Genomic DNA, 51,205 nt, shown 5'->3' with positions numbered 1-51,205 from the left:
ATTACACTTCGTTTTTAAACCTTTTTCTAAAAAACAAACACGAATTTTTTTGTAAATTAATTACATTATAGTTCTTGTTTAATTTTGGTAGAAATGCTTATTTCCCAGCCGCTTTATTCCTTTATATAGAAAAGTTTTAACTTATACCCCTATCCATTTTTTAAATGTAGGAATATTTATTCAATTACAACATTAAAATTGTATATATAGTGTTTTCCCATTATAATAGTGTTGTTAAAAAATTGAAATGAGGGGATGTATGAATGAAATTGAAAGCGTTTCCACCTGTTAAAGGCAAGCATAACCTTGAGAACTATGAGGACTTGTACCAACATTTCAAATGGGACCAAGCAGAAAAGGAATTTTCTTGGCATCAGACTGGAAAAGTTAACTTAGCTTATGAAGCAATTGACCGTCATGCTGAGAATTACCGTGCCAACAAAGTAGCCCTCCACTATTTTCATCCATCAAGAAAAGAGACATACACATTCAAAGACTTAAAGAAATTATCAAATAAAGCTGGAAATGTTTTAAAAAATGTAGGAAACGTAAAAAAAGGCGATCGAGTGTTTATTTTTATGCCTCGTTCCCCTGAATTATATTTCGCTTTAATTGGAGCGATAAAATTAGGAGCCATCGTTGGTCCACTGTTTGAAGCATTTATGGAGGATGCCGTAAAGGACCGTCTCCATGATAGTGAGGCAAAAGTTATCATTACTACACCTGAACTTGTAAATAGGATTCCACATACAGAATTAAAAGCTTTAGAAACAATTTTTATTATTGGGGAAGATGTACAAGAGGATGATAAAACAAAAGATTTCCTTCAATATTTTCACTCTGCTTCTATTGAATTAGACATAGAATGGGTTGATCGTAAAGATGGATTAATCCTTCACTATACCTCTGGTTCCACTGGAAAACCAAAAGGTGTGCTTCATGTCCACAATGCGATGATCCAGCACTACCAGACAGCAAAGTGGGTTTTAGATTTACAAGAAGATGATGTCTACTGGTGCACAGCTGACCCTGGGTGGGTAACAGGTACCTCCTACGGCATTTTTGGTCCTTGGCTTACTGGCTCAACAAATGTGGTTGCAGGTGGGCGTTTTAGTCCAGATATATGGTATAAAACGATTGAAACATTTGGAGTGACCGTTTGGTACAGTGCACCTACCTCATTTCGGATGCTGATGGCAGCTGGGGATACGGTTACCGAAAAATACACCCTCTCCTCCTTGCGTCATATTCTAAGCGTAGGTGAACCGCTAAATCCAGAGGTAATCCGGTGGGGTCACGAAGTATTTGGACATCGCATTCATGATACTTGGTGGATGACTGAAACTGGTGCACAGCTGATATGTAATCTACCTTGTATGGATATCAAGTTAGGCTCAATGGGGAAACCTCTTCCAGGGATAGAAGCTGTTATTCTGGACGATAACGGAAATATTTTGCCGCCAAATCAGATGGGGAATTTAGCCATTAAAAAAGGTTGGCCATCAATGATGCATACAATTTGGAACAATCAGGAGAAGTTCAATAGTTATTTTCAACATGATGAATGGTATGTTTCTGGTGATTCCGCTTATATGGATGAAGAAGGTTACTTCTGGTTTCAGGGACGGGTGGATGATGTTATTATGACGGCTGGAGAAAGAGTTGGTCCATTTGAAGTGGAAAGCAAACTAATTGAATTTCCTGCAGTAGCAGAAGCTGGTGTAATTGGAAAGCCAGATCCTATTCGAGGTGAAATTATTAAAGCCTTTATTGCACTAGTTGACGGCTATAAAGAAACAGATGAATTAAAAGAAGAAATACGTATATTTGTAAAAACAGGCTTGGCCGCTCATGCCGCTCCAAGAGAAATTGAATTTTGCGAAAAGCTTCCTAAAACCCGTAGCGGAAAAATAATGAGACGTGTTTTAAAGGCTTGGGAACTCGGACTCCCTACTGGCGATCTTTCTACAATGGAGGATTAAAATTCAAAATAATAGGAAAAGAAATGGAGTGCTTCTTCCATCTCGAAATGGGAGTGCACTCCTTTTCTATTTTTTTTGCTAGAAAAGGAGTATTTTTTCGATTTCATAAGTCTAAAGGTTGGTGTTCATCTCCTTTCTATGGCAAAATAAAAATGGTCTACTGTATTAGAAATTTTAATCTTGCACAATTATTAAAGCGTTTTCTATTAATAGAAGGGACTGAGAAACGTGAGAACAATCAAACTAGGTAGCAGTACTTTAGAAGTGCCTGTAGTAGCGGTTGGCTGCATGCGTATTAACTCATTAGAAAAAAAGGAAGCAGAGCAATTTGTACAAACTGCTTTAGAACAAGGTGCTAACTTCTTTGATCACGCAGACATTTATGGTAGCGGTACTTGTGAAGAGATATTTGCAGATGCTATTCATATGTCTCCAAGTGTACGCGAAAATATTATTTTGCAATCCAAATGTGGCATTCGCAAAGGAATGTTTGACTTTTCAAAAGAACATATCTTAAACTCCGTTGATGGAATATTAAGTAGGCTAAAAACAGAATACTTAGATACCCTTCTGCTTCATCGTCCCGATGCTTTAGTTGAACCTGAGGAAGTTGCAGAAGCATTCCAAATTCTTGAGCAATCTGGAAAGGTTCGTCATTTTGGCGTTTCTAACCAAAATCCGATGCAAATACAACTATTGCAAAAATATGTGAAACAGCCTCTTGTGGCTAACCAATTGCAACTAAGTATTACAAATGCCAATATGATTTCTAATGGAATCAATGTAAATATGGAGAATGACTCTGCAATTAATCGTGATGGCAGTATTTTAGACTTCTGTCGCTTGCATGATATTACAATCCAGCCTTGGTCTCCATTCCAATATGGTTTTTTTGAAGGGGTATTCCTTGGAAATGAAAAATTTCCTGAATTAAATCAACAAATAAATGAAATTGCTGAAAAGTATCAAGTCAGCAATACAACTATTGCGATTGCGTGGTTATTGCGCCATCCTGCTAACATGCAGCCGGTTATTGGAACAATGAATGTGGATCGTTTAATCGATTGCTGTAAAGCAAGTGATGTTCATTTAACACGAGAAGAATGGTACAGTATTTATCGCGCTGCTGGGAATATCTTGCCTTAATCCACAAAGGAAAATATGACTTTAAAAAGCCAGTCAACAACCACAAAATTGCGAGTTGTTAACTGGTTTTTTATTATCGATTATCTACTTTTTCTGGATACATATCATGGTTCATTAATCGATGGGCTGCCATCTCTTCAAATTTAGTGCCCGATTTTCCATAATTGCACCATGGATCAATTGATATTCCGCCACGTGGAGTGAATTTCCCCCAAACCTCGATATATCGAGGATCTAATAGTTTGATTAAATCATTCATGATAATATTCACACAATCTTCATGAAAATCACCGTGATCGCGAAAGCTAAATAAATATAATTTAAGAGATTTGCTTTCTACTATTTTCTTATTTGGGATATAGGAAATATACATTGTGGCAAAGTCAGGCTGTCCAGTTATTGGACAAAGGCTAGTAAACTCTGGACAATTAAATTTTACAAAATAATCTCTATCAGAGTGGAGATTATCTACCGATTCTAACACCTCTGGTGCATAATCACTTTTATATTGAGTATTTTGATTTCCTAACAAAGTTAAATCTGTTAATCCTTCTTCTTTCTTTCTTCCAGACATTTGAGCTCCTCCTTGTTTGGTGTTTCCCAACACTGCATAAAAGAGAGGTATTTTACCTTACGCAGAAACTAGCTGAATAAAACAAAAAAGCCATATCCTTTTTATGGACATGGCGTTGATTGCATGTATCCATAGTTTTTTATAGAGGGTATTCGCTATGAACCTCTCCCGTCTCAGTACGGGTATTTCGTTTTTAACTATATAGAAATCGCGAAATTTCGTCAATTAGAAATAAATAACTTTCTCTCTTCATGAAGATGTAACGTAATTTTTTTAATGAATCCACAGCCTCAATCGTTCCAATATTAATTTTCCTATCCAAAAAAATCAATCTATGAAACCAGCCTACTTGTGCTGAACTTCTATTGTTTCGATTCCTTCTTCTTCCATTTCAGCCTTTAAATCATCTTGTACTGTTACATCTGCGAGCTTTACTTTAGAACGATAGGCAGAACGCACGACTACATGGGATGCGACAGGTGAGGTTAGGAAAACAAAGAAAATTCCTAGAAATAAACGAATACTAAAAGTTCCCTCTATGATAAAAAAGACAAACGTTCCAACAAGAGTAAAAAGTACTCCCATTGTAGAGCCTTTGGATGCAGCATGTGATCTCGTATAAACATCTGGAAGTCTTATTAGTCCTAATGAGCTAAGAAAACAGAAGATAGCGCCAAAAAATATAAGTAGAACTGCTATAAGCTCAATCGGATTGTTTTCGCTCAATGACTACACCTCTTTCAATATATCGTGCAAAGGCAATGGTTCCAATAAATGATAGAATCCCTATTAATAAAATTACTTCAAAAAAACCTGTATTTCGAAGCAACACAGAAAAGATAGCTACTCCGGCAATTAAATTAATCCCCAAACAATCAAGCGCCTGAATTCTATCTGGAGCAGATGGACCTTTGACCAGCCGAAAAACCGTTGCAAATATAGATAGAACAAGTAAAATTAAGGATCCAACCAATAGATTATCAATCATAACGAGTCACCCTCTTAATAGCCTTTTCAAATTTTTCCTTCGAACGAAAGATGGATTCTTTTTGAGCGGGTATATCCATTGCATGGATAAAAAACTTATTATTATCAGAAGTGACCTCCACAACAACTGATCCCGGGGTTAAATTCATTAATAAGGCTAACAAGGAAACCTCTAATTCCCCCTCTAATTCCGTCTCTAAGGAAAATATTCCTGGGGAAATATTAATCCTAGGTTTTATTATTTGTCGAATGACGACTACACTCGATGTAAACAGCTGTTCAATAAACACAACGAACAACTTAATGACTGCAAAAAATGTCTCTAAATAAAAGTTAGTTGACATATAGCGGCGCAAGATAAAGAGAACGAGAATTCCAAATAAATAACCAGTAAAGAAGGTCAATACATTCCAGGTGTCTTGCAAAAACATCCAAATGACACCTATTAACAAGTTAATTAATATTTGCATAGGCATATTAATCACCTCTTTCCATCCATTTAATTACTCCTTTTATTTTCCATTTCCCAAAACAGCCTCTATATAATAAAGAGGATTCATTAACCCTTCCACTGCCATATCTACATATTCATGTATTCCTTCTGTCCCAATGCCTAAAGCAATCGTCAAGAAAGTAAGCACAGAAATTGGCAGCATTAATCCTTTTGTTGTCCCTTTTTCTTCTTCAAGTGTTAAATCCGTATATCCCCAAAACACCGACATAAATACTTTCATAATAGAATAAAGAACAAATAAACTACTAATCAGTCCAAATGCACCTAGCCAATAGTATCCTGCAGTAAATGTCCCTTCTGTTATAAATATTTTACCTAGAAAGCCACTTAAAGGAGGTATCCCTGATAAAGACAGTGCTGCAATAAAGAACATCCAGCCTAACTGAGGATGCAAGCGAATCAATCCGTTCATTTCATCTAATTTACTTGTTCCTGTTAGATGGATTACGGTGCCTCCTAATAGGAAAATAAGTGCTTTAATCACCATATCATGAATGAAATAATAGATAGAACCAGTCATCCCTACCGTTGTATAAGTAGCGACTCCTGCTAAAATAAAGCCGACACCAATGACCACATTATAGGTCATTACCTTATAAATATCTCTATAGGCAACCGCTCCGATTGCCCCAAGTGTCATCGTAATACCTGCAAGGATGCCAATTAATAAATGTGTTATTTGTACTTCATGATAAAAAATCAAGGTAAATACTCTGATAATTGCATACATTCCAACCTTTGTTAAAAGGGCAGCAAAAATAGCGGATATAGCCGTCGGTGGTGCACTATAAGAGCCTGGAAGCCAGAAGAATAAAAATAGCCCCGCCTTTAAACTAAACACAATTAAAAATAATATCGCTACGGTTGTCATTAATCCATCTTGACCAACTTCGGCAATTCGAACCGACAAATGTGCATAATTTAGCGTTCCTGTAATCGCATATAAATAAGCAATTGCCACTAGAAATAGAAAAGATGAGATAATGTTTATTAAAATATATTTGATTGATTCCCTTAACTGAACTCTTGTTCCTCCTAATGAAATTAATACATATGAAGCAACAAGCATTACTTCAAAACAGACAAATAGATTGAAAATGTCACCCGTGAAAAAAGATCCGTTAACCCCTGTTATTAAGACCAAAAATAAGGGATAAAAATAATATTTTTCTCTTTGCTCACCAATTGAATGAAATGCGTATAATAAACAACAAAATCCAATAATACTAGTAACTAAAACAAGAAGCGCTGCAAACATATCTGCAACCATGCTTACGCCAAACGGCGCCTCCCATCCCCCTAACTGAATGGACTGTATTCCTTCTGCTTTAATTTGAAAGATTAAAATAATCGTTACAATAAAAACAGAAATAATTGCTATTAGACTTAATATTCGATGAAGCGTAACTTTGTCTCTAAAAATCACCATAATCATCGCAAAAACGATAGGAAGGATGATCGGCAATATTACAATATTATTCATCCTCATTACCCCTCAATAAATCTGTATCATCGGTGCCAAGCACTTTAAATGCTCGATAGCTTAGGACTAAAAACAAAGCAGTCGTTGCAAAGTTTATAACAATAGCTGTAAGCAGCAATGCTTGCGGCAACGAATCAGCAAAAGTGTGATCGGTTATTCCTAAAAGGGGAGGACCACCTTTTTTCAATCCCCCCATTGTAATAATAAGCAAGTTTACACCGTGACCAAGTATAGATGTTCCTAAAATTATTCGTAATAATGTCTTTGTTAAAATAAGATAAATTCCAATGGAGAATAATACTCCCACTAGAATAGACATTAATGTCTCCATCAGCGATCATCCCCAATTGTCATAATAATGGTTATCGCTGTACCGATAACGGCTAGAGCAACGCCAATATCAAAAATGACAGCTGTCGCTAACTCTGTTTTTCCGAAAACAGGCAAGTCAAAATATCCAAATGCTTGAGTCAAGAAAGCTTCCCCAAATACCATTCCACCAACACCTGTTAAAACAGCAATTAATACACCTACCCCTGCTAACACTTTAAAATCAACAGGAATATTTTTTCGAACAGTCTCAATATCAAAAGAGAGAAAAAGCAAAATAATCGCGGCAGCAAAGGTAAGTCCGCCAATAAATCCCCCACCTGGAAAGTGATGTCCAGATACAAATAGATTTATGGCAAAGGTAAGGATAATAACGACGGCAACCTTTGTGACACTTCGAATGATAATATCATTTGGTTTCTTCATTCTTATCCCCTCCTACAAGCCTAACTTTTATTAATGTATACACTCCTAGACCAGCAACTGTAAGGACAAGGATCTCTAACATTGTATCTATCCCTCGGAAATCAACTAAGATAGCATTAACAATATTCTTTGCTCCTGCCAATTTATAGGAATCTTCATAGTAGCTCGAAATAGAGTCAAATAGATGGGTACCATTAGCTGAAAGAGCAACAATTGTAACAACTGCGCCTACTCCTATTGAAATAATGGCATTGACCGCTTTGAAACGAATCCTACTAATTTCCTTCTTTAATTGCGGCAAATGATAGAAGCACAGTAAGAATAAAACGGTTGTCACTGTCTCAACTACTAATTGTGTGAGTGCCAAATCAGGAGCTCTAAAAAGTACAAAGAAAAACGAGACAAGAAATCCTAGGGCACCAACTGCTACAATGGATGTAATCCTTGATTTAGAGAAAAGAACGGTAACCGAGCTTATAATCATTGCAATAACTATGCCAATATCAAAAAAACTAATTGGTGAGTCCTGAGACATATCGAACGTGACCCCATTAAACAACACGAGAGATCCCCCGATTATGACAATAAGGAATCCAAATATATAGACTAAATAATCACGAAGGAATCCTGTCATATAAAAATCTGTTATTGATTTTGCCACCTTCTCCATATATTCCAAACTAAGATTATATAAATTGCTTAAGGTGATAGCTTGTGGATAAAGGCGATAAATCTTATACCATTTTTTTAATAGTAAATATAAGATAATTCCAACAGCCACAACCCCAATCGTCATCCAAAGTTCTGTGTTGAATCCATGGAAGGCACTGATCTTTTTGGATTTCACCGTATGCGCAAGAGATGGTAAAACCGATGCAAAAGCTGGCTTTAATAAATACTTGGAAACAACATTAGGGATAAAGAAGAACAGAATAACTAATGCCCCTAAAATAATCGGCGAGACTAATAAACCAATTGGTGCTTCATGAATCGCTTTATCTAATTTTGGCGCTTTGTTTTTTCCTTTAAATGTTTTGAATACCAAGATCATGCAATAGATAAAGGTAAAGACACTTGCAATCCACGCAATAATGGGAATAATCATACCCAGATATGGAAGATTAAATATTTCCATATGGGAGGCATTCACTACAGCAGTAAAGAACATCTCTTTACTTAAGAAGCCATTGAATGGAGGAAGACCCGCCATTGAAAAGCCACCAATTACAGTAAGCGTAAAGGATACGGGCATTAAGTGAATTAATCCACCAAGTCTCCGAAGATCTCGAGTACCAGTCTCATGGTCAATAATCCCTACAACCATAAATAAAGAACCCTTAAAGGTGGAATGGTTTACTAAATGAAAAATAGCTGCAAAAATAGCTGTTGCATATAATCCCGCTTCTTCTACTCCTAAATCCTTATATAATGCAGCAGAACCTATACCCAGTAAACTCATAATCAGTCCCAATTGACTAATCGTTGAATAGGCTAATAATGCCTTTAAGTCTGTCTGTTTCACTGCATTAAAGGATCCATATAATAAAGTGAATAAACCAATTCCTACAACAAACCAAAACCACTCTGCTGTGCCGCCAAAAATCGGTGTCAAACGAGCAACTAGATAAATTCCTGCCTTTACCATCGTGGCAGAGTGTAAATACGCACTAATGGGCGTAGGTGCTTCCATAGCATCAGGCAGCCAGATGCTAAACGGAAATTGCGCCGATTTTGTAAAAGCGCCAAGCAAAAGAAGAATCATGGCTGGTATAAATAAACCGTGATTTTGGATTAGATGGACATTCGCTAAGGTCTCTCTAATACTTGTCGTATCTGCCATAATAGAGAGCATGATCAGTCCTGCTAACATAGCTAGCCCGCCAAAGACAGTAATCAACATTGCTTTTTGGGCACCATATCTTGAGCGATCTCTTTCATACCAATAAGCTATTAGTAAAAAGGAGGATACACTAGTAATTTCCCAAAATACATATAAAACAAAATAATTATCAGATACTACTAGCCCAAGCATCGCCCCCATAAATAACAATAAATAGACATAGAAGTTATGCAAAGCTTCCCGGTGTTTTGATAAATAGAATATAGAGTACAGAATCACCAAAGCTCCTATTCCAGCAATCAATAAACCAAATACTAAGCTTAGTCCATCCAAATACGTAGTAAAGTTAATATTATAAGCAGGTATCCAGTTGACTGTAGAAGTAAACACCTCTCCTTTCGCTATTTTAGGGATGTACATCAATAGGAAAAGAAAAATGGTGAATGGAACAAACAGGACGAACCAACCTGTATGAATCCGAGGCGTTAGCCTTTTATATATAAAAGGTACAATTAGTGCAAACATAAATGGCAGCAATATCATAAAATGTAACCATGTCATTTGTTGTATCCTCCTCCTTTTATGCAAGTTTATATTTTGGGTTTTCTTGAGATAAAACGTATTTATAATGGAAACTATGTCTAACCTTACTATTAGTAAAAGAAACGGATAATAATTGTCATTTGGATAATTTAAGAAATGCATTGACTCATAAAGTAGCATACGTTATAGTCATACATAGTTTATTATTAGTGGTGTAAATCATTCACATCTATTGAGGTGAAAAAAATTATGGTAAATGGAAAAGAACGCATGGATGAAAGTATTCTAGTATGCGTTTATTACGGACCTAACGGTGAACGCCTTATACAAAGAGGCTGTAAAATAGCGAATATGCTTGATTGTCCACTTTATATCCTTACGGTTGATCCGAAACCATTTGATGAGTTGGATGCAGAAAAATCAAATTATATTGCTAGATGGAAAGAATTAGCTGAACGTCATAGTGCCGACGCGTTTATCATTAAAGATAAGGAATCGAGACCAATCTCTAAAGTGATTGCAGAAGTAGCTAGAGAGAAGAAAATCACACAAATTGTTCTTGGTCAAACTGCACAAAGCCGTTGGGAACAAATTGCTAAAGGCTCCATTATTAATTCCTTATTGCGTGAAATCCCTTTTGTTGATCTTCATATTATTTCTGTTGCACGCTTTTTGAAAAACCCAGAAGGCCAATATGAAAAAGGTGTACGTGCATATTTAGTAAAAGAGGGAAATGGCTATCGCCTAATTTTCAATCATACAAAACATGTAATGTATGAGGGAATTTTCTTTAAAGAACAAGGCACTGATTTCAATAATGGTGTTTTTAAATTTATGAAAGATAAAGATACATTGCAAGTTCAAGTCCATGAGGACATCATTAACGAATTAACTAATGTTGATATTGATACAGATGCTAGTAATGATGATGACTATTTATAAGTTTGACTAATCTCCACCTAGTTTGGTGGAGGTTTTTTTAAAGATTGACATCCACTTTTACTAAACGCTTTTCTTGCTTATCAATCCCAATATACTTTAACGTTTCTGCCCTCGATGTATGATTATATACATTCATCAATAAGGAAATCGCAATCCCTTTTCGATATGCATGATAGCCAAAAGTTTTTCTCAACGTATGGGTTCCAATTTTCCCGGGAATTCCAACTAGCCTCGCCGCCTTATTAATAATCCGATAAGCTTGCTGGCGAGTAATTGGTTGATTATTTTTCTGTGACTTAAATAAAAACTCATCCTCTTTAAATTCGCGTTCCTCCATATATTTCTCTAACTCCGTATGCACCTTACCGTTTAAATAATATGCCTTTACTTCGTCAGCATCATGAAGATACAAAAACTCTTTCATTCCAGATTCATCTTTTACATCCTGAACCTTCAATGCAAGTAAATCGCTTACTCTTATCCCAGTATTTATACCTAACACAAAAAGCAACAAATCTCTTTGTGATTGTTTACGCAATACTTCTTTAATTGCATTAATACTTTCAATTTCTTTTATAGGATCGACATATTCCATCCGTTCGCCTCCTAATAATGTTACATAACTATATGTTATCATCATTTAAGTAACATTACAACGAATAAACTTTAATCTTAATTTTTTCTTTTGTAGTATGCTTCTTTTGTTTTGGAAATAGTCTGTTGAAGACGTTTCTTTGGAAAATGCTTTTAGCTGTAGTAGAGAAGGGGGTTTTGATTGATTTGAAAACGAATAGGAACGTGTTTTTTCTATTACCTTCTTTTTTATGAAAAATGGGCTTTGTTTTGACCACTCTGTTACCTTCGCGCTTCTTTTTTCTTCCATTCGAGCTTAGAGACGGGTTTGTTACCTCCGCGCTCCTTTTTTCTTCCGCTCGGGATCAGAGACGGATTCTCTGTTACCTTCCTGCTCGTTTTTCCTTCCATTCGGGCTTAGAGACTATTTTTTTAACTTGCTAATATCCTTTGAATCAACTCTCACATAAATAAAAGCAGTAAATGTCTCCCATCTACTGCCTCGTCTAATGATTAATATTCGAAATTCACTATCCATTCTTCTCCTGTTTTCATATCTCTCACTTTATACATATTGCCTGCCACTTCCTCGTCTCCTAGTATAATCACCTTTTTGACACCTTCTTTATTTGCTTTATCTAAAGCTTTCACCAGTTTTTTCTTTCCTAACTCGAGCTCTACTTTAAAGCCTTTGTCACGAAGTGTTTTCGCAACTAAAAAAGCTTCCAGCGGTCGACCAATCGGAATAATATAGTAATCCAGCTTTGCATCATCAAAATCTATTTTATCTAATAAAAGAGCAGATAATATAACATCCAACCCAAAGGAAATACCCACTGTTGCATAGGTTTGCTTTGAGCCAATTAATCCGCCTATCGCATTGTCATATCTTCCGCCGCTACCTATGCTCGACTTTATTCTCTTATCAGTTAAGAAAATTTCATAGATTGTTCCAGTATAAATTTCAAGACCTCTCGCAAGAAACGGATTGAATACGCAATATTGCTCCAGTCCAAACTTCTTTATATACGATTGTAATTCATTCCATTCTTCCAGCCCCTTTCTAATGCTCTCTTCTTTTTCTGCCAGCTGTTGATAGTACTCTATTATGCCGATTAAATCCTTTTGTAAAAAAGCATCAATCTCCTCTATTACTGTTTGTTCTAATCCAGCATCTCTTAGTTCTTCCTTTATTTTTTCTTTACTAATTTTTTCTATTTTATCTACTATCAAAATCACCCGATTTATCAATTGATCCGCAATATTCAATTGACGAAGAAACCCAACTAATAATTTTCGATTATTGTATTGAATCGTTACTTCCATCTTTAATTTATCAAAAATATTCAAAGCCATCATCATAAGCTCTGCTTCTGCCATTTGCGATGGAACACCTACAATATCGACATCACATTGTGTAAACTCTCGATATCTCCCCGTCTTTATCGGACCATCTCGAAATACTTTGCCAATCTCATAGCGTTTAAAAGGCATTTTTAGCGTTGGATTCATCGCTACCACTTTCGCAAAGGGAATGGTTAAATCATAGCGCAACGCCAGCTCCCTTTTGCCACGATCAGAAAGAGTGTACATTTCTTCTAAAATTTCCGCTCCACCTGCGTATTTAGAAGCAAGCAATTCTTGGTAATTTAAGATAGGTGTCTCAAGCGGTTTGCAGCCATACTGAATAAATACATCTTCCATTGTTCTCCGAATATTTCTTCTGATTTCTTCCTCTCTCGGTAAATAATCCATTGTTCCTTTAACATTTTGGTAAATCATCTTCTTCATTTTTTCATGCCCCCTGTTTAAAATAAAATAAAAAACCGCCCTTGATTTAAGTAGTTAAAACTTAATCAAATGCGGTTTCATGAGAAATAGTCTTCCTATGTACGATTTTTAAATCGAAATAGCAAGACTACTTTTTATGATGATGTAATTGTGAAAGGTTGATGCTGTGCGTACGTTTAACCATTTCAATCACCTCTTATTTTCCAAATACTTTAACATATTGGAAATTATAAAACAAGACCCACTTTACTTTTTAATAAGTGGTTAACTTTCCTCACCCATTTTTATGTTTGCATCGCCATATTTCATCAGAAAAGAATCTAACATTTTAGTATAAATCTCCGGCTGTTCATCCTGAACTAAATGTGCCGCAAAAGGAACAACTGCAATGTGCATATTCGAATTTATTTCTTGATAATAGCAAGCGCCCTCTATCTCGTCTCTTTTTCCTTCGCCTACTATGCAAAGAATCGGCATCTTTAATGCATGTATATCCTTAATTTCATGAAATGGATACCACGTTGAATCTTGTGTTATTAAAAGGGCTTCTCTCCAATCCCCTCTATGAATTTGGTTGAAATAATCAGCTACCTCTTCCTTTTGCAAAAGGTGACTTTGTTGCTCTATGTCTTTAAGATGTAACTCTTCCCAATTATCAGGCTTTAAGGGCATAACCCCCGAGATAGTTAAACTCTTTACTTTTTTAGGATGCTTTTTTGCAAAAATGATGGCTACCAATGCTCCTATTGATCCTCCTACAATATGAGCAGAGTCTATTCCTACATGTTCCAACGTTTCAAACAAATCATTAGCAGATTCATCAAAGAAATTAGAAAAATTGGCAACTACAGAATGACCATGCCCTCTTAAATCAGGAGAAATCACCTGATAATGCCTTTGAAAAAAAGCTCTTTGATACTCAAAATCTGTTAACCCTGTTTGCAAACCAGTATGAAGAAATACAATCGGTTCTCCTTTTCCTTGAATAGAAGTATGTAATATCACTCAATTCCCTCTCCTTATTTCCCTAATTTTCTAAATTTTTATATTTCATCATCAAGTATAACCGATTTTTCACAGTAAATATATGGTACACTAGCTAAATTAGACGTTAATTAAAAGGTGTTGAGACAATGATAAAAGAAATCTGCGTAGAAAACTTCACACTCGTCCCAAGAGCTATTCAAAATGGTGCAGATCGGATTGAGCTCTGCGATAATCTATCTGTAGGGGGAACGACTGTTAGCTATGGTGTTGCTGCTAAAACTATCTCCTTTTGTCGAAATACCAATACTAAAGTAATGGCAATTGTTCGTCCAAGAGGTGGGAATTTTATTTATACCGAAGATGAAGTGGATATTATGTGCCAGGATATTCATCTTTTTAAACAGCTTGGTGTTAATGGAGTGGTAATTGGTTGTTTAAATAAAGGGCAATGGATTGATGAAGAAGCAATGGAAAGATGCTTAACCGCTGCTACTGGTTTGGAGGTTACCTTTCATATGGCCTTTGATCATATTGCTCCTGAGTTAAAGAACCAAGCAATCGACTGGCTCATTTCCCATCGGGTAAACCGGATATTAACACATGGTGGTCCTCTATCTACTAAAATTGAAGATAATATACCTACGCTGAAAAGTTATATCGAATACGCTGCTGGAAAAATCATTATTCTTCCTGGTGGAGGGATTACCTCTGCTAACCTTCCAGTTCTATCTGTTCAGTTAGAGATGAAAGAAGTCCATGGATCAAAAATTTTTGGAGCATAGTAAATTATCGGAAACTACATAGTAAAAGGAGATATCCTAAACGGATACTCCTTTACTACTTTTACCCTCTAAAAAAATCCTTCAACACTTGAAAATCCTCTCTAACATCAATCTTATTGGGCTCAGCACTTTGTAATCTTTCAATAATAGCTGGAAGCTCGTTTAAATCCTTATTATCGGTATACTCAATAAATGATAATTCATGTAGCCAATCATTATACGAGTGCTTCGCTTTTCCGTAGCTATTCCCGAATACCAAGCAAGGAGTCTTTGTGATAATTGAAAAGATCATTGCATGCAACCGATCTGTGATTATTAATTTTTTAGAACCAATTTTATCAAGCATTTTTAATAATTGAGGTTCACGATCAGCATAATCAATCACATCAACTTCTGAAAGCACCGTATCCGTTCGTTCCACTGGATTATCTTTTCCAACCAAGTTCATTAAGTCTGAGACAAAATTTTCTTCTGTTACTTTTTCCTTGTCTGCTCTTAGAACGAATAGAACACCTTCCCTTTCAAGGTCCCTTGGTTCAATGGAAAGGGATAGCACCATATCTGGAGTGTACAGTACATTTGCTTGGAAAGTATCTTTTAAGATTTCTAATGTCTGATTCTCTCTTGCTACTAAAGTGAGGTTAGGATTTTTGTTATATGCTTCTTGGCTTTTTTTCTTTTCTGCTTGTCCTTCCTCTGTATCCTCAAAAAAGGCAGATTGAGGGAACACAATCGTTCGGTAATCTTTAAATGACTCGATGACCTTTCTGCGATCCTCCTCAATATCCAAGTACAGGCTTCCTAAATTTCCTCCACCGGTAAAACAAACAACATCATCCGTTTTAATAATCTTTTTAACTAAATCGATTCCTTCCTCTGTTGCATAATCCATAATTTCAATATATTCATAGTAAGGGAAGCAATTTTTAATAAATTTCTCTTCCGCATACGCTATGGCCTGATCGCCAATATTTGTATAACTCGGAGAGCCAAATAGAAACACTTTTCTTTTATTATTAAATAACGCTTCCTGATTTACATTCGGAGCAATTCCTTTTACTATATGAAACTCTTTTCTCGCTTGGTTTAACATAACGCCATTCCTCCTTCTATAGATCTTGTAGTTTTTGTCATATACCCCAAATGAGCAATATTTATTCCCAAATTAGTCACTTTCTCTCTTACTTCTTCTGTTTCCATGCCAATAGAATGGCCTTGCCATCACTTGGTGCATTTTCTCCATAATCAAAAGGAAGCAACGCAAAGAAGATATAGTATAGGGAGAAATACGCAAACTGATAGAAAAAGGAGCTTCTTGGGAAAACATCCTGCATAATGAATAAATTTATTACTAAAACGGACAATAGATTAAATAAAATTCCTCCACTATGAATTAAAATCCGTTGCCATCTCTTTTTTTCTTCAATTCCTTTATAATAGCAAGTTGCATCTATAAAATAGAACAAATGAACATGGATGGGACCAATACAGAATAGCTCATTCCCCTTTCCAACGATCAAATCACCCTTTCCGCCAAACAGCCAAACAAAAAAATGGTGTCCAGAGGCATGAATCAAGCTAACAATAGGCAATATAACGAAAAAGGCCCATGCGAATTTATCAAGATCGTCTAGAGAAAACATCCTCATCCTCCCTTCTTCCTATCAGGATGAACTAGTTTACAGATTATTACTCTTTTAAATTTGATATAGTTAAGATACCTCCATACTTTAAAAGTAAATCCTCCATTAGATATTTGATAGATTTTGGAAATATTTATACTATATAATGGATTTATCTGATAATTTCATAGAAAGGAGAACTATTTTGATACAAAAAATTGGACAAATTGGCGTAACAGTAAGAAATTTAGAACAAGCCGTTCACTTTTATAAAGAAAAACTTGACCTTCCACTTTTGTTTCAAACAGATAATATGGCCTTTTTTGTTTGTAACGGTTTGCGTTTACTTATCACTCTACCTGAAAATGAAGAATTTGATCATCTAAGCTCAACGATCTATTTTCAAGTGGAGGATATCAAATCAGCTTATGAGAAGTTAAGGAAGAAGAAGGTTCTTATGGAAAGTGAACCACACCTTGTTGCTAAGATGGGAACTACCGAAACCTGGATGGCCTTCTTTCGTGATTCCGAGGGGAATATGCATGCATTAATGAGTGAGATAGAGGCTGCCTGATTAGGTAGCTACTTGTTTTTACTTTTTGGGTTAGGTTGATGAACTTTATTCCTCACGCTTTGTTTTTTTCCGTTATTATTCACCTGCTTAAAGCCACACATTCTTCGAGATGCCGGCTTTTCTTTTTATTTAGTTGAATAGTGAAAATCTTCTCTTGTATCCTTATTCCTGTGCTTACCTTCCCTTTTATAGGGGGCAAAGCAATTGCTTACCTTTTCCCTTTGTATTAGACAATTTCCATTCCCCTGTACTTTTCTTTTAAAAAAATATAAACTCATGCAGGTATGGTTCTTTATTAAACCATTTAAAGCCTCCAAGTTTCACGTGAAACAAGGAGGCTTTTAACGATATATTTATATATTTCCTAGAAAATATTCTCATTCACTTCTTCCTTTAAACTAAAAATGCAAACAATTTGATGATAGGAGCTAAAGTTTTTATAGCTATTCTCTTCCAAAATGCCACATCTGCTTGCTCTACATCTTCTTTTGCTTTATAGCTTCCATCTTCTGAAACCTGAAGACTATGGTTATCGACCGTTTTATTTAGTTCTTTCTGCAAAAAGTGAGCAAATTCTTCACTATCAATCAAAAGCATGGTTTCTGTGTTTAGGAACGTACTTCTGGCATCTACATTGTAGGAACCAATCAAACTAATTTTTTCATCAAATATATATGTTTTTCCATGAAGGGACTCTGTCTTTTCCTGATATTCAAATAATTCATCGACCCAATTAATGATAGAGTGTCTGTTTGACCAATATCCTGAAAAAGCAACCATATTAGGTGTTGATGCAGCAGAGTTTGTCAGCACCTTCCAATGATCTACTTTTATTTTCTCTGGCTTTACATATTCAAGCATTTTCTTCGTAGGAACAATATATGGACTTTCTAAGTAAATGGACTTTGTAGATTGCTCGGTTAAAGAAATTAGTTCCTTCCAAATTAATGGATCTTTATTAACCCGCTGATGTGGATTGTGCAGCAAAAATACCTTGTCAGTTGAATAAGCATCTTTTTTCCAATCTATTGCTTTATCTATTGGCAATGGATACACATCTTTTGCATGTGTTAGAAGGTCCATTGCTTCTTCCTCTTTTTCTTTCCCTAATTGTATCTTCCTATGTGATATTTTTTTAACTGCATTCTTTGAAAAAGGATGTTCCCAAACATATTGATAATAATCATCTATTTTCTTTAATACACTGGTATCCTTTTGTTCCTCTGTAAATACAATAACATCTCGATCATTTGACGCTCCTTTTGTTCCTGCTGCGCTAAAGTATTTATCCCCTATATTTCTTCCCCCCACTATAGCAAGTTCACTATCAATGATAAATAGCTTATCATGAAATCGATTATTCCATGTCCAAGGCTTTCCTAAATGAAGAGGTTCATAATACTTCAATTTGATATTTGGATGAGTAAATATCGCATAGCTATATAAACGTAAATCTTTGTTGAATTGATTGACTATGCCATCTAATAAAAGCCTTACTTTGACACCACGATTCGCTGCATCAAACAAACAGCCGAAGAATAAATCTGCATATGGTCCCTTTTGAATCGCATAAGTGGATATATCAACAGATGCCTTTGCGTTCTTTATCAATTGCAGCCTTGCTAGACCTGAGTCTTCCCTATCTTGTAATAAAACGACTTTATCAGGCGAGACCACTTTTTTATCATTCTGATTGAGTTTAGTCGTTGGCTTCCAAAAAGGGTCTGCCTTGGGATGATAAAAATAAGGAACAATGACACAAGAAATTACAATATAAAGAAGGTAAACTCCAACAAATACCATGATTGTCTTCAGACTATGACCGATCATATTGTCTCCCACCATTTTTTTATCTTATTCTTACTATCTTCTCCCTAATTTGAAGTATTATTAAAAAGAAAAATTCTATTGAATATTAATTACTATTTATTGTTTTAAAAAGTATTCATGGAGAAGTAGAAAGAAGTCAGTCTTGATTCAATAAAGTGGGGAGTAAAAGGGTCAAAAGATATCGTAATATCTTTTGACCCTTTTACTGATCTTATATCCAAATCTTAAATAAACCATCATTGATTCCGATGTTATACATATAATAAATTCCAAATAGGATACTGATGCTTCCTGTGATTTTTGTAAAAAGGGCATTTACCATTACCCCTTTGTTTGAGAATACAAATGGGACACCTAATACAGTAGTAAATAGTAACATGCCGACACAGGTCCCTATACCAAAAATAATGATATAAATTGCACCTTCCCATATGGTATGTACTGTACTCATCGTTAATAGAACCATTGCTGCACTTCCCGCAAGCCCATGAACTAATCCTAATAAAGTGGACTTCCAATAAGAAGTTGCTCCATTTCTGTGATGGGAATGTGTTTTTCTTTCTTTTAAAAAAACATTTGAAATTCCTAAATAAACAAGGACGATGCCAACTATAAATTCCAAAGACATCGCTACTGGATCTGATATTTCCTGTTTTAATCCAATGACAATTAACCCAAATACAAATAATGTAAAGGTATGTCCAATTCCCCAAAATACCCCAGACAAAGAGGAATTCCATAAATTTTTGCTTCTACTCGCAATCGTAGAAACTGCAATTACATGATCTGGTTCTAATGCATGCTTAAATCCAAGTATTAGTCCAAATAATAAGATGGACAGCAATCCAAATTCCATTATTGATGTTCCTCCGTTTGACTTATTATGTTAGTATTTTCTCCATCTAAGTGCTTCTTTTCCTAAAAGAAACTTCCGTGCATAGGTATGCACTGATTGAAAGATTCTCTCAATTACTCCGGTATTACAAGCTAAAATGCGTAAAATGACTCCATTTTCAGGTAGTTTGGAAATACCAAGGCGGATATCCTCTTCCTCCTTTTCCACTAAGTGATTCAATTCTTGATAAAAGGAGCGATCCGCTTGGTCATGTACAAGTACAAGTGTTCCAATATGGGTAAAACCTTCCATTTGCATAATAGATGTAAAGTCTTCTTCCGGTTTCAAATAAAGATGATCAAAGAAGATTAGTTTATTATTTCTATATATTTTTTGCTTGGAGCGAATCCATGCATATTTAAAGAAACTCCCATCCGCCGCCCATCCAGGAGTGATGATATCACTAGCAAAATAACAGGATCCTTCTTCCATATGTACAACTGTATTTTGAAAATATTTAGCTTGTTCATAAGCGATTATAGGATCAGGAAAGTGTTCTAATATACTATTTCTTTCAAGGGTAATCACCGTATCTTGCTTCACATAGTCCATTGGTGTTCGATATATTTTTGTAGAGGATTGGGTGGTAACAGAGATTGCGGCGTCTTCCTCCACACAAATGGATGTTTTATATCTATCTCCATCCACATAACCTCCTCCTACATGAATACAATAAATGGATGGTGCACTTTCTTCTAAATAAACTGGCCGCGTAATTTTCATAGCTCCTTCATAATAACAATCACTAAGCACTGTTTTATGTTGTCTTTTCTTTGCAGAAAATTGCAAAACACCTGTATAAGTCATTATCTATAGTCCAATGAGAAATGCTTGCTTTTTAATCCATTCCACTACTTCTGAAAGTCCAATTTCCTCTTTCAAGTTTGTAAAAATATAAGGCTTCTCTCCTCTTGCTGCAATCGTATCTCGCTCCATCACTTCCAAGCTCGCACCAACATATGGAGCTAAATCAATTTTATTAATAATAAACAAGTCCGATTTAATCATCCCTTGCCCACCTTTTCGTGGGATTTTTTCTCCTTGAGCTACGTCAATAATATAAATAGAAAAATCTACAAGCTCTGGACTAAAGGTTGCAGCCAAGTTATCTCCACCACTTTCGACAAATATTAGCTCTAAGTCTGGATGTAATTCCTTTAGCTCATCAATAGCTGCAAAATTCATTGACGCATCCTCTCTAATGGCGGTGTGAGGACATCCTCCTGTTTCTACACCGATAACTCGATCTTCTGGCAACACACCATTTTTCAGTAAAAATAATGCATCCTCTTTCGTATAAATATCATTTGTTACAACGGCCATGCTAAGCTCATGTTGCATAGAACGAGTTAATTTTTCAACAAGCATCGTTTTCCCTGCACCAACTGGGCCTCCGATTCCAATTCGTATTGCTTCCATTTATTTCACTCTCCATTTGCTAAATAATTAAACTTATGACATAAAAAGACGGACATGTAACTGTTCATGCCTCATTTGTGCTATCTCAAGTCCGGGACTAACACTCGCAAAATCATCTATTGTTAACCCCATAATGGTATCCACACACGTATCTATTAACGGCTGGATTTCAACCAGTATCTTTTGTCCATTGGTTTGTCCTAAAGGGATGCCGCGCACAGCATTTTGAACAAGGGAAGAGACGGATGTAAAAAGATAGGTTTTCATAGCAAGCACTTCTTCCACATTCAAATAGTGAGCAAGAATCGCAAATACAATGCTTGTATGTCCAAAAGCATCCTTTTCTTTTATATGGGAAATATATTTTGTTATATTAGCAGAGTGATAGAGGTCTTGGCAGAGCTTAGCCATCCTTTCCCCCATTCTTTTATTTCCCATTCTTGTTTCTTCAGCTAGAGAGGAAACGTATAAAATTCTATCTACTTCTAAAACTTTATCCCAGCTACTTGTTGCGATTCCTTCATATGCTAAGTGAAAGGCAAGACCATCTACATAGACGAGCTGTTTCTTTAAATAAATTGTTAATGCCTTATAAAAGCTGTGCTTATCCGTCACTGTCCCTTCTTGGATATATGTTTCCAAGCCAAAGGAGTGAGAAAAAGCCCCTGAAGGAAAGTTAGAATCACTTAGCTGCAGCAATGGATATAAAGAATTAGTCATGGCTATGCCCAATATGGCGGAAGGCCTGCTTTACCTTTCGATTCTCTCTTTTATAGGGAATTAATAATTGCTGTAATAATTCTTCTACCAAATAATCATATTGAACAATCATTTCATTGCCTTCAAATTGTGCAGGTAAATGACGGTTTCCAAGCTGGTGTGCAATTTCACCCATTTGCTGGATGCTTAATGGCTGAATGGTTAGAACATCATCTTCCTTCACAGAAATGACAATCATATTCTTATCATCCATGTATAATACATCTCCATCAAGGAGGTCCCTCTTATCTGCTAAGCGAATGCCGATTTCCTTTCCATGGTCTGTCACAACTCGCTGGACTCTTTTTAATAAATCATCGCTGTGCAAATAAACTCTTTCTACGTGATTTGCTCTTTTTTCTAATGTTGCTATATTTCCAACAATCTTTTCAATAATCATCTTAATCACCTCAAAATAAAAAATATCGCTGTGCCATTGGCAGCGTCTTTGCTGGCTCGCATGTCGCAAGCTTTCCATCCACCTTTACTTCATAGGTTTGCGGATCAACTTCAATGGTTGGCGTCTCTCCGTTAAAAAGCATATCTGCTTTTTTTAATTTTCTTATTCCAGCAACAGGCTTAACTATTTTTTGCAAATTAAGCGCTTGATGAATTCCTTTTTCATAGGCTGCTTTTGAAACAAATGTCATCGAGGTTTGATATTTTGCACGACCGAAACTTGCAAACATCGGCCGATAAAAAACAGGCTGTGGTGTGGGAATACTAGCATTAGGATCCCCCATTATGCTATGAGCAATTAATCCTCCTTTTAAAATAAGATCCGGTTTCACTCCGAAGAAAGCAGGATCCCATACAACTAAATCAGCTAATTTTCCTACTTCAATGGATCCAACATAATCAGAAATTCCATGAACAATTGCTGGATTAATCGTATATTTTGATACATATCGCTTTAGACGAAAGTTGTCGCCAACTCCCTTGTCTTCCTCCAGTTTCCCTCTTTGCTTTTTCATCTTATCCGCTGTTTGCCATGTTCTAGTAATTACTTCCCCTATCCTTCCCATAGCTTGAGAGTCTGATGAAATCATGCTGAAGATGCCTAAGTCATGAAGAATATCTTCTGCTGCAATGGTTTCTTTGCGAATACGAGAATCAGCAAATGCAATATCTTCCGGAACGGATGGATCTAAGTGATGACAAACCATCAGCATATCTAAATGCTCTTCCAGTGTATTTATCGTATAAGGTCTTGTTGGATTTGTAGAAGATGGCAAAATATTAGAATAACTAGCTGCCTTTATAATGTCTGGTGCGTGGCCCCCACCTGCGCCTTCTGTATGATAAGTATGGATTACTCGTCCATCAATGGCAGCAATGGTATCTTCAACAAAGCCGCCTTCATTTAAAGTATCTGTATGTATCGCTACCTGCACATCATATTTATCCGCAACTTTTAAACTTGTATCAATAGCTGCAGTTGTAGTCCCCCAATCCTCATGCAGCTTCAAGCCTATCGCTCCTGCTTCAATTTGCTCTGCCAACGCGTCTTCACTTGATGCATTTCCTTTTCCAAGAAACCCTAAATTCATCGGAAAGGCTTCTGCTGCCTCAAGCATACGATGAATATTCCAAGCTCCCGGTGTACATGTCGTTGCATTCGTTCCTGTTGCAGGACCAGTACCTCCACCAATCATTGTAGTAACTCCTGAACTAAGGGCCGTTTCTATTTGTTGAGGACAGATAAAATGGATATGTGCATCAATCCCACCAGCCGTAACTATCTTTCCTTCTGCGGCAATTACTTCTGTAGCAGCTCCAATCACTATATTGACACTATCCATCAACAAAGGATTTCCAGCTTTTCCGATTGCTGTAATTTTCCCATCTTTTACGCCAATATCCGCCTTATATATTCCTGTGTAATCAAGAATAATGGCATTTGTTAGGACAAGGTCAACCGTATCCTTCCGTGTAGCCAGCGGGTGCTGTCCCATCCCGTCACGTATTACTTTTCCCCCACCAAACTTTACTTCATCTCCGTATATCGTGTAGTCTTTTTCTATCTCTAAAAAAAGTTCTGTATCTGCTAAGCGAATAGCGTCTCCAACTGTTGGGCCAAACATATCTGCATATTGATTTCTCGTCATCCGAAAACTCATTAATAAGCCTCCTTTCTCGCAATCTCTTATACCAAACCATTTGTTAGATTGTTTAAACCATAGACCTTTCTCTGCCCTGAAAAGGGAACAAGCCGCACTTCCTTTTCGTCTCCTGGTTCAAAGCGGACAGCAGTACCGGCTGGGATATTTAAATGCATTCCAACTGCCTCCTCTCTACTAAACTGCAAGGAATTATTTACTTCATAAAAGTGAAAATGAGAACCAACCTGAACGGGACGATCTCCTTTATTTAACACTTTTACTGTGATAGCATTTTTTCCTTCATTGCAAATAATTTCTTCCTTTTTCAAAACGTATTCACCAGGAATCATTGCACTTCTCCTTTATCGTATGGGATTATGAACGGTAACAAGCTTCGTTCCATCAGGAAAGGTTGCCTCTACCTGTATATCTGGGATCATTTCCGGGATGCCTTCCATTACATCCTCTCTTTTCAATATAGTTGCTCCATATTGCATCAGCTCTGCTACTGTTTTGCCGTCTCTCGCACCCTCTAAGACTTCATATGTAATAATGGCAATCGATTCTGGATAATTTAATTTCAAGCCTCTACCTTGCCGGCGACGGGCAAGATCTGCAGCAACTACAATCATTAATTTTTCCATTTCCTTAGATGTTAGTTTCATCTTAAACTTCCTTCCCGCCATAAAATAACTTAATTTTTTAAATTATCGAAAATTATTATATACTGTTTTCTACTAAAACGATTAAAATTCCTTCTACAAGTTTAGTAGAGGGAACGACTTTTACGAATAAATTTTGTTTATGGTCCTTAATTGAGAAAAACCCTTAACAAATGAAAATCACTGAATATGCAACAAAAATAACTTAAATTTCATACGAATGTTATCTACTTTTTACAAAAGGAAGCGAGAAATATGGTATATAAAAATTAAAATAATTATTATTAAGTTCTATCTTATCCTTGACAAAATAATTAGGTTTATATAATAATAAATGTTGAATTGTAATAATTATTATTTGCATAAGTTTGGATTATTCGTCTAAACTAGTAATAAATTTTATTCATAATAGGAGGAATTTAAAAGATGTCAATTATTGGAAGAGAAGTTGCACCATTTAAAGCTCAAGCATTTCAAAAAGGTGAATTTATTGAAGTAACAGAAGAAAACTTAAAAGGTAAATGGAGCATTTTCTGTTTCTACCCAGCTGATTTCACTTTCGTTTGCCCAACTGAACTAGAAGACTTACAAAATGAATATGCTACATTAAAAGACCTTGGTGTAGAAGTGTACTCTGTTTCTACAGACACTCATTTCACACATAAAGCATGGCATGATCATTCAGATGCTATCGGTAAAATCGAATACATCATGATTGGTGACCCAACACAAAAAATCTCTCGTGACTTTGAAATTCTAAACGAAGAAGCTGGTCTTGCAGATCGCGGAACGTTCATTATCGATCCAGATGGTAAAATCCAAGCTGTTGAAATCAACGCAGATGGCATCGGCCGTGACGCTAGCACACTTGTAAACAAAATTAAAGCTGCACAATATGTTCGCAACAATCCAGGTGAAGTTTGCCCAGCAAAATGGCAAGAAGGTAGCACAACACTTAAGCCAAGCCTAGACCTTGTTGGTAAAATTTAAGGGAGTGGCTCTATATGTTATTAGATAATGAGATAAAAGGGCAACTGAATCAATATCTGCAAATGATGGAAGGCGATGTGGTTCTTAAGGTTAGCGCGGGTTCTGATGATGTTTCCCGCGACATGCTAGCACTAGTTGATGAACTAGCTACCATGTCTTCATACATTAAAGTAGAAAATACCCAATTAGAGAGAACACCAAGCTTTAGTGTAAATCGTGTCGGTGAGGACACTGGAATCACTTTTGCCGGTATCCCTCTTGGTCATGAATTTACTTCCTTAGTATTGGCTTTACTTCAAGTAAGTGGTAGAGCTCCTAAAGTAGACCAAAAAGCAATCGATCAAATTAAAGCAATCAAAGGTGAATATCGCTTTGAATCTTACATTAGCTTAACTTGCCATAACTGTCCTGATGTTGTGCAAGCATTGAATGTGATGAGTCTATTAAACCCTGGCATCACACATACAATGATTGATGGGGCAGCTTTCAAAGAAGAAGTAGAAAGCAAGGATATCATGGCTGTCCCTACTGTTTTCCTTAATGGAGAATCATTCGGCAGTGGTCGTATGTCATTAGAAGAAATTTTAGCAAAAATGGGTAGCACAGCTGATGCTTCTGAATTTGCTGACAAAGATCCTTTTGATGTATTAGTAGTCGGTGGTGGTCCTGCTGGAGCAAGCGCTGCAATCTATGCTGCTCGTAAAGGAATTCGCACAGGTATTGTTGCAGAGCGCTTCGGTGGTCAAATTATGGACACTTTAGCTATCGAAAACTTCATTAGTGTGAAACAAACAGAAGGTCCAAAACTTGCTGCTAGTTTAGAAGAACATGTCAAAGAATATAACATTGATGTTATGAACCTTCAACGTGCTAAACGCCTAGAGAAAAAAGATTTAATAGAAATCGAGTTAGAAAATGGTGCGGTACTTAAAAGTAAATCTGTTATTCTATCAACTGGCGCTCGCTGGCGCAATGTTGGCGTACCTGGTGAAGCAGAATTTAAGAACAAAGGTGTAGCATATTGCCCACACTGTGATGGACCATTATTCACTGGAAAAGATGTTGCTGTAATTGGTGGCGGTAACTCAGGAATTGAAGCTGCTATTGACTTGGCAGGAATTGTGAAACACGTAACAGTACTTGAATTCATGTCAGAATTAAAAGCTGACTCTGTTTTACAAGAGCGTCTTTATAGCCTACCAAATGTAACAGTTCTTAAAAATGTTCAAACAAAAGAAATTACTGGTACTGATAAAGTTGACGGTATTACTTATATTGAACGTGAAACAGGCGAAGAAAAACATGTCGAGCTTGCAGGTGTATTCGTTCAAATCGGTCTTGTTCCTAATACAGATTGGTTAGAAGGTACTGTTGAACGTAATAGAATGGGTGAAATTCTTGTTGATAAGCATGGCGCTACAAGCCTACCAGGTGTATTTGCAGCTGGAGATTGTACAGACAGTGCTTATAAGCAAATCATTATTTCTATGGGTTCAGGTGCAACTGCTTCTTTAGGTGCTTTTGATTATTTGATTCGTAATTAATAGATTTTGATAAGGAGCCTCCTTTTTTGGGAGGCTCCTTTTATTTTGTAAATTTTGATTAAGGTTGTGGATTGTTTTAGCAAATTTCTTTGCTGAGCTAGCTTTCTCTGTTACTTTCCTCCCTTTTTCCTAACAAAACGGTCTTTAATCAAACTCCACTCTCGCCTACAAACTGTTGATAAAAAACCCCTCAACAATTAAAAAAAACTGCCCTCTAAAGCAGGACAGCCTTTTTCTCTTTATAGCTCCAACTCCATCCACTCATCTGTTTCCTTAAAGCCGAACTTCTTATAAACAGGTCTACCAAGCTTTGAAGCACCTAGCCACATTTTCGTAATGTTTAAGTTTTTGGCTTCGTCTACTAATTTTGTTAATAGACTTGTAGCAATTCCTTTTCCACGATAATCATTTTTCGTATACATATTGGTTACATAAGCTTTTTTTCCACTCTTATTAGTATAGGAAGGAGGAAAGTCATAAATAACAATTGCTCCTGTTGCTATGATCTCGTTTTGCTCCTCTACCTCTACTACCCATTGAATAAGAGTTCCTTCAGCTAATTTCTTCTGAAAGAAAGTTTTCAGCTCGTTATCAATATCTTTATCAGCTTTAATTCCTTCATCAACTAATTGAATTTTCCTCATTTCCACTAGCAAGTTGATATCGTCAACAGTCGCTTTGCGATATTTCATCCAATCTCTCTCTTTCCTATAAACGTTAATCTGTTATTATTTATCAGATTTTCCTTTAATAAGCTTTTTTTCCGAACCAAAAAGCATTGTTACACTAAGGCCTAATATAAAAGTAATCAAGCAGAATATAAGGGTTGTTATTCCTGTAACCATTCCTGGAAAAACAACGAAAAGAGAGCCAAGAATTAGCCCTATAATGATTGCATAAGTGATATGCGGAAAATGGGATAGTGAATATTTAATCCCTTTACTACTTCCAATAAATCCAACTACTGCACCAAGTCCAATAACCAAGATTACTGGGATATTTAATGTAGATAATGCATTAATGGCTGTTGAATATACACCAAGCAGCAGTAAAATAAACGAGCCACTAATTCCAGGAAGCAACATTGCCATACTAGCAAGCCAGCCAGAGAAAAATAACCCAATGACCGATAATAAAGATAAAGAGGTTATTGGTTCGGTAGTCTTTTCTGGGTTTAAAAAAGCCATTGAAGCAATTAGAATAGCCGCTAATGCTAGAATAATATAATGTCGGGAACCAAAGTTTTTTTTCGGCTGTGCCTGCTTAAGCATAAGTGGAATGACACCAATGATTAATCCAATAAAAAAGAATTGTGTTGGCTCATGATAATTTTCCAATAAAAATTCAATCAATCTGCTTAACAATAAAAGAGCAGTACCCATTCCGACCGCTAACGGTATTAAAAAACCTAATTGCTCTTTCCAGCGTTTACTAAAAAAACCACTGATGGCATCTAGCAAACGATCATAAATACCCAAAATGACGGCAATTGTTCCACCACTCACACCAGGTATTAAATCACTAATTCCCATAATAAAGCCTCTATATAAATTCTTCCATTCCATTAATTCTTATTTCCTCCCTATCAATCCGCTCATAGATTTACACATTTTGAATAGTTTACAAACTATTTTCCAATTCTATCATACCATATTTTCTAGTATCTTATTTTTTTCTAAATAAAAAAATATACTATGCAATAAAAACAAAGAAATCATCCCCATATATATTAATCTCTTCAATAATTATCCAACAATACTTTACAAATTGACTAATTAATAGGTATAATCATTTTTATAGTTTTGAATGTTCTTTACATATACAATATTCAGAATTAACCAACATAAATAATAGGGGGAATACTTCATGAAGCGAAAAAATTGGTTATTACTTCTCACTTTCGCATTTGTGCTAAGTGTATTAGCAGCATGCTCTGGTGATAATACCAACGTTTCTACAGATGCAGACGACGATGAAAAAAATTCCGGCGAAAAGGTCCTTAACTTTTTAAATCCTGAGGCCATTCCATCAATGGATCCATCTTTAGCTACAGATGAATCTTCATTTATCTATTTAGGAGCTACTATGGAAGGTCTTTACCGCTTAGATAAAGATACACAACCATCACCTGGTATTGCTACAAAGCATTCCGTTAGTGAAGATGGTTTAACTTGGACTTTTACATTAAGAGAAGATGCTAAGTGGTCAAATGGAGAGCCAGTTACAGCAAATGACTTTGTTTACGCATGGCAACGTGCTGTCAATCCTGATACTGGATCAGAATATGGTCCATATATGATGAATGGCGTAATCAAAAATGCTTCTGCTATCAGCAGTGGTGAACTTGCTGTTGACCAACTAGGAGTAAAGGCTGATGGAGATTATACACTTGTTGTAGAATTAGAAAACCCAACTCCTTATTTTGAAACATTAACTACATTCGGCACATTCTTACCACTTAATCAAAAGTTTGTGGAGGAAAAAGGGGATAGCTTTGCAACAAGTTCTGAAAGCCTATTAGCAAACGGACCTTACACAATGTCCGATTGGGATAGCACAAGTAATTCATGGGTACTTGCAAAGAACGATAATTATTGGGATGCAAGCACAGTTCAAATGGATAAATTAACATTTGAAGTAGTAAAAGATCCACAAACAGCACTTAACTTATATGAAAAGGGATCTGTTGACCGTATGGATCTTACATCTGATTTAGTTGACCAATATTCAACAGATGAGAATTATGTGGTTTCAGCAGATACATTTGTCTACTTCCTTAAATTTAACCAAACAACATCTGAGGCTTTAGCAAACCAAAATATTCGTCTAGCTATTAGCCGCGCATTTGACAAAGAGGCTTTAGTTAACGAAATCTTAAATAACGGTTCTATCGTAGCGGATGGACTTGTTCCAACAGACTTCACTCCAATGCCAGAAACTGGAGAAGACTTCCGTGAAGTTAGCGGTGATCTTGTATCCTATGATTTAGAAGCAGCTAAAGAATACTGGGCAAAAGGTTTAAAAGAGTTAGGTACTGATAAAGTAGAGCTTGAGTTTTTAGCAGATGATGATGCGACAACAAAAACATTAATCCAATATGTTGCTAATCAGCTATCAACAAACTTAGAAGGACTAACAGTTAACATCAAACAAGTTCCAAAAGAGCAACGACTTGACTTAGATACTAATATGCAATATGAGCTTCAACTTTCTAGATGGGGTCCAGACTTCCTTGATCCATATACATTCATGAACCTGTGGATTACAGACGGAGGAAACAATAAAACTGGATATTCCAATAAAGAATATGATCAGTTAGTTAGCGATACTGCAACAAAATATGCAACAGATAATGTTGCTCGTTATGAAAATTTCCTAAAAGCAGAGAAATTATTATTTGAAGATGCACCAATTGCACCTGTTTACCAAGCATCTAGAGCACAACTAATTTCACCAAAAGTTCAAAACGTATTCGTAAATCCATTTGGAGCAACTTATGAGTATAAGTGGGCTGACGTAGCAGAATAAGAAAAAAGCTATTTAAAAAGTGGGAATATTACCGAAAAGGTAGATTCCCACTTTTTTTAAACTATTTTTTAAGTGCATACTTCCTCTTATTTATGCTTCTTTCATTATTCGTAAAAATTCCTCATAAGAGCTTGCTTTTAATATTTTATGAACGCCCGAATGATCCTCGATAAATTTCCCAAGGACATCATACATTTCTTGCAAGTCTTCCTGACTATTTCTTTTCACACATAGCAAGAAGACAATTTGCACCGGATTGTTATTCCAGTCAATGGGCTTTTCTAACGTGCAAACACATAAAAATGTTTTTTCTGTCTGCGGAGTAATTGGATGTGGGATTGCAACCAAATTCCCATAAGAGGTTGGGGCCACTTTTTCCCGTTCATATACTGCTTCTAAAAAGGCTTTACCCACAAAACCTTGCTCCATTAATTGTCCATGTAAAAAGGCTAATACTTCCTCTTTTGTATGAAATGCTTGCTTAAAGAAGACAAGATCTTGAAGGAAAAATGATTCCATTGGCTGATGATTACTATGCGTTAAAATAAATTTTTCAATTGCTTTTAAATCACTTTCCTTTAGAATCGCATTTACCTCTATCACAGGTACAGCAAAGCTTTCCTTGATTGGAATGGAGCTTACAATAAAATCAATCTCATTTAAATTATATTGATCAAGCATATAATATTCGGTTGTCCCAATCACTTCTAAGTTGCTTCCAAAATAAGATTTTAATCGGTAATAAATTAACTGTGCTGTTCCTAAGCCAGAAGCACAAACTACAAGACAGCGCTTTGGACCTGAATGTAATTTTTTTCTTTCCATTGCTGCACCGATATGCAAAGCTAAATAGCCAATCTCATTCTCATCCATTTCAATTTCTGTATACTCTTTAATTGCCAGTCCTGCAATAATTCCCGCCTCATAGGCAAGTGGATAATTGTTCTTAATCTCTTGCAACATCGGATTTCTAATATTCATGCCATACTTGATTCGATTAACAGCTGGCTTCAAATGCATGCTCATGCCAAAGATAAGCTCTTCATCCTTCGAAATCCCTAAATCGAGTTTTTCTTCCATCTTTGCCAAGACAAAATCAACTAACTGAAGAATATCATCCTCAATCACATGATCAATATGACCTTTTTTCTGGGTAACTAGCTTTGTTCCAAGTAAATGCATGGCAATATAGGCTATTTCTGCTTGCGGAAACTTAATTTGATATAGTTCCTCTACTTCTTTTGCAATTTCATTTGCCACATGATATTCCCTTTGTTGTTCAATCTCATCCATATCTGCATGGAATATCGCCACATAATGACCACTAATAATTCGTTTTCGAGCAATGACAATGTGAATGAATAAATTATTTATAGCAATATCAGAAAGGGTTATTTGGTACTTCTTTATTTGTCTTAAAATAATTTCTTGAATAGCTTCCATATTCTCGTCGTCAAAAATGGAAGGAAGCGGGCTGTCAATTGTATTGGTTGACTGTTTTTTTCGATCAAGTACATATTCTGATAAACAAAAACGAACCTTTATTTCATCCCCTACTGCCTTAAGTCCATAATTTGGTCTTGCCTCAAGTGTAATGTCATATTTTTGCAGAATCTCTTTCACATTTTTAATATCTTGTTGAATCGTAGACTTACTTACAAATAATTCATCTGCAAGATCATCCAATTTAAGATAATGGTCATTTAATAAAAAACGGATAATAATATAGGTAACCCTATCCTCAGGTGTTTTAGGAATACTAACATGAGACAGAGTGTTTTCTACAAAGATTGAATGTAAGTATTGTTGGAAGACAGGCTTATCCCAAATTTCTAATGTATAGCCTTTGGATATAACAGAGATTATTTTGGCACCATGATTGTTTAATAGCGCATCTAAATTTTTAATATCTTCTCTCGTTGTTCGAGCAGTAACATGATTAACAGTAGCTAAATATTCGCCTGTAACAGGTGTATCCGCTGCCAATAATTCACGTAAAACTTGTTTCATTCGGGAGCTTAACAAAATAAAGTCTCCTTCCTTTATAAATTTACATTAATACTATATAAATATAATTCCTTCCAGCTATTATAACAAGGTAAGTTGCTTGTTATTTCATAGGAGCTTGGTCGCTCAATAATTTTTGAGGTATTATTCTATTCAAAAAACATTCTTACTCAAAAAGGTTCTGATCTTAATCCTTGATCAGAACCTATCCTTTATATCTTGAAAATTTTTTATCAGAAATGATAAAGTGAACCTTCCATCAGTTAGGCTGACACGAACTGATGGTTAGTTAGTTGCGCCATTCAAACAATGGAACTCCCAACCAATCCCTCGAGTTCTCATTAGCAATAGACGAGATCTTTTGTCCATTATGTGATGGATAAGAAAATTCTTTAAAACCCATTATTTTTTGCTACATTTTTAAACCAGTGGGCACTTTTCTTTGGCGTTCTTTGTTGTGTCTTTATGTCTACTGAAATAAAACCATAGCGATTTTTATAGGCATTAGACCAAGACCAATTATCCATGAATGTCCATAGATGATATCCTTTTACATTGCAGCCTTCTTCTAAGGATTTATGCAACCATTGTAAATGGCCTTCAATGAATTCAATTCGATAGTCGTCTTGAATTTGTCCGTCTTTCAAGAAACGCTCTTCGTCTTGAACTCCCATGCCATTTTCAGAAATAAAGGACTCTACATTTCCGTAGTTTTCCTTTAAATTCACCATGATATCGTAAATTCCTTTTTCGTAAATTTCCCAGCCACGATAAGGGTTCATCTTTCTGCCTGGCATCTCATATGGATCAAAGAACCATTCTGGCATAAAAGGACTATATGGATTAGGTAAATGCTCTTTTGCTTTTACTCTGCGTGGCTGATAATAGTTAACACCAAGGATATCCACTGTATTTTCCTTTATTATTTCTAAGTCGCCTTGTTCTACATGTGGCATTTGTCCATGTTCACGTAGTATTTCTACCAATTCCTCTGGATACTCGCCGAGAACAGCAGGATCTAAGAAGCTTCTATTAAAGAATAAATCACAAATATTTGCCGCTTTTAAGTCGTACGGATTTTGGCTTCTTGGATAAGATGGAGTTAAATTCAAGACAATCCCAATTTTCGTGTCTTCGTCTTTATTCCAACCCCTGAAAGCTTGGACAGCTTTTGCATGTGCTAAAACTGTATGATAAGCAACTTGTGCTGCCTTTTTAAAGTCGACAATATTCGGATAGTGAAAATCGTACAAGTATCCACCTTCAACAGGAACAATCGGCTCATTGAATGTAAACCATTTTTTCACACGATCACCAAATAGTTGGAAAGCTTGCAAAGCATATGCTTGGTATGCATCCACTACTTCACGATTCTCCCAGCCACCGATATTCTGCATTTCTAATGGCATATCGAAATGATACAGGGTAACGAATGGCTCAATTCCATTAGCTAGAAGCTCATCAATTACATTATTATAAAAGCTCACTGCTTCTGGATTAACTTCTCCCCGTCCGTTTGGAATTAATCTAGACCACGAAATAGATAGGCGGAACGAATTATGTCCAATTTCCTTCATCAATTGAATATCTTCTTTATATTGATAATAAAAATTAGAAGTATTCCCAGGTCCTACATTATCAAAAAAACGATTTGGCTCTGCCTCATACCAATGATCCCAAATGTTTTTTCCTTTTCCTGCTTCATTTGCTGCACCTTCAATTTGCGTTGCAGATGTGGCACTTCCCCACCAAAAACCTTCAGGAAATTTGTATTGAACAGTCATTTTTTGAAACCCCCAACTTATTTATTACGATAGATTTCTATTATCTCAGTAGCTAAATCGCGGACAGTAATAGCAGTCATTAAATGATCTTGAGAGTGAACTAAAATTACGTTCACACCTGCTCCATTTCCACTCGCCTCTTCTTGGAGTAATTTCGTTTGAAAACCATGCGCTTTTCCAAGTTCTGCACTTGACTCGTCTATTAACCGATCCGCCTCGTCAAAATTCCCCTCTTTTGCTTCTTGTATTGCTTCCATCGCACATGAACGACCATTTCCAGCAAAAAGAATAATTTGAAAAGCTATTTCTGTCATCTTGTTATCTGTTTCCATCCCTGTCACTCCATTCTCGAATACCAAAGGGGGTTTACACTTATACTTAACGAAGGTAAAACCCCTTTCCTTAAATTTAAATTTCTATTTTATACTTTTATTATCCTTGTTTTTCTGTTTCATAATAATTTTTATCTAATACTTTTAGGAATGGCCACCAAATCGCCATTACAACAAGTAAGTTAAAGATTTGAAGTGCTGCACCTCTCAAGTCATTACCTGTTGCTAAAAATCCACTAATACCAATTGGTGTTGTCCACGGAACAATGATTCCTGCAGGTTTTGGAACAATACCAGCTGACATTGTAAGATAAGTAATTACCGTTACAACTACTGGCGCTAATAGCCAAGGAATAAGAACTAATGGATTCATAATGATTGGTAATCCAAAGATAATTGGTTCATTTACGTTAAATATCCCTGCTGGACCACCTAGTTTACCAAGTTCTTTTGTTTGTCTGCTCTTACCGATTAAGAAGATAAGGATAACAACACCTAATGTCATTCCTGTACCACCCATACCAACTAAGAACGTGTCCATAAATTGCTTTGTAACAACGTTTGGAAGCTCTGTTCCTGCTTGGAAGGCACTGAAGTTTTGATCATTCAATGCATACCAAATTGGATCTAGGACAGAGTTCATAATAATCTGACCATGTAAACCGAAGAACCAGAATAATTGAATTAATAGTACAACTACGATTGTTGCTGGCAGACTACTACCTAAAGCAGTTAATGGCTCTTGAATAATGGTATAAATAAAGTTCTGTACTGTATCAAACGGTGTAAAGCTAAATAGAATACGAATGATTAAAAAGATTGTCAATGTTAATGTAATCGGAATCAATGCACTAAATGATCGAGATACAGAATCTGGAACACCAGGAGGCATTTTTATCGTCCAGTTTTTCTTCACAAAGAAGCGATATAGCTCTGCAGAAAGAAATGCAGTGAAAATTCCTAAGAACATCCCTTGTGCACCAAGAATAGCAGTCGGGATAACGCCTGTTACTTCCCCTAATTCTTGTGGGTTTAAGATAAGAAATGATGCTACCCCCACTACTGCACCATAAATCGCTTCAAGCCCATAATGTTGGGTCAATTTATATCCTATACCCATTATTACAAATAGCCCCATTATACTTAAAGTTGCAGCAGATGCCGGACCTAACGCATTTTGGTAAGCTGTATATGCTTCTGGACTAATCCATTTATCTAGGAAAGGAAAGTTCGCAATTACAACAAAAATTGAACCAAAAATGATTAGCGGCAAGGCAACCATAAAACCATCACGTAACGCTGCTAAATAACGATTGTTATTCAATTTTTCAGCAATTGGCAACAGAATATTTTCCAAAACCTCCATAAATTTATTCATAAGGTTTATCCTCTCTTCCTTAAATTAGTAAGTGTTTTCATTTTTAAAATAAATGATTACTTATTATTTTCGATTAATTCTAATGCTTTATTTAATACTGCTAATCCGTCGATACGTCCATAAGCAACCGGATCAATAACATCTAATGGAATACCAACTGTTTCAGCCGCAACAGCAAGCTTCTTTTTCAAAAAGCGCATTTGTGGACCAATTAAAAGTACATCTGCACGTTCCATATCTGTTTGCGCTTTATCTTGAGCAACAGCCCAAATTTCTGCTTCAATTCCTTTCTCTTTTGCAGCATCTTTCATTTTTGATACTAGTAAACTTGTAGACATACCTGATGAACAAGCTAATAGAATTCTTTTCATTTTAATGACCTCCAACATGATTTATTGTTAATGGAATTATTTAATATTTACTACACTTTTATCTTACAATGAAAACTCTTACAACTTAACATATTGTTTTTCCGTCTAAAGGAGGAAATTAAATGTTAGCACTTTCATTCATCCTTGTGTCTAAATTTCCGACATGCTAAAAAGGGAGCTTTCAAGAAGAATTTAAAAAGCTGGGCCATAGGTATTCCAACCAAATAAAAAAAACCAAACAATTTATACGGAAATGCTCATAAAATTCCGTATAATTGTTCGAGTTTTATAAATTTCAAGAAAGAAAATTAGTGAAATTAAATAGCTATTTGAAAGATTTTTCACCTTTTCCCGTTATATATTTTGATTTGTCTCAGACTTGCAGCTTTACTCTTTTTCTTCATAACGGAAATACTTAAAGTCTGCTGATATGTTTTGGCCGCTTGTATCTTGACATTGCATTCCTACAAATGCTCCTGTGAAGAAGCCTCCTCCGCGAATATAATCGTCCGATAATTTCTTAGATTCAAAATTAATATCTATTTTATGCCACTCTTCTTTATTAAAGGAATACGAATAGTAGTAGATTTCATTCTCGACAGTTACGCTTAAATATACATATTCCGCTTCACTTGGGACAATAATTTTCTCCTTTAGTGGCTGGGAGAACGAGAAGTTATCACAAACCGTTAAATCAAGGATGCGACCAAGATTTTCATCGTATGTTATTTGTAATGCTGTCCAATTTTCTGTGTTGTAGTAATTTACTAATCCGGCAGCCTGTTGTATATTTTCCGGTGTAAAAGCTACTGCTGTTTCTGCTTCAAATTGAAGACTTTGCCAGCGTCTAGCTACAAAAGACTGTGTAAAAGTGGATGTTAATGATTCCTGACCAAATAAGCGTAAATGATTAGGTCTTTCCGTTAAGGAACCTAATTGTTCTGTAAATGGAATACGTAATGTTTGAAAATTTATATTTAGCTTATCTTGAGTAAATTCATCCAATACTGGATAGGTGGAAGGAAACTTGGTTTCAGGAATCTTTGGTGCTTCTACCTCCAAGCTTCCTTCTTTTCCACCTACAACATATGGCCAGGCATCTCTCCATTCAAGCTTTTGAATAGCTGTTTCTCTGCCTAAAGGACAGTATCCTCTTTGTTGAATAATTGACGCATCATCTGGATGAATAGGGCGACCCGTTAAATGGGCTAAATACCATTCATCTGTATGTGTTTGGATAATAGACGCATGTCCACATTTTTGCAATGGATTTCTAGGGTCGTGCCAAGATGTTAAAATTGGATTATTTGGATGAACCTCATACGGACCCTCTATGTTTTTGGAACGCGCAATCGTTGCTGCATGCTCATACTCCGTTCCACCTTCTGCAGTTAACAAATAATAATATTCGCCAATATGATAAAGATGCGGTGCTTCTGTCAATTTAATATCCGTACCTTTAAAGATATTTTGAGGTTTATTGATTAACTTTTTCTGCTCTGTGCAATATTCCTGCATCACAATTCCACCAAATGGATGACGATCTATTCGTTGGTCCCAAAGCATATTTAACAAATACTTCTTTCCATCCGTATCATGGAACAAGGAGGCATCAAATCCAGAACTATTTAATTTTACTGGCTCTCCCCAATCACCATCAACCGTTTCAGAAGTAACCAAATAGTTATGACAATCCTTCCAAGCACCATCTATTACTTTTACATCTGTGTAAATAAGCCAAAACTTTCCGTCACTATAACTCAAGCAAGGTGCCCACACACCACCAGAGTTAGGATTTCCTTTCATATCTAATTGGGATACTCTTTGTAATGGGTGTGCAACTAATTCCCAATTAACTAAATCTTTAGAATGATGAATTTGTACTCCCGGAAACCATTCGAAAGTAGATACTGCAATATAATAGTCTTCACCAACTCTGCAAATGCTAGGGTCCGGATTGAATCCTTTCAGTACTGGGTTGATAATCTTCATCTTAATTTCCTCCTTCGCGGTCCTTTTTAATCAGTTAGTTTGTTCGTCATATTAACTACGTTAACTCTTTTTGAAAGCGTTGTCAATCATATCGTAAAAATTACATGCATTTTCGTTTAGTATAACTAGGAAATGTCCACAGATGATTTGTTACATATAAGCTCCAGAAGTCTATTTACCTATTAGACAGAAAAAAAAAGAACTCCCATCTAAGATGAAAGTCCTTTTGTATATGATATTTAGTTCAAACAATTAGTAAAACAGAGGATTCTTTCATTATCAACCGAGCAATAAATGATAGTGACTTTAAAGGATGTGCTTAAAAAAATTTTTTTCTCCCATATTACTAGCTTCTCTTTCCAATCAACTATTAGTTATAAATTGGTTTTTTCTCACTTAAACGAAGTGTCTGTGCAGTTAATGTATGAACTTCATGCAGAAGCTTAGGGTTTTCCTTTAATGGTATTCCATATGATGGAATCATTTCTTTTAATTTTGATTCCCATTCTGGTATTTGCTCTGGAAAACATTTTCGAATAACTTCAAGCATGACATGAACAGCAGTAGAAGCTCCAGGTGAAGCTCCAAGCAATGCTGCTATCGAACCATCAGCAGCAGTCACAACCTCTGTACCAAATTGAAGTGTTCCTTTGCCCCCAGCCTCTGTATCTTTGATTACCTGCACACGTTGACCTGCTACAATAAGATCCCAATCATCTGCTTTAGCATTCGGAATAAATTCCCGTAACTCTTCTATGCGCTTCTCTTTGGATAACATGAGCTGCTGAATTAAATAGCTTGTTAAAGACATATTTTTGGCACCTGCTGCCAACATGGTAAACAAGTTATCTGGTTTGACGGATGAAATTAAGTCAAACATCGAGCCTGTTTTTAAAAATTTGGGCGAGAACCCTGCAAATGGACCAAATAGTAAAGATTTTTTATTGTCGATAAAACGGGTATCCAGATGAGGAACAGACATTGGTGGAGCCCCAACTTTTGCTTTCCCATATACTTTTGCATGATGCTTGGCAACAATATCTGGATTCTTGCACACTAAAAATATTCCACTTACCGGGAATCCGCCCATATGCTTCCCTTCAGGAATGCCAGATTTCTGCAGTAAATGTAGACTACCTCCACCGCCGCCGACAAAGACGAACTTGGCAGAATGAGTTTCAGTGATGCCACTATCTAGATTTTGCACCTTCACTTCCCAATGGCCATCTGCTGTTCGTTTTAAATCATTCACACTATGCTTGTAGTGAATTCCAACATCTTTTTTTGCTAAATTGGCAAACAACAGTCGCGTTAAAGCGCCAAAATTCACATCTGTGCCTGAATCCATCTTAGTTGCTGCTATCGGCTCCTTATAATCACGGTTTTGCATTATTAGAGGGATCCACTCTTTCAGTTTTTCCGGATCCTTTGAAAATTCCATTCCTTCAAACAGCGGATTTCTCACCATTGCCTCAAAACGCTTTTGTAAAAAATCCACATTCTTTTCCCCTAATACTAGACTCATATGTGGCAATGGCATAATAAAGTCTTCTGGATTATGTAGTACTTGATTGTTTACAAGATAAGACCAAAATTGCAAGGAAACTTGAAACTGTTCGTTGATTTCTAACGCCTTCTTAATGTCTACTGAGCCATCTGGTTTTTCCACTGTGTAGTTTAGCTCACATAGTGCTGCATGCCCCGTTCCCGCATTATTCCATTCATTGGAGCTTTCCTCTCCTGCACTTGCTAATTTTTCAAACACTGTAATTTGCAGATTAGGGTCTAATTCTTTTAAAAGCATCCCTAACGTTGCACTCATAATCCCGGCACCAATTAAAATAACGTCTGTTTTCGTTTCTTGTCTGCTCATTTTAACCTTCCTTATACTTTTAGATTTTCAGAAAAATGTAAGCGTTCCCTTTTTGGCGCGATTAAACTGATACATTTTTTCTGTCTCAAGCATTTACCTGGTTAAAGCCTCATTTATTTTCAAAAAATTTTAAATAGTTTCCTTTTATTATACGATAGTTATTCCTTTTTTAAAAGTCAGAAATGAACAAGAATTGTCCAAACAAAAGAAGCCTTACCCTAAGAAAAACTGGGATAAGGCATTGATATGCTATTTATCAATAAAATATGCTTCCAAGAACCTTGCATTTAAAAGGCAGGGATCGCTGTTTCAGCATAATTTTCTTCTAAGAATTTACGAACCTCTGGGCTCGTCATAGCTTCTGCTAGCTTTTGAATTGGTTCCCAATCCGCATTATCCTTACGAGCTACTAACGTAATCGCAAAGTCATTCTCTACACCTTCTGTTAGCAATGCATCGCTTTTTGGTGTTAAGCCAAGCGGTGATGCATAAGCTGGTGTCATTACAACTAAATCAGCGTCATCATACATTCTAGCAAGCATTAATAAATCTACTTCTTCAAACTTTAAATTTTTCGGATTTTCTACAATATCTGCTTTTGTATAATAAGATCCCGTTTTCTCTTTTAATGTAATTACATCATGTTGAGCCAGCAATGCTAAGGAACGGTCAATATTGGATACATCATTTGCAATCGCAACTACCGCTCCATCTGGTACTTTATCCATGGAATCATATTCCTTTGAATACACACCATAGTTTGCAAAATAGATTTCTTCAACAGGAACTAGCTCTGCATCATTACTACGGTTAAATTCCTCCATATATGGAACATGTTGAAAAAAGTTTGCATCTACTTCTCCAGCTGCAAGAGCAGTATTTGGTTGCACGTTATCACTCAATACAACCATATCAAGGTTGATACCTTCTTCTGCTAATGTTGGCTTTACAAGTTCAAGAATTTCAGTCATTGGAGGAATTAAGGAAGCAACTTTTAATGTTACTTCTTCTTTTTCTGTATTCTGTGCATCCTTTTTATCTGACTCATTTTCTTTCGCACAAGCTGCCAACACGAATATACCTATCATCATTAAAAATAATATTTTTTTCATTTTTTTCTCCTGTCTTTACCTTTTATCAATCACTTTTGCTACTGCTGTACCAGTAAATTGTATAAGCTGTACAAAAACAACCATTATAATAATCATATAAATCATTAAGTCTGTTTTAAACTGCTGATATCCATAGCGAATGGCAAAATCCCCAATACCTCCGCCCCCGACAACTCCCATAATTGTCGAATAAGAAATAAAGCTAATAATCGATGTTGTTAATCCTAATACAAGTCCTGAACGAGCTTCTACATAAAGAAATTTAAAGATGGCTTCCTTTACAGATGCCCCCATCGAAATGGCTGCCTCTATAACACCCTTTGGTACTTCCAAAAGGGATTGCTCCACTAAACGAGAATAATGAGCGATTGCTATGATGGATAATGGAACAGTTGCAGCAGCTGTTCCAATGGCTGTTCCAATAATTATTCTTGTAAACGGAATAAGGAAGACAACCAATAATAAAAATGGAAACGAGCGAATAATATTTACTATTAAATTCAGCGTAGAAAAAACAAAAGGATTCTCCAACATTTTGCCCTTTCTAGTTAAGAAAAGCAAGGTACCAACTGGAAGACCTATTATAATGGCTGCTAAAATAGATATACCAACCATTACAAAGGTTTGTCCAATTGATTGCCAAATTTCCATTCTATATTGAATCAATATCTCAGGCATGGTCTAGCTCACCATCCTTTTTCAGCTGCTCTACCAAGCGTTTTGAAGTATTATTGATTTGCTGTATTCCTTTTGGTTCAATTGCCACTGTATCATAAATTTCACCGTCTTCAATGACCGTCACTCGATTGCATATACTTTTAATTACTTCCATCTCATGGCTGACGATTACAATCGTTACGCCTAGCCGTTTATTTACATCCTCTAATACACGTAAAATTTCAGCTGTCGTTTTCGGATCAAGTGAAGAGGTTGGTTCATCACATAACAAAACTTGCGGATTATTGGCAATGGCTCTTGCAATGGCTACACGCTGCTTTTGACCACCACTTAACTGGGCAGGATACTTCTCCATTAAGCTTTCTAATCCAACAAATTGAAGACACTCTATAACGCGACTTCTTCGTTCTCTCCTCGGAAAACGTGCAAGTTCTAAAGACACTAAAACATTTTCATAAACCGTCTTATTAGCAACAAGATTGAAATGCTGAAAAATCATTCCAATAGATTGACGAGCTTTACGAAGATCTTTATAGCTCAAGCTAGTCAGATTTCGCCCATCCACTTCTATTTCTCCTGTATCTGGAGCCTCTAATAAATTCATTAGACGAAGTAATGTCGATTTACCAGCACCACTCGCACCAATTATCCCAAAGATTTCTCCTTTATGTATCGCTAAACTAATAGACTTAATGACCTGGTAATTCGCATAACTTTTACTGACATTATGCAATTGAATCATCTAAAAAAACCCCCTTTATCATTTGAAGGGTAATTACAACCTTTTCATTATAGCGAAATATTGGTAGGTTGTCATTTTGGATGCCCAAATAGATTAACAGACGTGGCCATGGTCCTCTACAAGGTTAACAGATTTGTTCCCAAATAAAGTGCCATTCCCCAAATGATTATGGCAGATAGCTGATTCATGCGCTTTAAAACGATCCCATGGGTATCAATTTGCCCAAGCTTTCGACCTAGCAAAACTAAAAAACAAAACCATATCCATGAAACACTCATGCAAGCAACCGCAAAAATAATTTTTTCTTCACCACTATAAGCAAGAGAGCTTGTACCGATGACTCCAATCGTATCCAGAATTGCATGTGGATTTAATAAAGAAACGGAGGCGGCGAACGTAATTTGTCGACGTGGAGAAAACCGTATTTTTTCTTGTTTAATTCCCACTTCCGCAGCACTCTTCCACATAGCCCATCCCATATATACTAAGAAAAAGAATCCAATAAAAAACAAAAATGCTTTTACCCATGCAAAGGTAAATACCACCACAGAGACACCAGCAACAGCTAAATAGATTAGTAAACTGTCACAGATACTAGCTGTTATGATTGCCGGTAACGCATATGTGAATTTTTTATGTGTTGCTCCTTGATTAAACAAAAATATATTTTGAACGCCTAAAGGTAGTATTAACCCAAATGCCAATATCATTCCATGTAATAATGCTTCCATCCTTATTCCCCCTCTTCTTCCTACAGAATAGCGAAGAAGAGGCGTTCTGTCTCCATCCAATTGGATGGTCATTAACCCAACCATTTTGATAAAATAAGAGAAAATAAAGATAGGAGTATACTCATGGCAGAAATTGAATGGAAACCACAAAAAAGCTCAACCGTTTCTTTACACCAGCAAATAACTTCCTTTATGAAAAAGAAAATAACGCATGGAGAATGGACAATTGGTATGAAGCTCCCCTCTCAACGGAATTTAGCCAAGCAATTCCAAGTTAACCGAAGCACCATTATAACAGCCCTAGAGGAACTAGCTGCTGATGGGTTAATTGAAGCAAAGGTGGGGAGCGGAACAAAGGTAATAAATAATACGTGGAGCTTGCTTGCATCTACTCCTCCGCCAGATTGGATTAGTTATGTAAAATCAGGCATACATCAACCAAACATTTCTATCATCCAAGAAATTAATCAAGCAGAAGCAAATCCAAGTATTATTAGGTTGGGAACAGGTGAGCTTTCTCCAGAATTGCTACCTAAAGAACGCATGGAACAAACATTTCAATCTAGCGGAAAATTAAATCTCTCTCTTGGATATACAGAACCGAAGGGAAGCTTAGCTTTACGCCAAACAGTAAGTGCCTATTTGAAGACGAAAGGAATTATAACTTCCTCTGAATCCATTTTAATCGTTTCAGGAGGACTTCAAGCATTGCAATTACTTTCTATTGGGCTATTAAAAAGAGGGTCTACTATCTTTCACGAAGCCCCCTCCTATTTAAATTCTATTCATGTATTTCAATCTGCGGGAATGAACTTAATAGGACTTCCTCTTGATGAAGAAGGGTTAGCGTACAATGCTATTGGACGAATTAAGAGTAAGACCCAGCAAAAATCAGCATTACTATATACCATCCCTAATTTTCACAATCCAACAGGTACATTAATGTCTGAAAAGAGGCGAGCTGACTTAATAGCAGTTTGCCAAAAAGAATCGATTCCTATTATTGAAGATGATGTGTACGGAGATTTATGGCTGGACAGCCCTCCACCTAGGCCTCTAAAAGCAATCGATACGCAAGGAAATGTTCTTTACATTGGCAGTATCTCCAAATCCTTAAGTCCTGGACTGAGAATTGGTTGGATTGTAGGACCAGAACCAGTCATAGAACATTTAGCCGATATAAAAATGCAGACAGATTATGGTTCCAGCACCTTATCTCAGTCTGTTGTAGAAAGCTGGCTGCATCATGGCTTATATGAGGATTTTCTAAAGGACGTAAAAGCTGAGCTCAGGTATAGAAGAGATTTTACAATGGGATTATTAAAGAAATATTTTTCAGATATTGCAACATGGCTCTCTCCTAAAGGCGGGTTCTATATATGGCTAAAACTAAAGCCAAGCATCTCTACACGAAAGCTATTTGATTTAGCACTTCGTGAAGGAATTCTTATCAATCCAGGAATCATTTATGATAAAACAGATGATCAGCATCTGCGCATATCCTATTCTTATGCTACATTCGATGAATTAGAAAGAGGATTGATAACCTTAGCACAGGTAATTAAAATACAAGCAAAAGGACAGTTCTACTGATGATGTCCTCAGTAGCGCCGTCCTTCTGCGGTCTGAAAAAATTCTTGCAAATATGCGGTATTGTCTATATTCCTATTGCATTCGCTGCTATCTGTACAAATAAAATTTCCAATAGCCTTGTAATAATCTGCATTTTTGGGTTTTTTGTCTTTGGTAATCGTTGAAAAATAAGCAACTTCTCCAAAGCTATTGCAGAAAGAGCAAATATTTTTTTTATTAGTTGCTGTCATTTTCCCCTCCATTCCTACTAATTGTCCTTCTAAATCATAAATAATAAATTTTCTATTAGACTTTCCATCCGTCCAGCTTAAATAGGTTAGTTTATGGTGATCGATTGTTGTTAAATCAGGTAATTTTAATTTCTTTTGCTTTGGAAATAATTTTTTTAGTTGTTGTTCCGTCAGTTTCGGAAATGGCAATACATATGCAGTAAGTCCCTCGATGTATTGATCGTATTCATTCTTTGTTTTCCATTTGGAAATATCCAATAACGCTTGCTGTTCACTTGATGCTTGAGGAAAAAGTTCTAAAACTTTCGCATGAGCTAATTCTATTACGGCAACTAACACTGTTTTAGGTAAGCTTTTATTCATACTATCCTTAATAATGGCGATCTGTTTTTTAATAAAATTCAGTTGTTCATTTTTGATAAATGGTTCTGTCATTGCATTCTCTCCTATTATTTTGTTGTGTCCTGTCTTTCTATTTTAGTAAAACTCACTCCCTTTCTAAAATGGAAAAGATGATTGAGAAACAATTTTTACATAAAAAACACTGATGAGAGGTCACCAGTGCTAGTCTTTCTTTTTATGTGAGTACACGATTTTCTTAATTGTTTCCGTGGAGAGATGATATTCTATTGCCAATGCCTGAATAGTGCTTCCATTAGCAAAAGCTGCTTTTATTGCATTGTTTCGGCCATCTAGCATTTTTCTTCCACCACTTGAAGTTCCCCACTTCTTATACGCATTTTCTTGTTTCGGAATATACAAGGTCTCACCTTGAACATATTTTTGAATTTCTACAACAAGCTTTTCAGGTAAAACATTCGTTGCATTTGTATACTTCAATTTTGCCCGCTCCCTTATTTTTATTTTTTTCTAAAATAAGGTGCAAAGCCAAAATATTAGTTAGCGATAAAAATTACTTGTTTCGCCCCATGCAAAGTATCGCCTTTCTAATAATAGGCTTTGCATGAGTGGAAGTAGTATCAGACAATCGTATGTGATTCTCCAACTGTAAGCACCCCCTTTTACATTATTATAGCTAAATTTAATAAGTGTTTACATTCAAAGTTTAAGACTGCTTTCGTATCAAACAGCCAAATTTAAAGAATGGCCTCTGCTAATAAGGTATATGACTGCATTTTGTCCTCAAAGTCATAAATATTGGTGATTATCATAAATTCCTCTGTTTGATAGAATTCACTTAAATGCAAAATCTCGTCTTTTACCTTTTTGGGCGTCCCAATTATCGCTCGTTTTCGATTTTTTCTTATGATTGCTTGGTCTTCTTCTGATAGCTGAATCCCTTTTGCCTCTTCTTTTGAAAGAATAAAAGTGTCTTCGCCTTTTTCAATTGCTAGCAGCCAAAGATCTTGGCTAACTGCCATTTCTTCTGCTTCTTCCTGTGTTGGTGCACAAACAACAAATACACATACATTTGCTTGTGGGTTTCTAAGAATGCTAGACGGCTGGAAGTTCTCCCGATAATGTTTCATCGCAATGCTGCCACTGATTGGATTTATAAAGTGCCCATAAGTAAAAGCAGTTCCCTTTTCTGCGGCTAATCTAGCTCCCCGCTGCGAGACACCTAGCATCCAAATTTCTGGTCGAGTTTCAATGGATGGATACGCTTGGACCTCTTGATTAGATTGCGTATTGGCTATATATTCTTGAAGTTCCGTAACCTGACGCGGGAATTCATTTAAGCTTTTTCTCATTCCATCTGTTAAAGCTAGCCGAGTAGGCGCAGATCCACCTGGTGAACGTCCAATTCCTAAATCCATTCTGTTCGGATACAATGCTTCTAACACCTTAAAGTCTTCCGCAATTTTAAAAGGACTATATTGTGGAAGCAAAACGCCACCAGAGCCTACACGTATCTTATTTGTCTGTGCGGCAATAGTCGAGATAAGAACCTCTGGGGAAGTCCCAGCAATTCCATTGGAGTTATGATGTTCAGCAACCCAAAAACGAGTGTAGCCAAGCTCCTCTGTTCGTTTTGCCAATTTAATTGTATTTTGAAGTGCAAACCCTGCATTTAAATTCTTACTAATAACAGATTGATCCAGTACACTCAATTTCATTTGAATGACCTTCTTTCCTTACGTTTTAAAAAATATTACCATATTTCCTTTGCAATAAGCTCATAAGACTTCTTTCTACTTTCATAGCTATTCGTAATAGTCACAATCATCATTTCGTCTGCATTGTACGCTGATTGCAGCTCAACCAATTCCTTTTTAACCTCTTTTGGATTTCCAATAATCATCTTTTGACGCATTTCTTTCATTCTTTCTTGTTCCTCACTCGTAAAAGAATAATTTTTTGCTTCTTCTATAGTGGGAATGCCTTTATTTTTTTTCCCTTTATCCGTTTGGATTTTCGATAAGAACCAGCTTAAAGCCAGCTCTTCAGCCTGTTCTGTTGTTTCCGCGCAAATAATCGATATCGTTACAATCACTTGAGGTTCCTGAATGCCACCATTTTGTCTAAATGAGCTTCTATATGTATTCACAATCTCGATTCCATCTCTATCGCTCATAAAATGTCCAAATGCATAGGCTGTCCCATGCTCTGCCGCTTGTATAGCACTTTTTTCACTCGTTCCGAGAATCCATGGAACAGGAGCCACATCAGGAAAAGGGTGTGCTGTTATTTTGGAGAACATCTGATCTGCTGGGTAGTTATTATATAAAAAATGTAGAAGCTCTTTAATGGAGTTAGGCATATTCCGAACATTTTCTAAAAAATTCCCAGAGAGAGCAATCGAAGCTTCGGCAGATCCTCCTGGCGCTCTCCCTATTCCTAGATCGATTCGATTTGGAAATAATGTCGCTAGCATATTAAATGTTTCCGCTACTTTATACGGTTTATAGTGTGGTAATAATATGGCTCCAGCACCAATTCTTATCTTTTCTGTATTGGCACCAATATACCCAAGCATTACTTCTGGAGCAGAACTAGCAAGGCCGGGAAAATCATGATGTTCCGCAATCCAATATCTTGTATATCCTAGTTTTTCTCCACATTGGGCAAGCTTCATTGATTCTATAAGTGCATCTTGAGAGGTTTTCCCAGATAAAACAGGTGCTTGATCTAAAATACTTAATTTCATATAGAGAACCTCCCTTTCCGTGTATATATAAGAAAAAACAGATCTCTAAATCCGATAAGGATGACCTGTTTTGCTAATTCCCTTCTGAATTTATTCCACTTCCACTAATTCCAAAAGGAAATCACTAATGCTGTTTTCATCGGAGAAATTGGTATAGGAAGTGGAATATTTGTTGATTTTCCCTCTAAAAGCCACTTGCTCATTAGGGATATTTACATCAAATACATTTTCGTATAAAAACTTCGTAACTACGTGGTATTCTTCCCCACCTCTTACTTTAAATTCAAAGCTTACCATTGTTAACAGCTTCTCAGAATCGGTACTTTTTACCTTTTTCTCTTTATAATTGGAAACAGATAATGCAAAATCATTTAAGAAAACTTTATTTACCATCTTAATCGCTCCTTATTTGGAAAATAGAAGCAGAGGTCGGGTTAATCGACCTCATTAGAACCTTACCTCCGCTTCCCAATTTTTACTGTTATTTCTGTTCCTTTTCCCATCTCACTTTGTACTTGAATTTCTCCTTCATGTAAATCAATGATTTTTTTGACAATGGAAAGACCGAGACCATTTCCCCCCATGTTCCGATTTCTTGATTTATCTGCTTTATAAAAACGCTCAAATATATGCATGAGTGCATCTTGGTCCATTCCGATTCCTGTATCTCTTATTTTAACAGTAATAATCCCATTCTCCGATTTAAATGCCTCAACTGTTATAGTACCTCCTTCTGGCGTGAATTTTATACTATTATGAAGTAAATTAATCCATACTTGATCAAGCATTTCCTCATCTGCAGTAATCGTTGCATCTGGTAGAACGATATCCATATTAATTTCTTTTTCTGACCATTGGGGCTCATTGGCAAGAATAATCCGGCGGAGTTGATAATCTAAACGGTATTCTTTTAGATCCAAAGGCAAATGTTCCGCTTCTAAAGAAGTAAGCTTTAATAGACTTTCACTTAATTTAGACAAACGGATGCTTTCCATTTCAATAATGCTTAAATAGTGTTTGCGTTCTACTGAACTTAAATCATCATTTTTCAAGGCATGGGCAAAACCACTTATAGAAGTTAAGGGTGACTGGATTTCATGGGATACATTGGAGATAAATTCCTGACGCAGCTCTTCCATTTCCCCTAATTTTTCTGCCATGTGACTTATATTTGTTACGATTTGATAATAAGGATGATCATTGTCTCCTTCACGAAACTGATTTTTATAATAAGAAAGATCGATATTAAAATTTCCTTCAGCTATCATCTTTATTGCCTGAATGATTGGATACAAGTGTTTGTCTTGTTTTGATCTTACCCATGGAATTTTTGTGATAATCGATATTAAGCAGCCAAAAAAGAAAAATCCCACTAAAGAATTCATTAATTGCCTGATGAAATCTCGGGGCGTTATTTGGATTACATCATAAAGCCATGCTGTTAGCCCATAGGCTAGTGACCAGCATAATAGTAAAAACAGAATGATTGCAAGGAAACCAGCTGTTCGTTTTATGAATTTTGCTACCTTTCTCTTCACTGTCTTACCTCCAATCGATAACCAAGACCACGAATCGTCGTTATCTTAAAGGGACATTCCTCTTCAGGGAACCGCTGGCGCAATCGATTTATATGAACATCAACTGTTCGTTCATCCCCTTCATAATCAAAGCCCCAAATATCTTCAATTAATTGTTCCCTTGAAAAAGTTTTCTTTTGATGGGTTGCAAGTTTAAATAATAATTCAAATTCCTTTAATGGCAGGGTAATCTCCTCCTTGCCAATCGACACTTTATACGAGTCCCGATCGATCATGACATTGCCAATTTCCAAACGATTCGAAAGGGAGATTTGATAGCGTTTAAGTAAAGCTTTTACTCTTGCAACTAACTCAGCTGGAGCAAAGGGCTTTACTAAATAATCGTCTGCTCCAAGGTCAAAACCCTTCACTTTTTGCGTAGTCTCTCCTTTTGCAGTCAGCATTAAGATTGGCAATGTATCTGTATAATAAGTCCGTACTTCCCGGCAAAATGTCCATCCATCCATATTCGGCATCATAATATCAAGTATAATTAAATCAATTTTATCCTGTTCGAGTAAAGACAGACCCATTTCTCCATCTCCTGCTTCTACACTAGACAAGCCTTCCTTTGTTAAAATAACATGAATTAATTCTCTAATATGTGGGTCATCATCTACTATCAGTATTTTTGCCATATTATCATTCCTTTTAAAGAAATAAGGACCACCCGTGAGAACGGGTGGTTTTCTCTGCGGCTGAAAGCCTTTGTTACTGACCAAACCCTAAAGGGCTACTGAAAGGTTCGCCATTTGTACTACTTCTACTGGCCAGACCTCAAAGGCCTTCTCTCCTAATTATTTCGTTTCTTTTTCTTCACTTCTTCCCCTGTAAATGGATCAATATATTCCATTATCGTTAATTGTTCTGC

General features: G+C 36.2%; 51 protein-coding genes, 1 pseudogene and 1 riboswitch. Of the genes and pseudogenes, 9 read left to right on the top strand and 43 right to left on the bottom strand.

Features of this window, described 5'->3' with window-relative positions:
• Positions 1-263 precede the first annotated feature (263 nt).
• Positions 264-1,982 (top strand): acetate--CoA ligase, encoded by a 1,719-nt coding sequence (gene acsA, locus ADJ83_RS18610; RefSeq protein ID WP_048718677.1) that lies wholly within the window; start codon positions 264-266, stop codon positions 1,980-1,982.
• Positions 1,983-2,210: 228 nt separating this feature from the next.
• Entirely contained in the window at positions 2,211-3,128 is a 918-nt protein-coding gene (locus ADJ83_RS18600) for an aldo/keto reductase (RefSeq protein ID WP_031539272.1), read from the top strand.
• A gap of 73 nt (positions 3,129-3,201) precedes the next feature.
• On the opposite strand, the gene queF is transcribed toward ADJ83_RS18600, so the two are convergent.
• The 8 genes from queF to ADJ83_RS18560 all read right to left on the bottom strand — a co-directional run bounded on the left by queF (position 3,202) and on the right by ADJ83_RS18560 (position 9,843).
• The gene (gene queF, locus ADJ83_RS18595; protein ID WP_031539273.1) at positions 3,202-3,702 is read right to left on the bottom strand and encodes a preQ(1) synthase; all 501 of its coding nucleotides are present in this window, start codon (positions 3,700-3,702) and stop codon (positions 3,202-3,204) included.
• A gap of 125 nt (positions 3,703-3,827) precedes the next feature.
• Positions 3,828-3,874, bottom strand: a riboswitch (PreQ1 riboswitch).
• A gap of 173 nt (positions 3,875-4,047) precedes the next feature.
• Positions 4,048-4,428 carry a monovalent cation/H(+) antiporter subunit G gene (mnhG, locus tag ADJ83_RS18590; protein WP_031539274.1) on the bottom strand — a complete coding sequence of 127 codons (381 nt, stop codon included), beginning with the start codon at positions 4,426-4,428 and terminating at the stop codon, positions 4,048-4,050.
• Positions 4,406-4,690, bottom strand: coding sequence for a Na(+)/H(+) antiporter subunit F1 (locus ADJ83_RS18585; protein WP_031539275.1), 285 nt, complete (start codon positions 4,688-4,690; stop codon positions 4,406-4,408). Before ADJ83_RS18585 ends, mnhG begins: the two co-directional genes overlap by 23 nt.
• Positions 4,683-5,165: a Na+/H+ antiporter subunit E gene (locus tag ADJ83_RS18580; protein ID WP_031539276.1), complete on the bottom strand. Its 483-nt coding sequence runs from the start codon at positions 5,163-5,165 to the stop codon at positions 4,683-4,685. Before ADJ83_RS18580 ends, ADJ83_RS18585 begins: the two co-directional genes overlap by 8 nt.
• A 36-nt stretch (positions 5,166-5,201) precedes the next feature.
• The gene (locus ADJ83_RS18575; RefSeq protein WP_048718673.1) at positions 5,202-6,686 is read right to left on the bottom strand and encodes a Na+/H+ antiporter subunit D; all 1,485 of its coding nucleotides are present in this window, start codon (positions 6,684-6,686) and stop codon (positions 5,202-5,204) included.
• Positions 6,679-7,017, bottom strand: coding sequence for a Na(+)/H(+) antiporter subunit C (locus tag ADJ83_RS18570; protein WP_031539278.1), 339 nt, complete (start codon positions 7,015-7,017; stop codon positions 6,679-6,681). The genes ADJ83_RS18575 and ADJ83_RS18570 overlap by 8 nt, the downstream gene beginning before the upstream one ends.
• Entirely contained in the window at positions 7,017-7,442 is a 426-nt protein-coding gene (locus ADJ83_RS18565; RefSeq protein ID WP_031539279.1) for a Na(+)/H(+) antiporter subunit B, read from the bottom strand. The genes ADJ83_RS18570 and ADJ83_RS18565 overlap by 1 nt, the downstream gene beginning before the upstream one ends.
• Positions 7,426-9,843 (bottom strand): Na+/H+ antiporter subunit A, encoded by a 2,418-nt coding sequence (locus ADJ83_RS18560; RefSeq protein WP_048718670.1) that lies wholly within the window; start codon positions 9,841-9,843, stop codon positions 7,426-7,428. Before ADJ83_RS18560 ends, ADJ83_RS18565 begins: the two co-directional genes overlap by 17 nt.
• Positions 9,844-10,074: 231 nt before the next feature.
• Between ADJ83_RS18560 and ADJ83_RS18555 the strand changes: the two genes are divergently transcribed.
• Positions 10,075-10,767 carry a universal stress protein gene (locus tag ADJ83_RS18555; protein ID WP_031539281.1) on the top strand — a complete coding sequence of 231 codons (693 nt, stop codon included), beginning with the start codon at positions 10,075-10,077 and terminating at the stop codon, positions 10,765-10,767.
• 37 nt (positions 10,768-10,804) lie between these two features.
• Here the strand turns inward: ADJ83_RS18555 and ADJ83_RS18550 are convergent, their stop codons facing one another.
• From ADJ83_RS18550 to ADJ83_RS18535, 3 genes are all read right to left on the bottom strand, one after another.
• The gene (locus ADJ83_RS18550) at positions 10,805-11,362 is read right to left on the bottom strand and encodes a tyrosine-type recombinase/integrase (RefSeq protein ID WP_031539282.1); all 558 of its coding nucleotides are present in this window, start codon (positions 11,360-11,362) and stop codon (positions 10,805-10,807) included.
• Between the two features lie 491 nt (positions 11,363-11,853).
• Entirely contained in the window at positions 11,854-13,131 is a 1,278-nt protein-coding gene (locus ADJ83_RS18540) for a histidine--tRNA ligase (protein WP_031539284.1), read from the bottom strand.
• A 264-nt stretch (positions 13,132-13,395) separates the two neighbouring features.
• The gene (locus ADJ83_RS18535) at positions 13,396-14,136 is read right to left on the bottom strand and encodes an alpha/beta fold hydrolase (RefSeq protein ID WP_048718664.1); all 741 of its coding nucleotides are present in this window, start codon (positions 14,134-14,136) and stop codon (positions 13,396-13,398) included.
• 128 nt (positions 14,137-14,264) lie between these two features.
• Between ADJ83_RS18535 and ADJ83_RS18530 the strand changes: the two genes are divergently transcribed.
• Entirely contained in the window at positions 14,265-14,900 is a 636-nt protein-coding gene (locus ADJ83_RS18530) for a copper homeostasis protein CutC (protein ID WP_031539286.1), read from the top strand.
• A 61-nt stretch (positions 14,901-14,961) separates the two neighbouring features.
• Here the strand turns inward: ADJ83_RS18530 and ADJ83_RS18525 are convergent, their stop codons facing one another.
• Positions 14,962-15,993 (bottom strand): polysaccharide pyruvyl transferase family protein, encoded by a 1,032-nt coding sequence (locus ADJ83_RS18525; RefSeq protein WP_031539287.1) that lies wholly within the window; start codon positions 15,991-15,993, stop codon positions 14,962-14,964.
• Between the two features lie 88 nt (positions 15,994-16,081).
• On the bottom strand, positions 16,082-16,543 hold the full coding sequence (locus ADJ83_RS18520) for a hypothetical protein (protein ID WP_031539288.1): 462 nt from the start codon (positions 16,541-16,543) through the stop codon (positions 16,082-16,084).
• 145 nt (positions 16,544-16,688) lie between these two features.
• On the opposite strand from ADJ83_RS18520, the gene ADJ83_RS18515 reads away from it, so the two are divergent.
• A complete protein-coding gene (locus ADJ83_RS18515; protein WP_031539289.1) occupies positions 16,689-17,096 on the top strand; it encodes a VOC family protein in 408 nt (135 codons plus the stop codon).
• Between the two features lie 393 nt (positions 17,097-17,489).
• Here ADJ83_RS18515 and ADJ83_RS18510 read toward each other — a convergent pair whose 3' ends face one another.
• The 9 genes from ADJ83_RS18510 to ADJ83_RS18470 form a co-directional block, all read right to left on the bottom strand.
• Positions 17,490-18,926 (bottom strand): phospholipase D-like domain-containing protein, encoded by a 1,437-nt coding sequence (locus ADJ83_RS18510; RefSeq protein ID WP_031539290.1) that lies wholly within the window; start codon positions 18,924-18,926, stop codon positions 17,490-17,492.
• Positions 18,927-19,137: 211 nt separating this feature from the next.
• Positions 19,138-19,782: an urease accessory protein UreH gene (locus ADJ83_RS18505; protein WP_031535423.1), complete on the bottom strand. Its 645-nt coding sequence runs from the start codon at positions 19,780-19,782 to the stop codon at positions 19,138-19,140.
• 30 nt (positions 19,783-19,812) lie between these two features.
• On the bottom strand, positions 19,813-20,628 hold the full coding sequence (locus ADJ83_RS18500) for an urease accessory protein UreD (RefSeq protein WP_031535425.1): 816 nt from the start codon (positions 20,626-20,628) through the stop codon (positions 19,813-19,815).
• A gap of 3 nt (positions 20,629-20,631) precedes the next feature.
• A complete protein-coding gene (ureG, locus tag ADJ83_RS18495) occupies positions 20,632-21,240 on the bottom strand; it encodes an urease accessory protein UreG (protein WP_031535427.1) in 609 nt (202 codons plus the stop codon).
• Positions 21,241-21,273: 33 nt separating this feature from the next.
• The gene (locus ADJ83_RS18490; protein WP_048718656.1) at positions 21,274-21,960 is read right to left on the bottom strand and encodes an urease accessory protein UreF; all 687 of its coding nucleotides are present in this window, start codon (positions 21,958-21,960) and stop codon (positions 21,274-21,276) included.
• Positions 21,953-22,399: an urease accessory protein UreE gene (gene ureE, locus ADJ83_RS18485; protein ID WP_048718653.1), complete on the bottom strand. Its 447-nt coding sequence runs from the start codon at positions 22,397-22,399 to the stop codon at positions 21,953-21,955. Before ureE ends, ADJ83_RS18490 begins: the two co-directional genes overlap by 8 nt.
• 10 nt (positions 22,400-22,409) lie before the next feature.
• Positions 22,410-24,119: an urease subunit alpha gene (gene ureC, locus ADJ83_RS18480; protein WP_048718651.1), complete on the bottom strand. Its 1,710-nt coding sequence runs from the start codon at positions 24,117-24,119 to the stop codon at positions 22,410-22,412.
• A 26-nt stretch (positions 24,120-24,145) separates the two neighbouring features.
• Positions 24,146-24,451 carry an urease subunit beta gene (locus tag ADJ83_RS18475; protein ID WP_048718649.1) on the bottom strand — a complete coding sequence of 102 codons (306 nt, stop codon included), beginning with the start codon at positions 24,449-24,451 and terminating at the stop codon, positions 24,146-24,148.
• A 12-nt stretch (positions 24,452-24,463) separates the two neighbouring features.
• Entirely contained in the window at positions 24,464-24,766 is a 303-nt protein-coding gene (locus tag ADJ83_RS18470) for an urease subunit gamma (protein ID WP_048718647.1), read from the bottom strand.
• A gap of 423 nt (positions 24,767-25,189) precedes the next feature.
• Between ADJ83_RS18470 and ahpC the strand changes: the two genes are divergently transcribed.
• Both ahpC and ahpF read left to right on the top strand, forming a co-directional pair.
• Positions 25,190-25,753 (top strand): alkyl hydroperoxide reductase subunit C, encoded by a 564-nt coding sequence (ahpC, locus tag ADJ83_RS18465; RefSeq protein WP_031535438.1) that lies wholly within the window; start codon positions 25,190-25,192, stop codon positions 25,751-25,753.
• Between the two features lie 14 nt (positions 25,754-25,767).
• Positions 25,768-27,297, top strand: a complete 1,530-nt coding sequence (gene ahpF / locus ADJ83_RS18460) for an alkyl hydroperoxide reductase subunit F (RefSeq protein ID WP_031535440.1) — start codon at positions 25,768-25,770, stop codon at positions 27,295-27,297.
• Between the two features lie 239 nt (positions 27,298-27,536).
• Here ahpF and ADJ83_RS18455 read toward each other — a convergent pair whose 3' ends face one another.
• Together ADJ83_RS18455 and ADJ83_RS18450 are read right to left on the bottom strand one after the other, a co-directional pair.
• On the bottom strand, positions 27,537-27,989 hold the full coding sequence (locus ADJ83_RS18455; protein ID WP_031535442.1) for a GNAT family N-acetyltransferase: 453 nt from the start codon (positions 27,987-27,989) through the stop codon (positions 27,537-27,539).
• 36 nt (positions 27,990-28,025) lie between these two features.
• Positions 28,026-28,862 (bottom strand): DUF368 domain-containing protein, encoded by an 837-nt coding sequence (locus ADJ83_RS18450; protein ID WP_048718642.1) that lies wholly within the window; start codon positions 28,860-28,862, stop codon positions 28,026-28,028.
• A gap of 301 nt (positions 28,863-29,163) precedes the next feature.
• On the opposite strand from ADJ83_RS18450, the gene ADJ83_RS18445 reads away from it, so the two are divergent.
• Complete coding sequence (locus tag ADJ83_RS18445; protein ID WP_048718640.1) at positions 29,164-30,825, top strand: peptide ABC transporter substrate-binding protein; 1,662 nt, start codon at positions 29,164-29,166, stop codon at positions 30,823-30,825.
• Between the two features lie 90 nt (positions 30,826-30,915).
• Here the strand turns inward: ADJ83_RS18445 and ADJ83_RS18440 are convergent, their stop codons facing one another.
• The 11 genes from ADJ83_RS18440 to ADJ83_RS18390 all read right to left on the bottom strand — a co-directional run bounded on the left by ADJ83_RS18440 (position 30,916) and on the right by ADJ83_RS18390 (position 43,825).
• The gene (locus ADJ83_RS18440) at positions 30,916-32,850 is read right to left on the bottom strand and encodes a BglG family transcription antiterminator (RefSeq protein WP_048718637.1); all 1,935 of its coding nucleotides are present in this window, start codon (positions 32,848-32,850) and stop codon (positions 30,916-30,918) included.
• Between the two features lie 374 nt (positions 32,851-33,224).
• The gene (locus tag ADJ83_RS18435) at positions 33,225-34,616 is read right to left on the bottom strand and encodes a glycoside hydrolase family 1 protein (protein WP_048718634.1); all 1,392 of its coding nucleotides are present in this window, start codon (positions 34,614-34,616) and stop codon (positions 33,225-33,227) included.
• Positions 34,617-34,633: 17 nt separating this feature from the next.
• On the bottom strand, positions 34,634-34,948 hold the full coding sequence (locus ADJ83_RS18430; protein WP_048718632.1) for a PTS lactose/cellobiose transporter subunit IIA: 315 nt from the start codon (positions 34,946-34,948) through the stop codon (positions 34,634-34,636).
• A gap of 100 nt (positions 34,949-35,048) precedes the next feature.
• Positions 35,049-36,326, bottom strand: a complete 1,278-nt coding sequence (gene celB / locus ADJ83_RS18425; protein WP_031535455.1) for a PTS cellobiose transporter subunit IIC — start codon at positions 36,324-36,326, stop codon at positions 35,049-35,051.
• Between the two features lie 56 nt (positions 36,327-36,382).
• Complete coding sequence (locus ADJ83_RS18420; RefSeq protein WP_031535456.1) at positions 36,383-36,697, bottom strand: PTS sugar transporter subunit IIB; 315 nt, start codon at positions 36,695-36,697, stop codon at positions 36,383-36,385.
• A gap of 387 nt (positions 36,698-37,084) precedes the next feature.
• Positions 37,085-38,689 carry a xylan 1,4-beta-xylosidase gene (gene xynB, locus ADJ83_RS18415; RefSeq protein ID WP_031535458.1) on the bottom strand — a complete coding sequence of 535 codons (1,605 nt, stop codon included), beginning with the start codon at positions 38,687-38,689 and terminating at the stop codon, positions 37,085-37,087.
• Positions 38,690-39,059: 370 nt separating this feature from the next.
• Entirely contained in the window at positions 39,060-40,562 is a 1,503-nt protein-coding gene (locus ADJ83_RS18410; RefSeq protein WP_031535460.1) for a malate:quinone oxidoreductase, read from the bottom strand.
• A gap of 287 nt (positions 40,563-40,849) precedes the next feature.
• Positions 40,850-41,674, bottom strand: a complete 825-nt coding sequence (locus ADJ83_RS18405) for a MetQ/NlpA family ABC transporter substrate-binding protein (RefSeq protein ID WP_031535462.1) — start codon at positions 41,672-41,674, stop codon at positions 40,850-40,852.
• Positions 41,675-41,689: 15 nt separating this feature from the next.
• Positions 41,690-42,352 carry a methionine ABC transporter permease gene (locus ADJ83_RS18400; protein WP_031535464.1) on the bottom strand — a complete coding sequence of 221 codons (663 nt, stop codon included), beginning with the start codon at positions 42,350-42,352 and terminating at the stop codon, positions 41,690-41,692.
• The gene (locus ADJ83_RS18395) at positions 42,345-43,094 is read right to left on the bottom strand and encodes a methionine ABC transporter ATP-binding protein (protein ID WP_048718630.1); all 750 of its coding nucleotides are present in this window, start codon (positions 43,092-43,094) and stop codon (positions 42,345-42,347) included. The genes ADJ83_RS18400 and ADJ83_RS18395 overlap by 8 nt, the downstream gene beginning before the upstream one ends.
• A 116-nt stretch (positions 43,095-43,210) precedes the next feature.
• Complete coding sequence (locus ADJ83_RS18390) at positions 43,211-43,825, bottom strand: LysE/ArgO family amino acid transporter (RefSeq protein WP_048718628.1); 615 nt, start codon at positions 43,823-43,825, stop codon at positions 43,211-43,213.
• Between the two features lie 123 nt (positions 43,826-43,948).
• Here ADJ83_RS18390 and ADJ83_RS18385 point away from each other — a divergent pair, with 123 nt between their 5' ends.
• Complete coding sequence (locus ADJ83_RS18385) at positions 43,949-45,418, top strand: PLP-dependent aminotransferase family protein (RefSeq protein WP_048718626.1); 1,470 nt, start codon at positions 43,949-43,951, stop codon at positions 45,416-45,418.
• An 8-nt stretch (positions 45,419-45,426) separates the two neighbouring features.
• On the opposite strand, the gene ADJ83_RS18380 is transcribed toward ADJ83_RS18385, so the two are convergent.
• The 8 genes and pseudogenes from ADJ83_RS18380 to ADJ83_RS27035 all read right to left on the bottom strand — a co-directional run.
• Entirely contained in the window at positions 45,427-46,083 is a 657-nt protein-coding gene (locus tag ADJ83_RS18380; RefSeq protein WP_031535473.1) for a FusB/FusC family EF-G-binding protein, read from the bottom strand.
• Between the two features lie 129 nt (positions 46,084-46,212).
• Positions 46,213-46,488 (bottom strand): CD3324 family protein, encoded by a 276-nt coding sequence (locus tag ADJ83_RS18375; protein WP_031535475.1) that lies wholly within the window; start codon positions 46,486-46,488, stop codon positions 46,213-46,215.
• 257 nt (positions 46,489-46,745) lie between these two features.
• On the bottom strand, positions 46,746-47,726 hold the full coding sequence (locus ADJ83_RS18370; protein WP_048718623.1) for an LLM class flavin-dependent oxidoreductase: 981 nt from the start codon (positions 47,724-47,726) through the stop codon (positions 46,746-46,748).
• A gap of 35 nt (positions 47,727-47,761) precedes the next feature.
• On the bottom strand, positions 47,762-48,757 hold the full coding sequence (locus ADJ83_RS18365; RefSeq protein ID WP_048718620.1) for an LLM class flavin-dependent oxidoreductase: 996 nt from the start codon (positions 48,755-48,757) through the stop codon (positions 47,762-47,764).
• 90 nt (positions 48,758-48,847) lie between these two features.
• Positions 48,848-49,150: a DUF3219 family protein gene (locus ADJ83_RS18360; protein WP_048718616.1), complete on the bottom strand. Its 303-nt coding sequence runs from the start codon at positions 49,148-49,150 to the stop codon at positions 48,848-48,850.
• A gap of 62 nt (positions 49,151-49,212) precedes the next feature.
• Positions 49,213-50,295, bottom strand: coding sequence for a sensor histidine kinase (locus ADJ83_RS18355; protein WP_152910847.1), 1,083 nt, complete (start codon positions 50,293-50,295; stop codon positions 49,213-49,215).
• Positions 50,292-50,972: a response regulator transcription factor gene (locus ADJ83_RS18350; RefSeq protein WP_031535487.1), complete on the bottom strand. Its 681-nt coding sequence runs from the start codon at positions 50,970-50,972 to the stop codon at positions 50,292-50,294. Before ADJ83_RS18350 ends, ADJ83_RS18355 begins: the two co-directional genes overlap by 4 nt.
• Before the next feature lie 155 nt (positions 50,973-51,127).
• Positions 51,128-51,205 (bottom strand): annotated as a pseudogene (locus tag ADJ83_RS27035) (IS200/IS605 family transposase); the annotation flags it as partial.

The organism is Bacillus sp. 522_BSPC (genome assembly GCF_001076885.1).
In the GTDB taxonomy this organism is placed as follows: domain Bacteria; phylum Bacillota; class Bacilli; order Bacillales; family Cytobacillaceae; genus Niallia; species Niallia hominis.
The sequence above is the reverse complement of the archived record's forward strand: the minus strand, read 5'-3'. Positions and strand labels throughout refer to the sequence as shown.

What these genes read in the sequence shown, in the direction of transcription:
- ADJ83_RS18510 (WP_031539290.1), bottom strand. Translation starts at nt 18,926, where the DNA reads ATGATCGGTCATAGTCTGAAGACAATCATGGTATTTGTTGGAGTTTAC.
- ahpC (WP_031535438.1), top strand. Translation starts at nt 25,190, where the DNA reads ATGTCAATTATTGGAAGAGAAGTTGCACCATTTAAAGCTCAAGCATTT.
- ureG (WP_031535427.1), bottom strand. Translation starts at nt 21,240, where the DNA reads ATGGAAGCAATACGAATTGGAATCGGAGGCCCAGTTGGTGCAGGGAAA.
- queF (WP_031539273.1), bottom strand. Translation starts at nt 3,702, where the DNA reads ATGTCTGGAAGAAAGAAAGAAGAAGGATTAACAGATTTAACTTTGTTA.
- ADJ83_RS18525 (WP_031539287.1), bottom strand. Translation starts at nt 15,993, where the DNA reads ATGTTAAACCAAGCGAGAAAAGAGTTTCATATAGTAAAAGGAATTGCT.
- ADJ83_RS18520 (WP_031539288.1), bottom strand. Translation starts at nt 16,543, where the DNA reads ATGTTTTCTCTAGACGATCTTGATAAATTCGCATGGGCCTTTTTCGTT.
- celB (WP_031535455.1), bottom strand. Translation starts at nt 36,326, where the DNA reads ATGAATAAATTTATGGAGGTTTTGGAAAATATTCTGTTGCCAATTGCT.
- ADJ83_RS18445 (WP_048718640.1), top strand. Translation starts at nt 29,164, where the DNA reads ATGAAGCGAAAAAATTGGTTATTACTTCTCACTTTCGCATTTGTGCTA.
- ADJ83_RS18455 (WP_031535442.1), bottom strand. Translation starts at nt 27,989, where the DNA reads ATGAAATATCGCAAAGCGACTGTTGACGATATCAACTTGCTAGTGGAA.
- ADJ83_RS18540 (WP_031539284.1), bottom strand. Translation starts at nt 13,131, where the DNA reads ATGAAGAAGATGATTTACCAAAATGTTAAAGGAACAATGGATTATTTA.
- ADJ83_RS18410 (WP_031535460.1), bottom strand. Translation starts at nt 40,562, where the DNA reads ATGAGCAGACAAGAAACGAAAACAGACGTTATTTTAATTGGTGCCGGG.
- ureC (WP_048718651.1), bottom strand. Translation starts at nt 24,119, where the DNA reads ATGAGTTTTCGGATGACGAGAAATCAATATGCAGATATGTTTGGCCCA.
- ADJ83_RS18350 (WP_031535487.1), bottom strand. Translation starts at nt 50,972, where the DNA reads ATGGCAAAAATACTGATAGTAGATGATGACCCACATATTAGAGAATTA.
- ADJ83_RS18560 (WP_048718670.1), bottom strand. Translation starts at nt 9,843, where the DNA reads ATGACATGGTTACATTTTATGATATTGCTGCCATTTATGTTTGCACTA.
- ADJ83_RS18505 (WP_031535423.1), bottom strand. Translation starts at nt 19,782, where the DNA reads ATGGAATTTGGATTGCTGTCCATCTTATTATTTGGACTAATACTTGGA.
- ADJ83_RS18370 (WP_048718623.1), bottom strand. Translation starts at nt 47,726, where the DNA reads ATGAAATTGAGTGTACTGGATCAATCTGTTATTAGTAAGAATTTAAAT.
- ADJ83_RS18530 (WP_031539286.1), top strand. Translation starts at nt 14,265, where the DNA reads ATGATAAAAGAAATCTGCGTAGAAAACTTCACACTCGTCCCAAGAGCT.
- ADJ83_RS18580 (WP_031539276.1), bottom strand. Translation starts at nt 5,165, where the DNA reads ATGCCTATGCAAATATTAATTAACTTGTTAATAGGTGTCATTTGGATG.
- ADJ83_RS18360 (WP_048718616.1), bottom strand. Translation starts at nt 49,150, where the DNA reads ATGGTAAATAAAGTTTTCTTAAATGATTTTGCATTATCTGTTTCCAAT.
- ADJ83_RS18585 (WP_031539275.1), bottom strand. Translation starts at nt 4,690, where the DNA reads ATGATTGATAATCTATTGGTTGGATCCTTAATTTTACTTGTTCTATCT.
- ADJ83_RS18420 (WP_031535456.1), bottom strand. Translation starts at nt 36,697, where the DNA reads ATGAAAAGAATTCTATTAGCTTGTTCATCAGGTATGTCTACAAGTTTA.
- ADJ83_RS18565 (WP_031539279.1), bottom strand. Translation starts at nt 7,442, where the DNA reads ATGAAGAAACCAAATGATATTATCATTCGAAGTGTCACAAAGGTTGCC.
- ADJ83_RS18405 (WP_031535462.1), bottom strand. Translation starts at nt 41,674, where the DNA reads ATGAAAAAAATATTATTTTTAATGATGATAGGTATATTCGTGTTGGCA.
- ADJ83_RS18515 (WP_031539289.1), top strand. Translation starts at nt 16,689, where the DNA reads ATGGATTTATCTGATAATTTCATAGAAAGGAGAACTATTTTGATACAA.
- ADJ83_RS18575 (WP_048718673.1), bottom strand. Translation starts at nt 6,686, where the DNA reads ATGAATAATATTGTAATATTGCCGATCATCCTTCCTATCGTTTTTGCG.
- ahpF (WP_031535440.1), top strand. Translation starts at nt 25,768, where the DNA reads ATGTTATTAGATAATGAGATAAAAGGGCAACTGAATCAATATCTGCAA.
- ADJ83_RS18380 (WP_031535473.1), bottom strand. Translation starts at nt 46,083, where the DNA reads ATGACAGAACCATTTATCAAAAATGAACAACTGAATTTTATTAAAAAA.
- ADJ83_RS18395 (WP_048718630.1), bottom strand. Translation starts at nt 43,094, where the DNA reads ATGATTCAATTGCATAATGTCAGTAAAAGTTATGCGAATTACCAGGTC.
- ADJ83_RS18470 (WP_048718647.1), bottom strand. Translation starts at nt 24,766, where the DNA reads ATGAAACTAACATCTAAGGAAATGGAAAAATTAATGATTGTAGTTGCT.
- acsA (WP_048718677.1), top strand. Translation starts at nt 264, where the DNA reads ATGAAATTGAAAGCGTTTCCACCTGTTAAAGGCAAGCATAACCTTGAG.
- ADJ83_RS18390 (WP_048718628.1), bottom strand. Translation starts at nt 43,825, where the DNA reads ATGGAAGCATTATTACATGGAATGATATTGGCATTTGGGTTAATACTA.
- ADJ83_RS18400 (WP_031535464.1), bottom strand. Translation starts at nt 42,352, where the DNA reads ATGCCTGAGATATTGATTCAATATAGAATGGAAATTTGGCAATCAATT.
- ADJ83_RS18430 (WP_048718632.1), bottom strand. Translation starts at nt 34,948, where the DNA reads ATGGAAACAGATAACAAGATGACAGAAATAGCTTTTCAAATTATTCTT.
- ADJ83_RS18450 (WP_048718642.1), bottom strand. Translation starts at nt 28,862, where the DNA reads ATGGAATGGAAGAATTTATATAGAGGCTTTATTATGGGAATTAGTGAT.
- xynB (WP_031535458.1), bottom strand. Translation starts at nt 38,689, where the DNA reads ATGAAGATTATCAACCCAGTACTGAAAGGATTCAATCCGGACCCTAGC.
- ADJ83_RS18385 (WP_048718626.1), top strand. Translation starts at nt 43,949, where the DNA reads ATGGCAGAAATTGAATGGAAACCACAAAAAAGCTCAACCGTTTCTTTA.
- ADJ83_RS18435 (WP_048718634.1), bottom strand. Translation starts at nt 34,616, where the DNA reads ATGACTGTTCAATACAAATTTCCTGAAGGTTTTTGGTGGGGAAGTGCC.
- ADJ83_RS18550 (WP_031539282.1), bottom strand. Translation starts at nt 11,362, where the DNA reads ATGGAATATGTCGATCCTATAAAAGAAATTGAAAGTATTAATGCAATT.
- ADJ83_RS18475 (WP_048718649.1), bottom strand. Translation starts at nt 24,451, where the DNA reads ATGATTCCTGGTGAATACGTTTTGAAAAAGGAAGAAATTATTTGCAAT.
- ADJ83_RS18365 (WP_048718620.1), bottom strand. Translation starts at nt 48,757, where the DNA reads ATGAAATTAAGTATTTTAGATCAAGCACCTGTTTTATCTGGGAAAACC.
- ureE (WP_048718653.1), bottom strand. Translation starts at nt 22,399, where the DNA reads ATGATTATTGAAAAGATTGTTGGAAATATAGCAACATTAGAAAAAAGA.
- ADJ83_RS18490 (WP_048718656.1), bottom strand. Translation starts at nt 21,960, where the DNA reads ATGACTAATTCTTTATATCCATTGCTGCAGCTAAGTGATTCTAACTTT.
- ADJ83_RS18570 (WP_031539278.1), bottom strand. Translation starts at nt 7,017, where the DNA reads ATGGAGACATTAATGTCTATTCTAGTGGGAGTATTATTCTCCATTGGA.
- ADJ83_RS18555 (WP_031539281.1), top strand. Translation starts at nt 10,075, where the DNA reads ATGGTAAATGGAAAAGAACGCATGGATGAAAGTATTCTAGTATGCGTT.
- ADJ83_RS18500 (WP_031535425.1), bottom strand. Translation starts at nt 20,628, where the DNA reads ATGACTTATACAGGTGTTTTGCAATTTTCTGCAAAGAAAAGACAACAT.